Origin of the sequence: Stutzerimonas degradans, assembly GCF_024448505.1 — a bacterium.
Lineage (GTDB): Bacteria > Pseudomonadota > Gammaproteobacteria > Pseudomonadales > Pseudomonadaceae > Stutzerimonas > Stutzerimonas degradans.
Map to the genome: position 1 here is coordinate 223,639 of NZ_JAMOHV010000002.1, position 51,884 is coordinate 275,522.

Consider the following 51,884-nt stretch of genomic DNA (forward strand, 5'->3'; position numbering starts at 1 on the left):
GCGCCGACGATGCCCATGGCTCGGCGATCATGCTGCGCGCGGAGAAGGAGGGCATTACCCCGGAACAGCTGATCGCTAATGTGCAGGCCGAGCACAGCGCCGATTTCGCCGACTTTCTAGTCGATTTCGACAACTTCCACTCGACCCACGCCGAAGAAAACCGCGAGCTGGCCGAGCTGATCTACACCCGCCTGCGCGATGCCGGGCACATCGCCACCCGCTCGGTGACCCAATACTTCGATCCCGAGAAGGGCATGTTCCTCGCCGACCGCTTCATCAAGGGCACCTGCCCCAAGTGCGGCGCCGAAGACCAGTACGGCGACAACTGCGAGAAATGCGGCGCCACCTACGAGCCCACCGAACTGAAGGACCCGCGCTCGGCGATCTCCGGCGCCACCCCGGTGCTCAAGGACTCCAAACACTTCTTCTTCAAGCTGCCGGACTTCGAGGCAATGCTGAAGGAATGGACGCGCAGCGGCACGCTGCAGGAATCGGTGGCCAACAAGATCGCTGAATGGCTGGACGGCGGGCTGCAGGAGTGGGACATCTCCCGCGACGCGCCCTATTTCGGTTTCGAGATCCCCGGCGAGCCGGGCAAGTACTTCTACGTCTGGCTGGACGCGCCGATCGGCTACATGGCGAGCTTCAAGAACCTCTGCAAGCGCCGCCCGGAACTCTCCTTCGATACCTTCTGGAGCAAGGAGTCGAGCGCCGAGCTGTACCACTTCATCGGCAAGGACATCATCAACTTCCACACCCTGTTCTGGCCGGCCATGCTCGAAGGCGCCGGCTACCGCAAGCCGACCGCGGTCAACGTGCACGGCTACCTGACGGTGAACGGGCAGAAGATGTCCAAGTCGCGCGGCACTTTCATCAAGGCACGCACCTATCTCGAACACCTCAACCCGGAATATTTGCGCTACTACTACGCGTCCAAGCTCGGCCGCGGCGTCGACGACCTCGACCTGAACCTTGAGGACTTCGTGCAGAAGGTCAACTCGGACCTGGTCGGCAAAGTGGTCAACATCGCCAGCCGCTGCGCCGGCTTCATCCACAAGGGCAACGACGGCGTGATGGTCGACGCCAACCCCGAGCCGGAACTCTGGGCCGCCTTCCAGGCCGCCGCGCCGAGCATCGCCGAGGCCTACGAGGCGCGTGACTTCGCCCGCGCCATGCGCGAGATCATGCACCTGGCCGACCGCGCCAACGCCTGGATCGCTGACAAGGCCCCGTGGGCGCTGAACAAGGTCGAGGGCAAGCAGGCCGAGGTGCAGGAAATCTGCGCATTGGGCGTCAACCTGTTCCGCCAGCTGGTGATCTTCCTCAAGCCCGTGCTGCCGAACCTGGCTGCCGCCGCCGAACAGTTCCTCAACGTAGCGCCGCTGAACTGGAACGACCACGCAACGCTTCTGGCCAACCACAAGCTCAACGCCTTCACTCCGCTGATGACCCGCATCGAGCCAGCGAAGATCGAGGCCATGATCGAAGCCTCCAAGGAAGACCTCGCCGCGAGCGAGCCCGCCGCTCCCGCAGGCAACGGCGAATTGGTCAAGGAGCCGCTGGCGCCGGAAATCAACTTCGATGCCTTCGCCGCGGTCGACCTGCGTATCGCGCTGATCGAGAAGGCCGAGTTCGTCGAGGGTGCCGACAAGCTGCTGCGCCTGACGCTGGATATCGGCGACACCAAGCGCAACGTCTTTTCCGGCATCAAGAGCGCCTACCCGGACCCCAGCAAGCTCGAAGGCCGCCTGACCCTGTACGTCGCTAATCTGGCGCCGCGCAAGATGAAGTTCGGCATGTCCGAGGGCATGGTGCTGGCCGCCGGCCCCGGCGGCAGCGAAATCTACCTGCTCAGCCCGGATAACGGCGCCAAGCCGGGTCAGCGCGTCATGTAACCCGGCGTCGCGTGCCGGCGCCAACCACCGGCACACGACGCCCGACTTCAACGGAAACGCCATGAGCGAGCCTGTCGAACCTTCCCGCTGCCCGCTCTGCGGCCAGCCCAACCAGTGCGCCGATTGCGATCCCGACGCGCAACAGCCGTGCTGGTGCATGTCGGCCACCATCGCCCAGGACGCCCTCGAACGCGTCCCCGCGGCACTCAGGAACCGAGCCTGCCTCTGCCCGCGCTGCGCCCGCGGCGAAGCCCCAGTCAACACCTGATGCGCCTGGACCGCTACCTCGCCGGACGCGCGCAACTCAGCCGCCAGGACGTCCGCCGCGTGCTCGTCGAAGGTCGCGCCCGGGTGAATGGCGAGGTGATCCGAACGCCGGACCGGGAGGTGCGTCTGTTCGACCGCATCGAACTCGACGACGCACTGCTGCAGCCCGGCAAGGCCGCCCGCTACCTGATGCTGCACAAGCCAAGCGGCTGCGTCAGCGCCACCTGCGACCCGACGCACCGTACCGTGCTCGACCTGATCGAGGAGCCGGACAAGGCCGACCTGCACATCGCCGGCCGCCTGGACTTCAACACCACCGGACTGATGCTGCTGACCAACGACGGCCAGTGGTCGCGCCGCCTGACCCAACCGAGCAGCCTGCAGGGCAAGGTCTACCTGGTCGACACCGAGGACGAAATCGACTCCTGCTGCATCGAGGCCTTCGCCAGGGGCCTGTACTTCCGCTTCGAGAACCTCACCACCCAGCCGGCCCAGCTGGAACTGCTCGGCCCACGCCGCGCCCGTTTGACCCTGCACGAAGGCCGCTACCATCAGGTCAAGCGCATGTTCGGCCACTTCCGCAACCGGGTCACCGCTCTGCACCGCGAACGCATGGGCCTCGTGCAGCTGGACCCAACCCTCGCGCCCGGACGCTATCGCCCGCTGACCACCGAGGAAATAGCCCAGATCTAGCCCGGCACCGTCCGCTCACCAGAAAAAACCACCAACGCCCTTCATTTCACCCAGAGCTTCTGGTAAAAAGGCACCCCTCAGCGGGCGTCGTATAATGGCATTACCTGAGCTTCCCAAGCTCATGACGAGGGTTCGATTCCCTTCGCCCGCTCCAGATTCTACGGGGCCTCTACGGAGGCCCCTTTTTATTTGGTGACAGTTATGGCGACAGTTACCGGCTTTCCGAGACGCCAGAAACTGTCACGAACTGCCCGCTCCCCAGCCATTTCAGGCGTCTAAGGTCTATGCAAATCATGCAGCATGAGGCGTAGACCAACCATGTGCGGCCGCATAACTCAGTACCGCTACCCCATCGAGTACACCGAGCCACTCGGGCTGACAGTGATCAGCGGATTGGATCCAGCACCGATCGGGCGGTACAACGTGCCTCCGCAGTCGAAGGTTCAGCTACTGCATCAGGATGAGGATGGTTTGCGCATGGAGGGTGTGCGCTGGGGATACGCCCCATTCTGGGCGCAAGGGAAAAGGCCGCCGGCGATCAACGCCAGGGTAGAGACTGCCGCGACGAGCAAGTTCTTTCGCGACATCTGGAGAACCGGCCGCGCCATCGTGCCGGCGGACGGCTGGTATGAATGGAAGAAGGACGTGGCCGACCCGAAGGTCAAGCAGCCTTACTACATCACGCTGCGCACGGGCGAGCCGATGTATCTAGCAGCGCTCGGCCAGTTCCCGCGTGGCGGCCAGGTCGAGCCCCGCGAAGGCGACGGCTTCGTGATCATCACCGCATCAAGCGGAGCGGGCATGCTGGACATTCATGACCGCCGCCCGCTGGTGCTCTCGCCCGAGTGCGCTGCCCATTGGCTGGACCCGGACCTTTCGCCAAACGAGGCCGAGGACCTAGCGACTGAGCATGGCCTCTGCATCGAGGAGTTCGACTGGCACCCCGTCAGCCGGGCCGTTGGCAACGTAAGGAATGACGGGCCGCAACTGATCGAGCGCATCAGCGATCCAGCCATCTAACCCCTGGTCCTCCCCAATCTACGCGTTCGCTTAAACGCCCCTTATACTGTATATAGATACAGCAAAGAGGCGCAGCCATGTACTTCAAGATCCTCCCCCTTCGCGATCATGGGAAGCCGAGAGACAAGCAGCAGTTGAAGAGCATATCGCCGGCGCAGGGAGACCTTCGCATCGAGCATCAGCCGTGCAACGAACTTGGCAGGCCGGCGCGGGTTGCCTTCCTGTGTTGCCCCCAGCCGAACGATACCCCACTGGGGAAACTGCTCGACGTCGAGCTTCACAGCATGGCGCCAAACGGATTCATCGTGACAGGCGTAGAGCTGATTGATGGAGTGGCATACGGCCAATCCTGGCTTTGTCGAGAAAGCTAGTGCCTGGCTCAGTGACCAGGAAGAGGTACCCAGGCGCCACGCTGCCTTCGTAACTCGACCAAAGCGTCATAGCGCGGTACAACATGCGTCAGACCAGACAGAGCGCACTATTTGCTAAGGGGCGACCGGTGAAAGCGATGAACCAACCCACCGCCTTTCTGTTCCTACAAGATTATTTCAGCCCCTTGGTATTTCAGGCGTCGATGGATTCTCCATCTACCATCGCAGTAACCCTCATCGATCCGACGTCTGGCGATAAAATCGCTCTGCCGGGTATCTCATGCACTACCTCGCTCACCTACGAAGGCATTTTTGTCTTGATTCAAACTATCGAATCTAGGCTGGCCAAATCGATGCCGGGCTTTCTCGCCAGGCTGAATTTAGCTCGACGCCAGAGATAATCCGTTCAGGCCACCGCGTATGCCCTTTCATTCTGCGGCTGCCGCTCTCACTCCGTCATAAACCCGCTCACAGGTGAGCCCGGCACCTCGGGAACGGTCAGCCTGTTCTGCCATTGCGCGGCCTGCTGACTCCATTTCGACAAGCACGTCGGCGAACACTGCGGCGGCGTTTGCCCTTGCCTGGCGCTCGCCGGCAGTTCCGGCATTGCAGGTAGCGAGTTGAGTGGCAAGTCGGCCAGCCTCCCGGCGCAGCCCTGCAGCAACAACACCAGCATCAGCGGCAGCGCGCCGCAGGTTTTCCAGTTCTTCATGGCCCTTCTGCCCCTCGGTATCGGCTACTGCCTGTTGTTGACGCTCCACGACACGCACAACTTGCACCGCCTGGTACTGGTCCTGCGCGATGCCCTCTCCCAGCCGCCAGCCGTTCACCTTCCAGCCCGCCACGAAGCACAGCGCAGCCAGCAAGCCGTAAACGGTTGAGCGCTCAACCCATGCGCCGATCATGCGAACACCTCCTGTCCCGCTCGCCACAGCGCAAGGCGCTGTGGTTGGCCGTGCGTGCCGCCGTTGATGCGGCGGGTGATTGCCTCGAACCGGCCGGCGTCGGCGAGTTCGTTGAGGCCGTTGCTGGCCCAGTACCACGCGGCGGACAACGCGGCCCATTCGGGCTGCTCGAGCAGCTCGGGTTTCGTCAGCAGATCCACGCCGATCGCATCGCCGCAGGCGCGGTAGTTGTCGCGGCCGGTGAGCTGGATCAGCCCGCGCCCGCGATACCGCCAGCCGTCACCACTCACTGTCGGCCCGTTGCCCAGCCGATCGGCATAGACGTGGTTGGCGATGGCCTCGGGCCGACGCGCCAGCCGCTGCGCCAGTGCGTTCGGCTGACCATCGGCATCGCGGAACCGCGCAGGCCAGGTCGCGGCGAGCCCGACGGCGCTGTAGTTGAGGCTTTCCACCAGCCGACGCAGCTGGCCTGACTCATGCCCGGCCTGAGCGAGAAACGCAGCACGCCGTACCGGGCTGTCGATGCGGTAACGGCTCATGGCCCGGTTGAGCGCGGAAACAAAAACGCCCGCGACAGGGCGGGCGTTGGGGAGGATGCGCAGCAGCTGCTGCTCAGTCAGTGATCGCATGTTTTCTCCAGGCAAAAAAAAGCCCGCTCAAAGCGGGCCTAAAAATGGCTTTGTTCGTAGTGCTGACTTACATCCGACTCAATACTCCTGTGCGATCGTTAAGCATAAATGCCGTGCCAGCCGCATCGCGCAATATGATCTCGTTGCCCGCACGCCCATCCATATCCGTGACCGAGTCAATGGAATAGTTTCCGCCCGCTATCGGGTAGTCGCGCGAATATCCTTGGGCGTGGGAGATGATGCGAATAAGCCCCTGCATCACCAGGATAATCTCATCCCCCGCTTTACCATCGGTATCAGCGGTGCGGCCGTAAATTGCCCACGATGAACTCGTGGTAGCTGGATACTCTTTAAGCCGCGGCGACTTAACCCCACCGCTGATTACATAGACTGTACCGGCCGTGCGGCCTACTACCTCAAGGCCCGCTTTAGAATCGAGTTGGGAGGTGCTAAAGATCGCGCTATAGCCTTGGAAATTGAAATCCCTCATCTGATAGGTACGAGGGTCCATCAATTTCACTCCACCCCCCATATTGATAACGAGGTCAGGCCCAGCACCACCTAGGTTAGCTATACCGAAAAGCGCCCATGTCCCGGTATGATTGAAATCTATATCTCTGTAGTTTTGGGTCGCATCATGGATAAACTTAATGCCGCGATAGGTATTTATTACAACCTCTTCACCGGCCTTATTATTTAGCTCAAGAATCCCCACGATAGACCAAGATATGTTTCCGACAGCATAGGTCCGAAGGGTTTGGGTGGAATGCGAAATCACCGCCAGATCATTACCGGCACGAACCACCAGTTCGAGCCCCGGCTTTCCATCGGTATCCCTTGCATCTACAAAAGACCAAGCCAAGTTTCCAATTTGGTAATTTCTCTGATCCCCGCCAGCTTCTACAACCCGGATAGATGCACCCTCTTGATATACCGTCTGCTTCTTCCCGGTTCCTTTAAGATCCCAAGAGCCCAGATACGTTGCGGCCGAACATACCTGCGAGGCGAACAGGGGAATGCATGCAAGCATGATTAAATTCCATTTCTTCATTACCGACTCCTTTTTTAAATGAGCAAAAATCTTAATCCGCACAACCACTGAAAAATATGATGGGCGTCAGATTTATAACCAGCAACTTTTAATCACCGACGAACGGCGGATTAATCCCAGGTAAGAGTTCGGGGGCTAACCAGTTGCTATTTCGCGAACAAAAACCGCACGAGACTGACTTTGATTGTTCACGAGCATGCACATTCCTTGAGCGCAGTCATGGAGCGACCGGCAAGTCATGGCACTATGCCACCCCTCTCGGAAACAAGCGCGAGCTGGGTGCTGGGTAAAAAAAAGCCCGCACTTGGCGGGCCTCGGGAAAACCACGGCTACACACGAGAGGGCGTGCAGGTAGTGGCGATATGATGCCACCATTTGTGAAATGTGTCACACTTTAGACCATTGCCGACAGGGAGTCAGGATGCGCTACCAGGGAACCGACCGCCGCCAGTGCACCGCGCTGCGCAATCACATCGACGCACTCCTGGCTGACGGCGCTTCGCTGATCGGTCGAGATCCCGTCAGGCTCGTCTACAAAAAACAGACGCTGACCGTTCAGCACGGCATGCTGCTCAGCGAACCGACACCGTCCGAACTTATCGATGCGCTCAACCTGTTGACCGAAGGCGAGGACAGCGCGCGCGCGGCGGCCATTGAAACCTGCCTGCGCTACCTCGACAGCGCGCTAGCTCCCTACCCGCCGTTTCGCTACCGGACCCACGAGCTGAACGAAAATGCTGCCGTTTCTGGTTCGATTTTTTTGGATCGCGAATGGCAGTGATGCTGCTCTCCATCGCTGGCATCAGCCAATCGGGAGACGGAACGGCGCAGGCGGTTGAACGCGGTACGCACACGGAGATCAGGAGTTCACGTTAATCACATGAGCTCCAACAGGGAACGGGTTCGCCGATCTGTTCCAGCGGATCGTGTACCCAACGTACTGAACGCCGATATCCGTTGCCGTCGATTTGGTGAACGTCACACCGTTGACCGTGATCGACGTAAACGGCAGCTGGTCGCGGTTTGAATAGCTTCCGCGAACCGTCAGGTAGACGAACTGGTTCTGGCCGTGCCAGTACAGGTCGAGGATTTCGCCAGTGGCCCCAGGCGTAGCAGCGGCACCTGGGACGATATTGAAACTGGCCGGATCAAGCCCGCCAATGTTCGACGCACCTCCCGCACCTGTAGAAGCGAAGCCGTAGTTGTTTTCAGCTGTGGCGGATACCAGCTTACCTTGCGCCGCTCGCGGAAACCCCGCCACAACACCGGGCATCATGCTGCCACCGTTTGGCCGATCACGTCCCATACGTCCGTGGCGACCTTCTTGAGCGTCACGGTCATGCGGGCGGTCATGCTGAGCGTCCCGCCCGATGGGGCGTTGAGGGTGACGCCGCTGGCTGCGGCCAGCGTGACGTTGCCGAGTGCGCGGATGGTGATTTCTGTCCCGATCTCGAATGCGACAGAAGCGTTGGACGGAACGGTTAGGGTGATGGCGCTCGTCGTACCGGGGCGCACGTAGTTCCAGGCGTCGGTCAGGGTCAGCGTGCGGCTGGTGGCCGTGGTGATGAGGGAAGACTTGTCCTGCTTGGTAGCTGGGTTGAAGTTGCCGGTGTGCCAGATTTCTTGCCAAGGGGTCCACGCAGCCCCATTCTTCCAGCGGGTGAAAGTTGCCACGCTGGACCCGCTCGGTTTACTAGCCCGCTGCCAAACATAACTATCAGAGTAGCTGACAACCTCCAGCATATAGCCAGCGCCGCCTGTTTCTGGCCGGTTCAGGGCGGTACCTAAAAGTCGATAGAAGCCTGTCGTCAACGCGGTGTCTGCGTCTGAGACATCTACGCCAGAAGTTGTTCCCACCCCAAACAACGCCATCGCCGCCCTCACGAACGCCGTGGTCGCAATCGATGTGTCGGTGTCGGTCGCGGCGGGTGTCGGCGCCGTCGGGTTGCCGGTAAACGCCGGGCTGTTAAGGTCGGCTTTCAGCCCCAACTGCGCCTGAATCTTCCCCAACGCCGACAACACGCTATCCGCCGCCGTCACTGCCGTGGACACGGCGAGGCTCAGCCCGGTCAGCACCGTGTTGCGCACGCGGTGTTCGCTGAAATACAGGTTCGTCGAACCCTCTGCCAGGGCGTCAGTAGTGCCGGGCGATGGGTTGATCTCAGCGTAGACGGAGCCGGTCCAGCGGTACTGGCGCGTCGGGTTCGCGGCCGTACCCTGGTTGATGGCGATGTAGATTTTCCCGCCCTCGCCCGTGGTTGGGAACTCTGCGGTCGTTAAGAAGTCCAGCACCTCATCGACGTAGCTAGGCAGCTGGCTGGCCGGGATACGGGCGAACTGGTCCAGAGTGGCCACGCCGCCAGACACGCCGCGCTCGGTCGTGCCGATCTTCCCGTCGAGAGCCGTTTGCAGGCCGGTGACGGTGCTGATTGCCTGCGTGCCGGTATGGGTGGAACGGTCGCGCAGCTGGGCATCCGTGGCATTCGCCGTTGCACCGGCAGCGATACCGTCCAACTTGGTCTTCATCGCACTGGCCGACCACCAGGCAGCGACGGCCTGGAACACACGCTGCGCGGTCCATGCGCGACGAGTCGTTGCGGTGCCCTGCTCTGCCTCTGCCTGGGTGACGGTCGTCGCCGTCCACTCGCGAGCGTCGGTGAGCCGCGGGTCGGTGTCATGCACGACGCCGGCCAGCGTGTCGCCAGTCGGCAGCTGTTTGCGTTGCCCGTTTACGAGCACGAGAGGTCGGCGGGCTGTCATCAGAGGGTTACCGGGTCGCTGTCATCGGTGACCAGCTCGGTGGCGGACTTCGCCGTGCCGACGTACTGGCTGATCTTGTTGGCATTGAGGGCGTCGGTTTCATCGAGCGGGGTGGCGGTTACGCCGCCGGCCGTGTCGAGGTAGTAGCGCGCGCCTGGGGTGAGGCCGGTCAGGGCGGAGTTGACGCCATCCATCGGGTAGACGGTCGCGGTCGCCGCGCTGGCGAACGCCTCGGTCACGAAGCCGTCGGCGCGCCGGCCGTTGCTGTTGTCGGCCAAGCGCACGGAGAAGGTGCCGGCGTTGTCGTGGAAGTTGACGAACTTGCCAGCGCCGATCGCCTCGGAAGCGACTGCGGACACGGTGTCGGCACCGATACCCAGCGGCATCAGCGACTGGTCGAGTTTGCCGTCCGGGCCGGTGGCGACGATTTTGCCGGCGTCGGCCACGCCTGCCGAGGCGACCAGCCCCTCGACGAGTTTGCGGGCGCCATTGAGCAGCGTCATGTAGCGAGAGGCCATGTTCAGTTCTCCAGATCGATGGGGTCTTGCAGGTTGAGGGTTATGCGGGTGGCGGAAGTGGCGGCGCCGAGCAGCACGCAGTAGCCATCTGCGGGTGCCGTTTGGGTAAGGCTGCCGTTGGCGCCGAGGTAGATGCGCCCCGGCTGCCAGCTCCAGCTGTTGTCATCCAGCACGCCGGAGCGCTGCACGTTGACGGGGCCGCCAGCCGGCGCGGCGGTGAGCGAGAGGCCTAGCAGCAGATCGATGTGGGCGGCGTCGCGGTAGTCGAGCGCACGGACAAGGCCGTCCAGCTCGTACACCGCACGCAGCGCGCTGAGGGTTTCGCCGGCAATGCGTTGCAGGGCGCTGCCACCGGTTGGTCCGGGTGGGCCGGGCGGCCCTTGCTCGCCGACCGTGACGACGCTCGTATCTTCATCCGGCTCCAGCGCCACGGCGTACTCGACGCCGGCCTCGATGACCAGCACCTCCGGGTCGCCGCAGATTGCTACGGTGCTCATACGGTCACCTCGCGGCTGACGGTGACGGCCCCCTGCAGGTAGCGCTGAACGGTGCCGTCCGGGAATTGCACCTCGAGGTCATACACGCCATCGGTCCATGTCAGCGCGGCGGTTTGCGCGGCGCTGAGGGTGCGGGTGATCGTGCCCAGGCCGGTGATGGCGAGCGCGCCGTTCTCGGTGGTCAGCTCCAGCAGCACGGCGCCGCCGAGTTGGGCGCGGATCTGCATGCGTGCAGTGGCGCCGGTGAGGTCCACGGGAGGCTTGTAGATCAGCTGCCCGCCGCTGGGCGAGAGGCAGAAGGCGGACAGTGCGTTGATTTCCAGCGTGGCGGCATCCACGACCGTGACGCGGTGCGGTGACTCACGGGTCGAGCGATTAACACCCTGCATGCCGTTGACGCCCTCCACCCAAGCCAGCCAGCTGCCCGGCAAGCCGTGATCGACGGTGAGCCGAAGGGGTGACCCGCTGATGCCAGTGATCGGACGGTATTCGTAGCGCGGCTGCATCAGCCGCAGGGTGTCGCGCAGGGTCGAGCCCTGAACGATGTGCAGATCAATGATGGCGGGGCGCATGGCTACACCTCCTCTAGCCAGATGCCGTAGGTCTGGCCGGCCACCATTGATGAGAGGCCTTCGACCGTGACAATGGTGTAGCTCGATGCGATCAGATCGAGAGCAATCCAGTCCATCCCGGCAGGCATGAGGCCGTCTATGCGAATACGCACAGTCGCGCTGATCTGTGCATCGATCTGGAAGGTAATCGTGGTATTGGTGGCGCCCTGCTCCGTCGTCAGCATGAGGATTCCTCGATCCACGCCGCCGAGAGAGATGGTCGCGGGAGTCAGTGCCCCGTAGGCCCCGTCTTGGAATCCGGCGCCAGCCCCGCTCGCCGCAGCTGTCAATTGATATGGCGCCACGCCAGATCCCTCCAGAGCCTCCACGCGCGCGAACAGATCAGCCAAAAGGCCAGCCGTGACTGCGCAGTAGATGACGCTGTCAGTCGGCCAGTCCTGATCGGTCGTGCCTTCCAGCCCGCGGGCCAGCGTTGCGGTACCGCCTGCTACCGTCGCGCCAACGATCTCCCAGCGGGTCGGCGTGAACTTCGAGTCGGCCAGCGTTAGTCGGAAGTCGCCGTCTGGCAGATTCAGCGCGAGCGATGTTGCGCCAGACGCCAGCGTTACCGACTGGCTCCAGTTGTTGATGAATTGCATGGGTGTTCCTCAGACGTAGCAGACGGGTACCGTGTCGCGCGCAAATGCTCCTGTGACCGGGCAAAGGCTCGCGTAGGCAAGGCGGTCGTAGGTGCCGGGGTCGCCGGATTTATCGATCTGGAGCGGCGGAACTGTGATCGCTCCTGACGGGCCGGCGATCGGTGTCGCGTAGTGGAAGCTGGAAGCACCGTCGTCGACTTGCCCCGGCCGGAACCAGCTCACCGATCCGTATAGCTGCGCGCTGTAGCGGTACGGGCAAGGCTGCAAGTAACGCCAGGGTACGCCAGGCTCTGACCACCATTGCTGAAGTCTTCGGCCTACGCGCGGCGCAACCTCACTGTAGAAGCCGTAGGTGTAAAGGCCACCCATGAAAACCGTTTCCGGCGTGCCGCTGGATGATGTTGCGAACGAGGCGCCTGGCGTGCACGTAATCTGCACCGAGTAATCGCGAGTGGCTGTTGCGTCGACGTAGATCAGTGTCTCGGATGATGTCTCGGTGATTTGCAACTGGTCGCTGGCGAGCACTGCGCCGCCGAGGCGGTAGGTCATGCTGAGCGTGCTTGTCCAGGACTGCTCCAGTTCAAAGGTGCCGTTGAACTGCTGGCCTTCTGGAATTGAAGTAGGCCCGGTATAGATCAGTGGCACGGACGACCAGGTGGTTATGGCGCGGTGCTCTAGGGTCAACTCCTGAACGGCCCCGGCCGCGCTGTAAAGCATGCCGACCACCCACCCAGAGAATCCGCTTTCCTCGCCTGACGTGACTACGTTGTGTGTCGCCAGAGTCGCCGCGATATCGCCGCCAGGTACCTGCGACACGGTGTGCGATCCGTCTGGCTCGCGATTTAGGTAGTAGTTGTCCACGGAAAGAGTCGTCGGCTGATCAACGTACGTGCCAAGCGTTTGCGTTCTGGTTTTGCGCACCACAACCGACGGGATGCAGCTGGAACCCGCCCCGCTCAGCGTGATCTCCACCCAGCCAACGGGGCGCCAGCGCCAGAACAGCTCGAACGGCTGCGAGTACTCGACGGACACCTCGAACATGGCGCCATTGCCTGTGGGGCTGGTGTGGTAACGGCGCAGGCGGGTGCCGGTGGTACCGGTTAGCTGCGGCGTCGACTGCCCCATGTTCGGTACGGTCACGTTGTAGGTGTACGCCTCCGGCTCGCCACCCAGCACACCAAAGCGCGCGAGGGTGACAGTGCAGACTCCGCCGCTGACATGTGCAGATGACAGGTCCGTCGTGACCAGCCAGCGCGCACCGGCTGGGTCGATGTATATCCACCCTGGCAACTCTGCGCCGTAAAGCTGGTTGCCGGACAAGATGGCCTGCGTCCACCATTCCAGCCCTGCGGCGGCGTCGTCAGCGGCCTGCTCCGGCGTGCGAGTGATGCCGGGCGCGTTCGGGTGGGCAATAAGCGCAGTGCTTCCGCGCTGCCAATGCTCTCCGCTCGGCTGCGGATAGGGCATGGTCGCTGCGTTCGGCAGGGTCAACAGACCTTCCCTGACAAGTCCGTGGTACGGGTTCCCCCGCAACGCTGTCGGCCTGCCAAGGTTCAGCGATAGCGAATCCGTCATGGCTGGGCAAACTCCATCACTACCGGTTCACCATTGGCATCGTGCATGGTGATTTTTTTCAACGGCTCAACATCCAGGCTGATCAGGCCGTCGCTACTGGTAAGGGTGATTCCCGCGTGATACTCGCGTGCCAGGGTTGCGCCAGCGCCTGAAGCGCCCTCGATCAACGGGCTGGCAATGCCGGCCGTAGTTGCCGCGCGCGGCTTGTAGGGCGCGCTGCTGCGCTGCGCCGGAATCGAGCCGACCGGGTCAAGGCGTTTCAGTGGGCGCGACTGGCGCGGCGGGCGCACGAGGCTGTTGATGTCCTCGACAACCGCCTCACCGCGCCGCTCTGCCTCGATCTGCCGACCGATGGCGCGGCGCTCTGCCTCAATCTGACTGCCGATGTTGCGACGGGACTGCTCGTTGGCGCGGCCAATGGCTCGGCGCTCATCTCCTAAGGCCATGTCTTACATCTCCAGCAGGTCATTCGGGACGCCGACGCGAAACAGCGTGGCAGCGGTCAGCGGCAGCTCATCCCGCACGGTGTCGGGAATCTCCGGCGCTTCCAGATCGAACCGCCGCGGGTACTGTTCACCCAGACCGCCGCCCGACCAGTTGCCGGAGAAACCCAGTTTCGTCTCGTCGTATGGCGGGTCTTCCAGCCGTCCGCCGATCTGGGTCGGCAATGCAATGCTTGCGCCCTCGCCCGGGTCTATCGGGGTAGCGCCGAGCCGCGCCGGCATGATCAGCGGGTCGCTCGTGCCGCCGCCGCGCATGATCGCGATGCTGATCGCAGTCATGGCCGAGCCTGACGCCAGATCGAACGTATCGACCACCCGCCGGCACTTGCCCCTGGCGCGAACGCCGGAGCAGTCCAGTTCGAGGGTGTGGATCAGGTCGATACCCAGCGCCATGCTGGCTGGCACCTGCCAGCTGAGTACGGTTTCACGGCTGGCGGCGAGCAGTTCCGTCACGCCCTGGTTGGCGACCACATCGAATACTGCGGCGCGGCGCGCCTCGTCGAACTCGTCCTGATAGGCAGTTGCAACGCCGGCCATATCGCCATCAGTCCACTCCACCGCCGCCGTGCTTTCAATCTGCAGTGTGGCGCCCTGACGCTGTACGACCTGCGTCGCCGCAACCTCGCCGGCTGGCAATGCGAGCGTCAGCGTGTAGGTCTCGGTGACCGTCTGCACCCAGCGCCGGCCACCGGTGATGCCGGTACCGATGACCAGATCGTCGAAGTTGTTGATCCACGGCGAGCCGGTGCCGCAGGGATCTGGCGCACTCAGCGGCGCGGTGACGTAGCTCTCGCTGACGATTGCGAACCCGGCGCCCGTGACTGCGCTTTGCACCATGTCGATGGTGGGCAGATCGTGCGCATCCAGACGCCAATCGCAGAACGAACCGGCCGGCACGAGCCAGGTGTAGTGCTGGTTGCGCTGCCATAGGCGGTCATAGCGGTAGCTGAGTTCGATCTCGATGCGATTGGTGGTGCTGGACAGATCAGACTGCTGCAGCTGCAAGGTCTGATAGGCCACGGTGCCCTCGCCGAATACGAAATGCGGAGCGCCGGCGTACCAGCTGGTGACGCGCAGCTCGCCGGTTGGCGCGCAGTCCAGACTGACCGGCCGGGTGCTCAGGCGTTCAAGCGCATAGTCCCAGTGGCTGCGCCCCTCAATCGGCTCGAACACGTCCGCTGACCAGTAGCCGCCGACCAACGCATCGATGGCCGCAACGGTCATGCCCTCGACGCGCTGCTGCAGCTGGTCTGAGCATTCACAGCTCAGCAGGCGGGTGACCGGGTTCCAGTCGGCGCGGCTGACCTGGCCGGTGAAGCGCCGCGCTTCGGTCGTGTTGCCCGCGCTCGTGGTGATGTAGTCGATGGTGACGCTGCGGCCCTTCCAGTCCGGTGGCACAACGGGCGCGCCCGGCGCGACGAACAGGTCGAAGCCGGCAATGCCCGCGGCGGCCTCCTCCCGGTCGATCGTTACTGCGCCGGTGAGCTGGGCCGTGAGGTTCTCGCCGCCCACCAGCACCCGCAGCGCCCAGACGAACGATTGGCCACGCACCACATATACCGGCTCAGCCGCACCGCCCGGCAGGCTATTGAGCGGCCCGGAGTTGAGGGGCGATCCGTTGAGCATCAGGTTTCTTCCCAGGTGATGGACCAGCTGTGGCTGGCGGTGCCTGAATCCTGCGTTTCGGATGGGCGGCGCGCCTTGACGCTGTAGACCGGCATCCAGCAGACCCGGTAAAGCGTCGCTCCGGCCACGGCCGCGAGGGTCGCAACGCCGTCGAGCAAATTGCAGGCGGTGTTGACCCAGGCGCCGCCGACCAGCGCTTGCCCCCACGGCGCAACATCCGGCCGGGGCGTGCCACGCACGGTATGCACGAGGCCGGCTCCGGCGATGCTTTGCACTTTCGTTGATCTGAGTTCCAGCGGCTGGCTGTAGTCCAGCCCGTGAAGCCCTGGCGGCATCCAGCCGGCTCCACTGATGGAGCCAGACATGCGCTCCCAATGAGTCATGGACACCAGCGCGCCGTCACTCATGCGCAGGGAGGTTTCGCCGCCGATGGGCTCCTCGCTCAAAACCGGGGCGCCAGAATGCAGCTCGAGCGGAATGCCTCCGAGCATGATCGGGGTTGTCATGGGTTAACTCCGGGCATCAAAAAGCCCGCGCGTGGCGGGCTATGCAGGCTTTGAAAGCGAGGCTCGGCTTACGGCTTTGGATCAGTCGAAGGGCCAGCCAGTATTTTATCGAGGGCCTCCCTTATGTCGTGAGGGAGTGCGTAGTGATCATCGTCGTACGCTATCGAATCATCACGCTCCACTATTCGCCGCAACAGTTCAGTCGGCACCAACTTGTAGTCTGTAGGGTTTCCCATATTTGCTCCGTCATCTGTGAGTCCGGCCGAGCTTCCTGGCTGCCATTCGCAACTGATCAAGCTGGCCGGCATCAGTGAACACCTGGAACGTGTCGCCGCCAAGATTGAAGTCGACCGAACCGAGGTTGCGCGGTGCAGTGTCCAGGCTGGCTACCGTTCCGACAAAGCCGCCATCGGCGAAACGCGGGATCGGAATGCCGCGGTTGAGCATGTCGAGCGCATGCTTGCCCAGCTTGCGAACCGCAGCAGCCCGGATGACATACTCGCCATTGGAGAGCAGCGCCGGGATGCTGTCGCTGGTTCCGGTACCGGGGCCGCGGATCAGGCCGCCAGTGGCAAAGCCGGACGGTTCAGGACCTGGGTCTTGCAGGGTGTAGGGCTGCGTAAAGTCGTTGGCAGCCACTCTGACAGGGATGACCAGTTGCTGCCCTAGCTGCTCCGCAAGCTGCTGAATCTGGCTCTTCACGCCGTTGAGGCTTTCCTCATCCATCTTGAAACTGATCGGCGCATCCTTGAGCTTGTCGGCTTGCTTCTTCAGAGCGTCCATCTCGTCGCGAATGGACTTGATCTTCGCCTCCGCGTTGCTCTGCTCGATGTCGTTGGCGGCCAGTTCGATATCCTGCAGCTCTCCGATGAAGCCGGCAAAGCCGTAGGTGTTCTCGCCGGCCGCGGCCAGATCCTGCAGCATCTTGAGCGCTGCCTGCGCCTGCGCCTTGGCGCCCTCCACATCACCGGCCTGTAGAGCCTGTCGAGCGCCTACCTTCAGGGACTGCGCAGCACCGTAAGACGCATCACCTTGCCCGTTCAGGCCGGACAGCGCCTCGCGGTAGCGCGCCTCAATCTTCAGGCGTTCATCGCGTACTTTCTTGAGCTCGGAAAGCGCCGTCTTTTCAGCAGAAACCAGGCGCTTTGCACCATCCTCAGCTTGTTTGACCAGTTCGTCGCGCGTGGCCTTGAGCGCGGTGACGTACTCGCGCTGACTTGCGATTTCCCCCTGGCGGGTCGCCTCGGCGGCTGACGCCGCCAAGTCTGCCGCCACCTGAAGCTCAGCATTCATGCCGGCTTGCTCGGCGACGATAGCGGTACGCAGCGCAACCAGCGCATCCTTCTTGGCCTGCAGCTCCTCTGGTGAGAACAGCAGCCCGTCGATTGTGGTGCTCAGGCCAGTACCCTGAAGGCTGCGGTCGAGATCGGCGATCTGTTGGTCTATCTGATCCAGTTCAGTGACCATTCCCGCCGAATTCGCAGCAACAAAGGCAATGCGCTTGCCGAGGCCAACGAATTCGGATGCGCCCTCAACTGCCGTTCCGGCCAGCTTCGCAAGCGCAGAGGCCAACGCTACCAGGTTGTCGACTACCACCGGGTCGCTCAGGGTATCAGCGAGGGACTTGATAGCGTCCACCAGCGGCTGCGTGTCAGCCTGACCGATCGCCCTGTTCCAGCTATCGGTCAGTTCCGTCATGGCGCCGCCAACGGTTTGCGGCAGCGACTCGGCCTCCCGACGTAGCGTGTCCAGCTGGCCGACCAACGCATCGGTCACGACATCAGCGGTCAGCTCGCCCTGCGCGGCCATCTCCTTCAGCGCGCCAATCGGCACACCGAGCGAGTCGGCCAGCGCTTGCATCAGGCGCGGCGCTTGTTCGGCCACGCTGTTGAACTCGTCGCCACGCAGCGCACCAGAGCCCAGCGCCTGAGCGAACTGGATGACTCCGTTCTCCGCTTCCTGAGCCGAAGCACCGGACACGCGGAACGAGGTGGCAACCGCTTCGGTTACTTGCAGGATTTCTTCCTGACTGCGCCCCGCTTCTTTCAGCGGGCGACTGACGCGGCCATACAGGGTCGCGAGCGACTCCAGCGGCGTCTGCGTAGCCTGTGCAATACGGCGAAGCTCGGTCTGCGCCGTGTTGAACTCTTCCTGCGACTCGGTTGCCAGGCGCAGGCGTGCATTCATCAGGCTGTATCCATCCGCCGCATTGGCGATGCCGCGAATCGCGCCAGCCAGCGCCGAGACGGAGAACACGCCAACCAGAGCCTTGCCTGCGGCGGCCAGCTTGCTGTTCATGGTTTCGATCTGGCCGTTGACCTCATCGAATGCACGCTTGGTGTTGTTCTTGCCATCGATGACCAGCTGAGTCTTTACGGTAGCCATCAGGCGAAGTCCTTGAGTAAGCGTTTGAAGTCTTCAGGCTTGGCGTTAGCCGCCCGCGCGGCGATGAGCGCGACCCGGTTCGCAGCGCGGTCCTCTTTGTCGATAGCCGCGAGGAATACTTCGATCTGCTGCAGGTTGTAGTCCTGCACGGCAGCTAGATCATGGCCGGCGCCAATCAGTCGCTGGACGACGGAGCCCCACTCAGCGCCCTTACCATTGCCGGCAGGGCTTCGCCGAAAAAACTGGAATTGACCCGCACTACCTCGACGAGCAGTTGCACGCAAACGGTCGCTGGGAGAAACCACAACTGCCAGCGCTTGAGGCTGGTGGTCACCAGCAGAACCTTGCGCAACTCGCGGCTGTGCGTGGCGGCATAGCGATTGATCTGCTGCACGCTGGCCTGACTGAACAGCTCGACCAGGGCGCCGGCCGACTTGCCGTAGCGCTCGAAGTGGCGCAGCTTCACCGGCAGGATCTGCACGTCACGCCCCATCACCTCGACGGTGACCGGCTCTGGAAACAGGATTTTCAGGTCGCTCATGCCAAACTCCGGGCAATAAAAAACCCGCCGTGGCGGGTTGTAATGAAACGCCTGCCGCTCAATGCATGAGCAACGGGATCAGGCCTAGGATCGATACCGCGCCCCAGATGATAATGGCCACGATGATGGCCGCCGGGATCGCTGCGAATGCGAGTTTGACTAGCAGCGTCACCAGCGAGCCAAATTGAATCTGCACATCGGTCACCACGACAGGTGCCGCCGTCGATACGTTGCGCGCTCGGATGCGGTTGCGCTCATCCTCTGCGCGACGCTCGCGCCCCTCCTCAACCGAGAGCATCGCGCCGCGCCAAGCGCCCGCCAGTTTGCTTGAGGGCTTCTCTTCGGCGGCATCAACAGTCAAATGGCTCACCTTGGCGTAATAGACGCCGCAGCTCGGGCATTGATCTGGGCTTGATTGAATCTCTGACATCGTTGGCTCGTAGCCACACTTTGGACACTGCATTGGGTTCCCTCCCGGATCAGTTTTTATAGCCGGACTGGTAGGTCGACCGGACGCATCCACCAGCATCGTAATTGACGCTTGTCACATCGACGTATTTGTCGTTCCAGTAGGTGGTGGTTCCTGCGCCGCGGGCGCTGCCGTCGCGATTGGCAGGGCCGTACATGCCCTCGACGTCCTTGCGTGACATGCCCGGCACGACTTCGCCACGGACCTTCGCGGTGCGTAGGTCGCGTTCAGACAGGCCGGTATCGCAGCCACGCTGCGGTGCGCTGCCACCGACAACCACTGGCCCCTTGCTCGGCGCCTGCTCGGGGGGTTGCGCGGTATGGGCCGGCGCGGGCGGGGTCGCCATCTGCACCGGTGCGCTCGAACCACTCGGTGCGGCGTTATGGGCGCGGACGACATCTTCAAGGCCGCTGTTGCGCGGGCAATTGGCGTTCTTCGTAAACGTGACCTTCCCGGCCTCGTCGACGCATTTGAAAATGGTGGCGGCGCCGGCCTGCGAGGAAAGCAAAAGCGCCGCCAAGATGAAGCCGAAATTTCGCATCAGGTTCCCTCCTTTTCGGACATGAGAACCATATCACGCAGCCAGCACCCAAGCCCACCACGCGGCTGGGCTTGGGCCTTGGCGCTTAATCCACGTCCTTGATGACCATGTACTGGCTGATGCCGGTGCCGATCTTGGTCGGGTCCTTCTCGACCTTAGCGGTGAATTCCATGCCCTGGAACTCGTCGCCGATGAAACTCAGCGTGGCCGGCGAGTGGTTGACGCGGAACACCTCGATCACCACAGGCTTGCCAGAGCGAGCTTCGTTGAGGCCAACGAACACCTGACGAAAGCGTTTGCCGGATTTGACCAGCGCCTGGATGGTGGCGTGCTTGGCGTAGCTGTAGTTGACCTTGATCGGCGTGGCGACGGAAATCGCACCGGTTTCGGTAATGATGGGGAACCCGGCAGGGTCCAGGGTGTAGTCGGTATCCAGAACGTATGTGGTCAGGCCATCGGAGCTGGTTACCTCTACGTTCGTGGCGCCCGGGTTGGCGAGCAGGATCAGCGCGCCGGGGTGCGCAGTATGCGGTTCACCCGTCACGGTGCCGGCCGCCACGTCAGTGGCGTTGCCGTAGAGGGCGCGCGCCATGTTGGCCGTTTTGAAGTGGCGGGCGTTGTAGGTGACGTTGAGCGCACTGATGCGCTGTACCGACGCATCGAGGCCGCCGCCGGGTGTGGTGTAGTCCTGTTCCTCGATTTCCTGCGGGGTGGCCTCGTAGCTGAGGGAGTTGCAGTTGCCGACGAAAATCAGCCCCTGAGGGTCGTCCAGATCCTCGAGGTACTGTTTGCCTACCCCGAGAAACGCACCGCGCAAATCAGCCATGACTCACCTCCTCATGAATACCGCCGACGAGGCCGCGCTTTTCGAGCCAGGCCTTCTCATTGGCAGTGACGTTGATCGTTGCGCCGGCCTTGTGCTGCTCGCCGCGGTGGGTGTGCGCTTTGTTCAGGACGACCTGAACCTCGGCAGCCTGCGGGGCAGGCACCGGTGGTTTGCTGCTCATGGAGTCAGTCTCCGTTGATGATGGTATGCAGGTGGACCGGGATCAGGACGGACGCGACCTGGGTGCCGTTGCCCGGCGGGAATTCCTCGGGGGGGCCAAGCTCGGTGCTGACCACGCCTGGAGGCGCCCAGCGCAGGAACTGGCCGTGCTCAGGGAGTAGGCATTGCAGCAGATCGAGCTGGAGGTCCTCGATGGCGCTGTCGTAGTCGTCGAGGCCGGCATCGACCGCGCCCACCACGCTGAAGCCGGGTGCTGCCCGAATGGCGCCAGGCCCGGCGACAGGCTGTAAGCCCGCCGCTTTTTGCACGCAGATCAGCGGAAACCCGACGCCTGCGGCCTCGAGCACCTCACTGAACCAGCCGGTGCGGACGTTGGTGCCTGCGTTGGTCCGGTAGCCATTGGCGACCGTGATCGTTTGCAGGCGCGCTACGAGGGCGAGGCGAGCTTGGGTGAGGATGTTCATCGGGACTCCATGCAGGCTGCGGTTATCCAGTGGCCGTCATCCGAGACGATTTCCTCGACGACGTAACGGCAGCGCTGGAACGTGAACACGCCGCCGCGCGCGCCGCAATCCAGCGCGGACTTACGCCAGGTGACGGCCAGCGGGATGGCGATGAACATGCCATCGGCGCCGACACGCTCCAGGTTGCGTTCGATGATCACCGTGATGCCGGCCGCCACGGGGATGCCCGTGGCGTCGGCGTAGTCGGCGGTGCCGTCATTGAGGCTGGCGATGATGGCGGCGTCCATGTCATCGACGAGGGCGCCAAACATGATTAGGCGCCCTCGCCGTCAGCTTCCTGCGGCTTACCGCCGCCGCGGGCCTCGACCAGCTTGCCCTTGGCGAGCAGCCGCGCGGCCAGTTCAGGGGTGGCCGGGCTAAAGGGCTCACCCTGCAGAATCAAGCGGCTGCCCTCCTGCAGGCAACCGTTGGCAACGATGTATTCAGGTTTCTTGGCCATGACGTTACACCACGTCTGCAAAGATGAAGGCATCGGGTTCCAGTAGGCCTGCCAGCGGGGCGCTTTGCAGCTTCAGCCAGCGAGCCGAGGGCTCCTGAGTGACCCAGGATTTCGGGAAGCGAGCGGCCTCGACCATGCCACTCTCGATCGCTTCCAAGTCCTGGATGGCGCCGTAGAGCATGGCGTTGCGGGTGTTGGACGCGCCGAGGATGAGGCCGCCAGCTGCGATCATCGGCTGCTCGTCGCCGGCGTCATCCAGGTACCACTCATCGTAGGCATAGAGGTCGATGCCCGGGTCGTTGAGGTAACCGAGGTAGGTGACGCCGTCCGGCAGTTCCTGCGGGACGATCAGGCCCAGGTCGACGCGGCGGGTGTTGAGTTGCTTCATCACCATGTCGTTGCTCTGGAAGGCGTCGGTGGCCTCGCCGCTGAGTACGGCGACGTTGGCGGTGCGGCCGCTGTCCTTGGCGATTTTGCGTTTCCAGGCGCGCAGGTTGGCGAGCGGGTCGGAGGCGGCGGCGGTCCAGACGTCGGTGGTGAGGGTGATCTTGTGGTCGGCAGCCATCAGGAAATCGATGGTGTCGTCCACGCCCTCGCCCAGAACGCGGATTTGCCCGGTGCTCAGGGCCTGAGCGCACATCCATTCCTCGCGGCGGGCGATCTGGTCGTCGAGGTCGGCCAGGTCCTTACCGAGCTGGCGGCCGGCGCGCTCGAGCGGGGTGGTGGTGGCGTAGGGGTTGTCACCGGCCGCGCGCTTAAGGATCAGCTCAGCGGTGGTTTCGAGCTTCGGCTGGATGTACGGCGGCGCGTAGGTGTTGCTGGCGTAGCCGTCGCGCAGGACGGTGCTGCCGGGCAGGCGCGGGTGCACGAACGGCGCCATTTTGCGCTGGCCTTTGATGATGTCGATGTCGACGTTTTTGGTGGCGAAGGTGCGCGGCACGCCGGCGTTGAAGAAGGTCTGCTGCAGGAAGCGGCGGGCCGGCTTCATCTGCTCGACCGCTTCGAGCATGGTGCGAGTGTCGAAAATATCCATCAGGGTCAGCTCCTATCAGCGGACGAACAGGGAAAGGGGGCGCAGCGCGGCTTTCACGCTGGCGAGGGTGTGGCCGGTGCCGAGGGTCAGCTGACTGCCGAGCACTTCGCCGGTCAGGCGGACGATGCCGGGAGCGGCGCCAGCGGTGGTGTCGATGTCGGCATCGAGGATGGCGGCCGGGGTCTGGGAGCCGTCGGTGGCGGCCGACAGGGACAGGATGTATTCACCGCTGGCGGTGACCTGGCCGAGCACGGCGCCGGCGCTCAGCACTTGGGTGGCGCCGATGGTTACGCCATCCAGCACGATGGGGAAATCGCCCGCGCTGAGGCTGTCGGGGGTGTAGGTGGAAACGGTGGGGTTAGGCATGGTGGGCTCCTATCAGCGGCGGGTGGCGCCAGCGACGATGGCGCTGACGGCGGTTTTGCGTTCGACGGTGGCCTGATCGCTGCCGGGCGGCGTGGCGGTAGTCGTGCCGGCGGCGTCGGCCTTGATGCCGGCGAGGTTGATGCCGCGATCAGTGGCGGCTTTGAACAGGGTCAGGGCGGCGGCCTCGACGCTGCTGCCGTTTTCGATGGCGGTAGTGATTTCCTGCTCGAACCCCTTGGCGGCCAGGGCGTTGATGCCATTGATGCGCGCGCGCTCAGCCTGGGTCGCGGTAGCGCTGGCTTCGGCCTTGATGGCTTCGACGTCGACCTGTTCGGCGGCGGCGATCTGGAGGGTTTGCGGGTCGGTGCCGGCGGCGATGGCTGCCTGCAGCTCGGCCGTGGTGCGGACGATGGTCATGCTGGGTTTCCTCTGGTTGGCGGCCGGGCTGGCCAGTTCGGTAATCAGTGATTCGAGGGAGCCGAGGCGATGGGCTAGGCCGGACTCGACGGCGGCGGCGCCGACCTTGAGGCCGCCGTGGTCGCCCATGCCTGGCACGTCGGCGACATTGACGCCGAGGTTGCGCGCGACCTTGGCGACGAACACGTCGGAGAGTGCGTCGATGGTTTTGGCGATCTCGGCGCGGCCGGCGTCGGTGCCGATATCAGGCCGCTTGTTGGGGGCGTTGCTGCTGGTGATGGTGTAGCGCTTCTCGCCGGCAGCAGCCTCACGGGTGACGACCTCGACCACCACGCCGATGCTGCCGACCAATGCGGTGTCGTCGATGACCACTTCGTCAGCGGCGCTGGCGAGCCAGTAGGCGCCGCTGGCCATGCTGCCGCCGCCGTAGGCCTTGATCGGCTTTTTGCTGCGGGCGGCGTAGATCATCTCCGACAGTTCGTTGATGCCGTTGGCCTCACCGCCTGGGCTGTCGATGTTGAGGACGATGCCGCGCACCTTGGGGTCGTCGAGCGCGGACTGAAGGTCAGTGGCCAGCTCCTGGGTGCTGGTCGCCCCGCTGATGCGGGTGAACAGGTTGGCGTAACGCATGATCGGCCCGGTGATGGGGATAACCGCCACGCCATCACGCAAGGTGACGGTGCGGGTGTTGTCCAGCGGTTTGCCGAGGCGCGCCTCCAGCGCTTCGGGGTCGCCCTGGCGATCAGCGATGGCCATCAGGTTGTCGAGGGCGTCGGGCAGCATCAGCCAGGGCCGCGATGCGGCCAGCTCGAAGGCGCGGTGCATATGCAATCCTCCGAGGTCAGACGCCTGCCGGCTGAGCCACAGCGCGTACAAGCGCCATGATTCCAGTCTGGATATCGGTTTTGCCGATAGCGGCCCAGCGCAGCGGCTCAGCAGCCTGGAACCGACGAAACTCGTGACACTCATCAGATGCCCCGGTGTGTTCGGTGTACGGCGCGCCGAGGTACTCGCGGCCCTCCATCGAACGGCGAGCGGCCAGTTGTTTGGTTTCCAAGTCAGTACCCAGGCGGCCAGCTAGTTCGGCCTGCAACTGCAGCAGTTCCGCACCTTTGGCCTTGATCCTGTTCATCAGATCAACCTCTTCCTGGCGCAGATCGCGGTAGCCGCTGATCTTGCGGTGTTGGTTTTCCATGCTGTTATTCCTCGTCGGGTTGCTGCGGCGCCGCTGCGGGCTCCGGGGTGGCGCCCTTGGGTGGGCTGTAGAGGCCTGCGGCGCGGCGCTGATCGACCTCGCGCAGACGCTGGCGATAGACCTGCTGCCAGGGCTCGCCAGTCATGGCGGCGGTCTCCAGGGTTTCGTTGCTGACGCCGATTTCGATGCGTTTGCCGGCAGCGTTGGCCTCTTTCAGTTCGTCGATGGCGCCTCGCGCCGGACCGATCCAGATTGCCTGGCAGTAGGCTTTTCGGCGGGCCGGGTCGGCGTAGCCGGGCAAGTTGATCAGGCCGCGGGCTACGGCTTCGTCGATGATCAGTTCGCGGCTGGGCTGGCAGAAGTCGCAGGCGAGCCACCAGCGGCGCAGGCTGTAGAAGCGCCAGGCTTGCAGCATGGCAGCGCGAGCGGCGCTGTAGCTGCTGTTGTAGTGCAGCAGCAGTTCGTCTGCGGGCAGCTCCAGGGCGGCGCCGATTTCCTTGACCACGGCCATGAAGAACGGATCGAACTGAGCGTTGGGCCGCGCCGGGTTGGCGATCACCGGTTCCTCGCCGCGCCCCAAGTCGACCACGGCGCCCTCTCCCAGCTGCAGGTCGCCAGGCTCGGAGGCTACGTCGGTGTATTCATCGCCCAGTGCGGACAACGGAAGGTTTCCGGCGTCGAACTCGCTGTTCTTCTTGATGAATACGGTGAACATGGCGGAGATGACGGCGGCCATCAGTTCGGCGCTGCTGTAGCGCTCCAGCTTCTGCAGCGGCTCGAGGACCGGCGACAGGTAGGGCGCGCCGCGTTTCTGCCCGGGGCGTTCCTTGTCTGCCATGACGTGCAGCACGCGGCGGCGGCCAGTGGTTGCGCCGAATACGGGCAGGCGCTGCCAGCTGAGCGGTGTGCGGCGATTGAGTTCGTTGGCGTAGCCGGTGCAGACGTGGTACGCGACAGGCGCGCCGAGGGTGTCAAACTCGACGCCATCGACCAGCCATTCGCTGTCCAGCATGCTGCCGGGGTTGCTGACGCGGTCGGTTTCAATCAGTTGCAGGCGGGTGCTGTAGAGGCACCCTTCCCGCTCGGCGTCCGGGGTGGCGATGAACACGTCGCCACCCACCATAGCCGAGACAAGCACCAGCGCCTGGAGCTGGTAGTGGTTGAGACTGGCCTCTGCGTCACACTCGCGCGGGTCGTCGGCGTACAGCGACCAGAGGCGGTCGAGCTGGGCATTTAGGCGCTCGGCAGCTTTTTCGTCGATACCTAGCGCTTCGTGGTCGACCTGGGCGCGGCAGACGAGCCCGGTACCGACCACGTTGGTGCGCAGGCGCATGATGGCGGCGCGCGCTACCAGGTGGTTGCGCATGGCATCCCGCGAGCGAGCGACCAGCATGCTGCGTTCGCCGCTGTTGAGGTCGCGGCGCGGGCTGCCCAGGCCGGGTACCCAGCTGGCCATGCTCCGTAGTACGCGAGAGGCGCCTCGCCAGCGGGTTTCCGCGCCTCCGCCTCCGCCTTGCGCTGTTGGGCGCGGTGTTTCGGCGGTGGCTCTGGCCAGGCGGAGGGCCTCACGCATGAGCAGCTCTTCGGGTGATTTGCGGAACAGGCCCATGATCAAATCTTCAGGTAGCTGATGCGGTTGCGGGCGCCGTATTTGGCGGCGGTTGTTTCGGCGGCGGCGGCCTTGGCGTATTGCGTTTCGAGCATGCGCAGGCTGGCCAGATCGGCCCGGCGCAGCTCGCGGCCGTCCTTGCGGATGCTTTGGCCCTTTTCGAGGATGTCCTTGATCGCCGCCCTGACGTCGGCCAGGCGCTGTTGTGCTTCGGTCATGGGGTGCCTCAGTAGGTGGCGCGGCTGCGGGTGCCGCGGCTACGCGTGGCGCGCTTGGGTAGCGGGGCGACGGGTTGTTCTGCCGGGGCGAATAGGGTTGGCTGCAGGAGCTGCTGCTCGAGCTGGTCCCATTCACTGTCCTTGAGCAGGTGCGTTTTCAGGCTGCGGGCGGCATGGAGGGCGTACACCTCGCAGTCGAGGGCCTCGTTGCGGCGGCCTGCCTTTTTCTGCCAAACCATCTTGCTGGGGTTGCGCGGGTGCGGTGCCAGCACTTCGTTGGTCACCTGTTCGTAGTAGTCGGCGCGAATCTCCTGATACCAATGCATGCGGCCAGGGCCTCGGCCCCGGAGGCGCAGACGCTGGTCAATCAGGTTCTTAGCTTTGTGGGTGCCGACTATGTGGACGCGTAGGCCGTACTTGGCAGCCTTGGTGTTGTCCTGGCTGGTGTCGGCGGACTGCGCTGGTTTGGTGAAAATCTCGCGGTCGCGGTTGTCGATAGACGCACCCTTGATGGCCATGACGCTGAAGCGCTGGCGGTTGCGCACGTAGGTGTAGACGGCGTGGTTGGTGTTGCCGTCAGAGCTATCGATGCTCGCCGCGCTGATGGCCAGCAGGTTGCCGCTGGTTGTCGGGATCGGCCGGGAGAGCAGTTTGTCCAGCTCAGTCCAGACCGGATCGTTGACGTCGACTGGGTTGCCGTCCAGTTCGCCCCAGTACAACCGCCAGGATTCCTCGCCGCGGCCCCAGCCGGTGATGACGACAGCTAGGCGGTTACCTTGCACGTCGATGCCGGCGGTAATCAGCAGTACACCCTGCGGGGAGGTCAGCTCGGGGTAGTCCTCGGCGCGTTCGGCCAGCTCTGCGGTTTTCGGCGCATCACTCTTGTATTCGTATGACTCGCCAACCGAGCTGTTGACGAAGGCGATCATGGGGCCAATGTTTCCCAGGCTGGCAGCATGCTCGGCCTGCAGTTTCTTCTCCATCAGCACCTGGAAGCGCGAGCCCCAGAAGGTGGCGTACAGCTCGTTGAGCTGATAGCCGGCGATGCCTCGGAACTCGGCGGTGGCCTGCCAGCGGCCGCGCTTGAGGTTGAGGTTCTTCTGGTTGTCGTTCCAGATCGATGCGCAGTGCGGGCAGACGTAGTAGCTCGTCTCCGGCCGGCGGGTGCCGTAGACCGGGTGGCTGTACGTTGCGTCCTCATCACAGTGCAGGTTGTCGAACGACAGCGCGTGTTCCTGGCCACACTGATGGCACGGCACGAGGCCGATGCGCTTGTCGGAGATCTCCATCTCCGCATCGATGGCGGACAGCCCTTTGATGGTCGGCGTGCCGCCGATGATGATTTTCGGGCGGCGGAATGTTTTCAGACGCTCCTTTGCCAGCTTGATGCTGTCACCCTGGCCGCGCAGGTTGAGGTTGCAGTCGTCAGGCTCCTCCACAGCAACCCGTGGGACGGGGGTGGACTTCACGCTGGCCGGACTGTTGGAACCGACCATCTTGAGAAAGCCGCCGGGAAATTTCTTGAAGTCCTGCCGCTGCTGCAGCTTGCGGCTGCGCAGGTCTACCTTCTTAGCCAGCCGTGGCGTGGCTTCGATCATCGGTTCGAGCTTTTCCGCTACGTATTGCTTGACCGCCTCGGCCTTGGGGAACAGGACCAGGATCGGCGACGGGTCAATGTCGATCCATTTGCCTAGGGCATTGCCGAGCACGCCGGAGGTCCAGGCCACCTGGGCGGATTTGCGGCAGACGATCTCGGTGACGGCGGGGTCGTCGAGCGCTTCCAGCGGACCACCCGGCCAGGTCAGGTGCGGGGTGACGGCGAAGCTGTACTTGCCTGGACGCGCCGCTTCCACTGGCGACAGCCAGCGGTATTTGTCGGCCCATTCGATAATGGTCAGGCGAGGCGGCGGCGCCCAGCGGCGCGCGATCTGCTGAAGCGCTTTAGTCGCAGTCTTCCTCAGCTGCCAGCGAATCGCCGGGTTGGTCATGATCCCCGTCAGACGGGGCATCGTCGTCAGGGTCATAGTCGGCCATCTTCCGGAGGATCGCCTCGATCGGTTCGCGGATCAGCTGGTCGTCGACCTCCACGCCGTACCGTGCGGATAGTTCGCTGGCCAGGTTGTCCGGCAGCGTGTTGAGCAGCTCGACCTTGGCGGCAGTGATCATTGCCTCGAAGCGGTCGATCAGGTCGGCGGCGACCACCACTTCTTCCAGGTCCTTGGCTAGGGCCAGTTCTTCTCGGTCACCCTTGATGCGGTCCAGGCGGTCGCGAACGCTCTCCTTCTCGCCGCGCTGCTGGGCTATCTGGACCAGCCACTCGATAACGGCCTGGGTGTCGTACTCGTTTTCATTGCCGCGGCCGAGCCCAACCTCGAGGACCGGCATGCCGCTGTTCTGCCAACGGCTGATGGTGCGTTCGTCGCGACCGACGATCTCGCACAGCTGGCCCTTGGTGACTCTCATGGTCAACCCCTTGGAAAGACGGACACCCCTGGGCAAATCCCAGCTAGAAAGAAAACGCGGCGCGAATTACCCGTGTAGGGCCGGGCCGTCAGGAAGGACCCGTTCAATCACTTCGCCGTCGCCACCGCCTGCTCGAACGCCTTGGCGAACTCCTCATCGAAGCGCGCCTTCACGATGTTGTCGGCGATCTTGAAGAACGGCACGCGAACCCTGTAGCGCGGCGCCGCATCAGTGAAGATGAAGACGGGGCGAACACCAATCTCCCGTCCGATCTTCCTGCGTTCCCACACGCCCGCCTCGCCATCGACCTCACCGACGAAGTAGCGCCAGGCGTTGCCCTTCTTGCGGCTGCGCTTACTGTTGGCGGCGTTATGTTGTGAGCCGGAGGTGGACTCCGCCGCGCCCAAGCCGGACAGAATCTTCATAGCCAGCTGGCCTTTGATGTTCCCGTGCTGATCGAGGAAAGCCTTGTTAGGCATCGCGTACTGATCGGGGCGCATCAGCCCTCTGCGGATCAGCGCCTTCTCGAAGCGTTTGCGCGCACGGGTGCCGCCGTATACCTGCGCCTGCAGGTACTTGTCAGCCGGGATACTGGCGCCGAACGCATCCTTCAGCCACACCTTGGCTTGAAGACGCGTCTTCGTCGCAGGCTTGATGAACACACTGTTGAGCGTGGTTCTGGTCGGACGATCGAAGCGCTTCTCCATAACGGAGACCTCGCCCTTCTGCACACGCTTGGCCAGATTGGTCAGCGTCAACGCAGTGGCGAACGGCACCTGCTTGGCGAACTTATCGAGCTGGTCCTGGGCGACCCGCAGGTCTGGCGCCTTGATCGTTATCATCCGTCACCGCCTCACCACCCGCCGCTCCCGGAACACCGGGCCATGCCGACGCTCGGCCCCATCCCATCGCGGCGACTCAGACTTCAGCACCGCCGCCAGGTTGCCGCGTGACCGCCAGATCGCGCACGCGAACACCGCCAGCAGCACCACCAGCGGCCAGCTCTGCGGCTGCATGTGCAACGAGCCCTGCAGGATGCTGATCATCGTCTGCCCGGCGCAGCCCATCACCAGCACCGCCACCAGCGAGACGCCACGCCGGAAGCGCGCGCCGCTGCGGCGATACGTGAACAGCCGCAGGAAGATCACCAGGCACAACCAGAACGTCACCTGCGTCAGCACCAGACTATCCATCGGCTTGCCCTCGCTGAGCCGGCAGCGCGCCGCGCTTGATTGCATTGAGCGACAGCGTCACCACCAGCACCGAACAGATAAACGCAGCCGGCCCAGGGAACGCGAACGGATGGACGCCGAACACCTCAAGATCGCCAACGGCCGGCGACAGCAGATAGCCCATCACGAACGAAGTCAGGAAGAACAACCCGCGCTGCCACAATGGCAACTCGCGCGTAGTCGTGAAGTACAGCAGCGCGCCGAACAGCGCCCCCACTGCCGCCTCCGTGTTCACGCCGGCCAGCAGCCCGGCCACGCCAACGCCGACCGCGCCGGCAACCACCACGCCGCTCGGCTCGCTCATCACAACCTCCCACCGGCCAGCGGCCAAAAGAAAAAGGCCCACCGTTACGGGTGAGCCTTGGAATGGATGCCCCCTCTCGGGGGCTGGCCTGCCGGGGAACAGACCGCGACACAGCACGTCGCCTGGTGGGTATCGCTGCGGGCGCAGCTCTACAACCATGCGCACTTTCTACAGCCGACATGCAAAGGCGTAAACCCTTGAATTAAGCCCCTCTCGAATCCTCCGCGAATGCTCCCTCAATCCTCCGCCAATCCTCGAAACACACCAGACGAACGGTAATCACGCAGCCCCCTTCGCCGCCGCCTTCACCGCCCGCGCAGCCGCCTTGCGCTCACCCTCGCGGCGCCGCTCAGCCGCCCGCGCCGCCCGTGCGGCATCACGCGCCACCCGCGCCCGCTTCACCGCCGCCGCGTGTGCATCCGTGCCTCGCTCTGCCGCCTGCAACCGCGCCAGCGCCACCGGCCACTCCGCCATCAGCTCCGCGTGCAGCTCATCCACCTGCGTCCGATACGTCCGCATCGAGATACCCAGGCGCGCGCACTGCGCCGCGACCGCAACCGCCTGCGGCCCCTGGCAGTAGCGCACGTGCGCCAACCGCTGCAGCACCCGCCCACGTGAGCCAAGCCCCAGCGGTGCATCCTTCGCCAGCCCGTCCAGCGCCATCGTCACCGCCTGGCTCGCCCGGCTGATCGCCACCGCGCACTCCACCAGCGACAGGCAACGATGCCCGCCCACGCCGCCCGGCGCATCGTCACCCAGCCGGCCCAGCGGCGAGGCAATGGCCACATCCAGAGCAGGGTCCACAACCTCACGGCCCCACGCCTGCAACAGCACCTCCATCGCCTCGATCATGCCCCACCCCCGACCCGACACAAAAACACCGAACCCAACACAAACCCGACACACTTAAAACCCTTACAAATCAACACCTTCAAAGCATCTGTGTTGAGTGTGTTGGGTTTGTTGGGTTTTTCAGTCCTCGCGTAGAAAAAAAACGAACCGCCGCCGTTACCGCCAACCAATCCCGAACGTGACGCACGCATGCGCGCACGCGCGTAAAACCCGACACACCCGACACACACCGCCACAAGCCCCGCCGTTACTGGCCTGCCGCTGTGTTGGGTTGCAAAACCAAACCCGACACAACGCAACACACCCGACACACAATCGCGCCCAGTCATGCCGCCACCTCCTTCACGTGCTCCCAGCCATCCACGCCCCAGCCCGCCAACCGCGCCTTATCGCGCCACGCCCTCACCTGCTGGCCAAGCGCAGCGGCTTTCAGAGATAGGGGCGGGAAAGAGTCCTCCTCCTCGCCTTGCTCCATATCGGGAAGGAAGAACGCACCGAAGCGTCGATTGTTGCCGTCCGTCCACGGGATAGGCCGCGGCGTCTTGCCCACCTCCGAACTGATGAACAAGCTGAACTTCGTCTGGCTCATCGCGTGCTCGCGGTTGCGCTGGCACCACTCCAGAAACAGCGCGTAGAGGTCCGTCGACAGGCACGCCCCCCAAAGGCCGCGCCCCAACTCGCCCACGCGCCACTGATGCAGAAACGTCTGCCACCCCGCACGGGACAGCGCCACCAGCCGCTGCCGCGCATCCGTCTTCGGCGGCCGCGTGCGCTCATTGAAGTCGCCCAGGTCCACATCCAGCAGCCAGCCATACAGCGCCGCCACCCCACCGTTCGCCAGCTCCGCGCCGATCGCCCGCTGCCGTTCCTCCGGCAACGTCTCCAACGGCCACATCACCAGAAACCGGCGGTCCGACTCACTGATCGGCCACGGCATGATCTCGTTCGAGAGGAACACCGCATTCATGTGGTTCGCCTCCTCCCAACCGTTGATGAACTTCGACTCCATCCGCACCGTCTTGCCGGTGATCAGATGCTTGATCTTGCCCACCTGGTTGTAACGCTGGTCCCGGCTCACCACCTCCTCGAACACCGCCCACAGCTTCCGGCTCTGCCACGCATTGAAGTTGCTCTCCAGCTGCGTCTGCCCCACCGTCGCCGCATACGGCCCATACAGCGCACCCAGCGTATCGGCGAACAGCAAGCTCTTGCCCGAGCCCTCCATCACCGAATGCATCAGCACCGCCGTATCCAGCTTCGCGCCCGGATGCTGCAGCGGAAAGGCCAGCCACTTCACCAGCCAATCCAGCGGCGCCTGCTCGTGGTTGCACAGAAAAGAGATCAGCCACCGCAGGTTCTCGCACGCCGCGTCGTTGCGCACCGGCTCCAGCGGCAGCCCCTCGAACGTGTTGATGTACACCGCCGGGTCCTTCGTCATCGTCGGGTCGAACACGATGTGATCGACGTCCACCGTCCGGCGCTCCGCGCTGTTCAACCACAACGCATACGCATCGCCCAGCGCCATCTTCACCGCGCCCTCGGGGATTCGCCGCTTCTTCTCGCGGTCCCACACATCCTTCGTCCCATCGATGTACACATACCGCTGGATAGGCGTCATCCCCAGCGCACCGGCTTTCTTGCCAGCCATCCGCCGCGCCTGCTCGATCTCGCGCACCTCATCCGCGCCGATCAGCTTCTTGCCCGCATCCTCCGCCCAGCCCTTCGCCAGCGGCTTCGTCACCAGCGCCTCGAACGCGGTCTTCTTCATCACCGCTTTCTTATCCTGGTCCCAGACGTGCGTCGTGCCTTCCACCAGCGCAAACCGCCGCAACACCTGCGCCGCCGTAAACCCCGCCCCCGCCCCCCCGTTGTCGGAGGAGCCGGCCGGCGCAGCGGCTTCGTCTGCGGATGGGGTCGGGGAAGGCTTCCCAGCAGCAACAGCAGCAGCCAACTGCTCCGCCACCGCCTCCAGCCCCCACGCCACATGCACATCGTTCCAGTCCTGCCCCGCATCGGCCTCGGCCGGCAGCGCAGGGAATGCCGCGATGCCGCCAACCTCCCCGGCCGCCGCTTCCGCCTTCTTGCGACCCGGGTTGCCCGGCTTCGTCGGGTCGTCATCACCGGCCAGCACCACAAGCGCATCCGGGCATTGCGCCGCCAGGTCACGCGCGACCGCCGGCATGTTGCCGGCGTCCAGCGCCATCGCCACCGGCCAGCCCATCGCCATGTGCACGCTCGCCGCCGTCGCATAGCCCTCGGCCTCGCCGATCACCGCCGCGCCATCCAGCTCGCCCAGCACATGCCGGCAACCCGCCTTGCGCCCGTACTTCGGGAACAGCTTCGTGCCCTGCTCGTTGATCGCCTGCAGGCTCCACAGCTTGCCCGCCGCATCGCGCAGCGGCACCGCCACGGTGCCCGCCTTGAACATCAGGAACGACAGCGAATCCGGCCGGGGCTTGGGCATCGCCGCGAAGAATGCACGCGCCTCGCTCCCCACCCACACATCGCAACGCTGGCGTTCGTCATCGATCGCCAGCACAACCGTGTAATGGAAGAAGCCCAAACCAAAAGCCCCCACCTGCTTGCGATCCAGGTAGGGGCTTTCGCCTTGCGGCTTGCAATGCTTCGTCCAGATCAGCTCGCAGGCAGCAGCCACCGCCTCGCGCATCACCTGCGCCCGCGCCTCGTCCGCCTCGATCTCTGCCTGCCGCGCCGCGCGCCGGGCTTCGGCCTCCGCATTCAGCCGGCGCTTCTCCTCGGCAGTCATCGGCTCGCGCCGCGGGCGCCAACCGTTGTCCTTCGCCAGCTTGATCACCGTGCCCATGCCCGTGCCCGCCTTGCGGAACGAACGCCACACCGTCTTCGCATCCGCCGTGCTGTAACTGTCAGCACCGGCGCTCCAGGTATCCCAAGCATCGAAACCGTTGCTGCCGAACTCCGCCTTGATGCCCATACCCACCTGCAACCAGGTATCACGGTCATCAGCGGGGATGAACTGCAGCAGCTCGGGCAGATCGGCGAGGGTCAGGGGTACGCGCTCAACCACGCCGCACCCCCGCATTCCGCTTGTCCTCGAACGCCTGGCACTCAGTGCACAGCCGGCAACCCTTCACCGCGTCGCGCCGTTCCTGCGGAATCTCCACCCCGCACTCCTCGCACTCGCTCAGGCTCACGCCCTCATAACGCACGCGGGCGGCAATCGCCGCCTCCCGTTCGTCCAGCTCGCGCTGTTGCGCCATCTCGAATGCACGCTCATCCATGACAGCTCTCCTCCATCGCCTGCTCGGCGCCGGCGACGATCCCGAGAATCTCGCTGATCATCCGGTTCGCGTGGTAGCGCAGCGTCTCCACCTCATGCGGCTCCCAGCGGTTATCCGCTGCGCCGTCATGCAGGCTGCCGACAAACTCTCCCTCGGCCTGCAACAGCGCGCCCAGCGCCTTCAGCGCATCGCGCGTCGCTGGTACCGGCTGCGGCACGAAAGCCACCGCCCCGGCCGGGCGCACCAATGCCGCCAGCAGGCGCGGATCGCGCGTCGTTGCGACGATCTCCTCAATGAACTCAGGGTGAATCGGGCGATGGCCCTCAGGGTTGACGCGCTTGCTCAGCTCGTCCGGGTCCATGCCGATGGTCAGCGCCACCGCATTCTGGCCCCCTGTTGCGTCGCGCGTGGCGCGGTACAGCGCCTGGCGGGTATTAAGCACCGGGCCTTTGCCCGGTAGTAGATCTCTGCGGCTCATGGCTTTAATGCCCCGGTAACGCTGTAGCCAGCCGCAGGGCGGTTGCCCTACAGTTGGCTCACAGCTCGCGACCTTCCCGATACGTGCTGTGTCCTCGGGTCGCGGGTTGAGGGAGTCAGGGGTGGTACCCGTCTCCCGGACCGCTGGGTCAAGGCTCTTACTTTGGTGAGTGGGCGCCTTGATTCCAGCCTCTACATCCACCTGCCGCCGCAGCGTCAGGTTTATTGCTCTTGGCCCTTGGCCCTATGCCGGCTCCGGTCTGCTGGTGAGGCTCCCGGAGCCGGCCCCCGCCGCCTGAATCCTTGTGCTGTGTCCCGGCGGGGTGTGCCTTGGTGAGTGGTCAGGCCGCTGATTTGCGAGGGGCTGCGGAATTGCGCAGATAAGCCCAATCGATATCGGGGCGGGTTTCTTCGCACGGCACCGCACCATCGGTTTCACGGTCGAGCGCGATGGCTAACGCCGCATTGGCTCGGCGATTGCCGTAAGCCACCTGTTTCAGCTGCCCCGGCGTCGTATCGCACCGGGTGGCGAATGCCAGCAGCGCGTTCTTGTTCAGCGGCTTAATGAATTCGAGAAGATTCATGCGTTCCTCCATTGCAGGACACATTAGCAATCGCTAATGAACTCTGCAATAGCAAACCGTAATTTACAGTTTGCTAACGCAAGATGAACATAAGGAGATGGATATCTATCAGTCCCGCATAGCCACGCTCCGCGCCCTTATCGGCGATTCATCGCTGAAGGACTTTTCGGATCGCCACGATCTCGACGCCTCCTACCTGTCGCAGATCCTCAACGGCCACCGGAATATGGGAGAGCGCGCCGCCGCCAATCTCGAAAAGAAACTGGCCTTGCTCCCCGGCACCCTGACCTCGCCCGGCTCAGGCGATACGCCCGACGCCGCAAGCGCCGTGTTCTCGACAACAGCTCAGCTAGAAATGGCGACCAGCACGGCTGTTGCCGATGCGCTGGGCAGGTACAACCAGCAAAGGATGCTGCCGGTGATTGGAGAAGTTCAGGCGGGCGAGTTCTGCGAGGCAGTCGATAACTTTCCTCCAGGCCACGCTGACGAATGGGTAGAAGCCGGCGGACCGGCTGGGCCGCGGGCCTTCGTTCTAGTCGTCAGTGGCTTCAGCATGTACCCCTTGCTGGCTCCCGGCGAGAAGGTAGTCTTCGACCCGGACATGCAATGGTCACCAGGGAACATCGTGCTGGCTAAGCGGCTCAGCGACCAGTCCGTGACCATCAAGAGGTTGTGCCGGGACGGCAACGAGTACCTCCTGCACGCCACCAACCCCGACTGGCCCGATAAGTACATCAAGCTCAACGAAGAGTGGATGGTCTGCGCGCGGGCGAGGCGTAAGATCGTTGAGCTCTGACCACCAGCGAGGGACCGCATGCGAATCTACCGCGACACCGATCAGCCGGACCGTAGCGGCCTGACCTGGCACCAGACCTGGCAAGCCGAGGACCGTGGCCTCATTCGGTCATGGGAAATTGGTCGCCGCGACGCCTTACGCGATCCAGAGCTTGCCGCCCGCTGCAAAGCAGGCGAACTACCGCCCCTCGGCTGGAAAGGCGGGGGCCTGAAGACGCTCAAGAAACTCACCCGATGGGGCTCGCTTCACTATCTTGCTGAATGGCAGGCGCTACGCGGCGAACCGCTAAGCATCGACCTTGCCGAAGAGCCCACGATCATATGCAGCCGCACGGGCATGATCGTCACCTTCACAGGTGACACGGACAAGCTCGCCGGCGCTGGAACTGACCATGACGACGAAGGAGCAACAGATGGATCTGCACCAGGAATTTCAGAACAGTCGCTTTTTCCATCAGGCTCGAATTGATCGGCGCTCCGCCGACGAGCTTGTTGGAATGGCTGCCGGCCTGATTGCCGATGGCACCGTCAACCAGCAGGAAGCCGAGTTTCTAAAGGGCTGGATCGAGAGCAACTTCATTCACTTCGATGACCCTGTCGTCAACATCATCTACCGGCGCCTCGCCAATATGCTTAGCGACGGCATCCTCCAGCCCGAGGAAAGTATCGAACTGGTAGAAATGCTGCACAAGTTCACCGGCCCTACCCTCGCGACCGACAAGCCTTTTACAGCCCCAAGCACTCTCCCCTTTTGCGATCCAGCGCCAGCGCTGGTCATCCCTGATCGCTGTTACCTCTTCACCGGCACGATGGCGTACGGCCCACGCAAATCTTGCGAGGCTGCCGTGACCGACCGAGGCGGCATCACAAGTGGCACTGTCACCAACAGGGTGCACTACGTTGTCGTCGGCAGCATCGGCAACAATCAGTGGCTCCACAGCTCTTACGGAACGAAGATCATGAAGGCTGTGGAAATGCGCGATGCTGGCATACCAATATCGATCATCAGTGAAAACCACTGGCAGGAAAGCCTGTTCGGATAGCAAATTTAGCATTCGCTATTGCGGATTAAATTAGCAGGCGCTAATGTTGTCGTGTACCCACTCACCACGGGATCGCGACAATGGACACAGCACAGCACAGCAGCACCCGCTGCCCGGTCTTTCTGCACCCGGCAGCGGCATCTAACCCCTTCACCGTGCGCCGCATCGAACGTGAAACCGGCCTGACCGCTCACGTCACCCTGCGCACGGCTCAACTCAAGCGCCACATCCGCCCCACCTTCGAGAGCTTCGGCCCGTTCGGAGGCGACTGCGCATGAGCACCTTCACCCTCACCAGAGGCAGCGAAGCCGCCCTTGGAATGCTCGCCAGCCAGGCAGGCACCGAAACCCTGCTGCTGACCCAGCCGGCCCGCGAGCTGCGCGCAGAGCTGAGCATCGAGTCATTCACCAGCGCCACCGGCGATCAGCTGCTGGCCGTGCTGTTCATGCGCGAGCAGCGCCACAGCATGACCCTCCAGCGCAACGACGGCGCGAACGTCCAGCACCTGGCCGACTGGGTCGAGGCCGTCGCCAACGGCACGCTGGATACTGCGCAGGCGATTCCCCAGCGCCAACCCGTGCTGCTGCCCTGCTGCCGGTGCGAAGGCGCGGCAATCGCTTATAGCTACCTGGCCCCGGCGCCGGCCCAGCATGACCTTCACGGCGTGAAATGCCGCCACCGGGACTGCCAATCGCTGGAAAGGGCTGCCACCGCGGCAGCAGCCGCCGACGCCTGGAACGCCATTCAACGCGAAGAACTGGCCGAGGCAGCAGAGCCAGCCCCAGCGCAGGATGAACTGATGCCAGACGAAGTTCACCAGATGGCGTTTGAAGAAGGTCAACCGGCAGAGAATGGCGATGGGTACTGCTTCACGGCAGAGGAATTTGACCTGTTCGTCGAGCGTCGTTTGAGTCGTGCTACACGCCCCGCGCGGACCGGGCAGCAGCCGGTGGCGTGGGGTGCATTCCACTTCGGAGGAAGCCGAAGTGGAAAGCTCTATTCGCACTGCGAGACTGAGCAGCAGATCGACAGCTACATAGCTGACGTACATCGCAGTAATGATTCGATCACGCTGCGCAAGGCGCCGCTCTACGACGCCCCCATCGCGCAGACCGCCCCAGATGGATGGCAATTGGTGCCGATGGAGCCGACGCAGGCCATGCGCGAAGCGTTCCACGCGGCGACCGAGCGCTACGAAGACGGCTATGGCGAGAGCCCGGATAGCCAGTGGCACGCCATGCTCCGCGCCGCCCGGGCCACCAGCCCCACCGCCTGAGGCCCGCCACCATGAACCGCACTCTCGACCAAGCCGCCGCCGTGCTCGGCATCGGTCCGCGCAAGCTGCGCACCCGCATGCGCGAGCTGGGCCTGCTCAACCACGCCGGCGAGCTGATCAGCAGCGAGCGCGGCCAGGGTCGGCTGTTCGTCGATACCCGCAGCCGCTGGAACCCGGCCATCAACAGCTACACCCACTACGGCGTCGTCATGGCTACCGAAGCGGGCGTGGCGTGGCTGGCCGGGCAGCTCGGCATCACCATCACCAGGAAGGACGCCGCATGAGCACCTCCGCGACTCAACACGCGATCGGCGCCCTCAAGCTCGCCGGCCTGCATCTGGATCACCCCAGCGTGATCCCAGGCCGCGTGCTGCGCGCCGCCTGCACCGAGGCTATCGACCGCCTGCAGCTCAACCAGCCCCACGCGCACGACCTCGGCCGGCTGTACTGCAGCCTGTTCGACGCCCTGCCGCGCGGTTACCTGCCGCACGTCACCCTCACCACCGACCCTGCCGCGCCGTTCGCCTGCGTCATCACCAACGCCACTGGCGATCTGGTCGACCGGCAGGCCGGCAAGACCATAGCGGGCATCACCGAAATCATCCGCCTGCGCCACGGCGCACCCAGCGCGTCACGCGCCGTCGAGGGGCGCGGGGACCACGGAGGGGCCAGCGAGTGACCAGTACCTATCAGCAATTGCTGCGTCGCTACGACCGGCCCTGCCTGCCGCTGGACGAGGTGCGCGCCGAGTACCTGCCGCACATCAACAGCATGGAGTACCTGCTGGACGAGATCCGCACCGGCGCGATCAAGCTGCGCTACACGCGCCTGCACGGCACCCGCAAGGCGCCGCCCGTGGTGTACCTGCAGGACCTCGCCAACTGGCTCGATGCGCAAAACCCCACCCATTCCGCCGCCTCAACCAAGGCGGCATAACCCGCCCACCACGGGCAACCAAAGAGGCACAGCACGCCATGAAACCCACCGATACCAGCGAATTCATCAACTCCCTCAACGCCGGCGTATTCGCCCAGCAAGTGGGGCGCGCCCTGTCCGACGTCGCCGCCGGCGTGGTCGAGCACAGCAAGCTGGGGCAGGTCACGCTCACGTTCAAGCTCAAGCAGATCGGCCAGAGCAATCAGGTCGCCGTCTCGCACACGCTGGACTACGTGCAGCCCACCAAGCGCGGCAAGAAGCGCGAGGACACCACCCTCGACACGCCGCTCTACGTCACCGCCAACGGGCTGGAGCTGTTCCAGACCAACCCCACCGACCAGCTTTTCAAGCCCGAGCAGGCGCCTGTAGTCGCCCGCGAAGTCTGAGCCGTTTCACCAAGCCCACTCACCAAAAGGAAGACACAGCATGTCGCTGAGCAAAGAAGCCATCCAACACATCGAGTCCCAGGCCGTGATCGCCGCAGCCAAGCCGATCACCATCGAGGACGGCGCCACCGTGACGGTACTGCCAGAGGGCATTCGCCTGCAGTCGCTGGAATCATTCCAGCCGATGCGCGACCGCTTCCGCGGCACTATGGCTACCCACTCCCTGCAGGACTTCATCAAGTACACCGAAAGCCATGACGTGGTGGATGACAACGCACCGGTCAAGGCGCTCGGCTTCATCGACCAGGACGCCATGCGCGCCACCGTCATCTTCAACCTGGGCGAACCCGGCGCTGCGGGCCACGGGGATGACGCGGCCGTGCTCACCCTGAAGCCCACCGCTGCCTATTCCGCTCTGCTCGGGGTGCTCGGCAAGCCGCTCAGCCAGAAGGACCTCGCCGAATGGCTGGAGGACTGGCTACCCAACCTGCAGGCGCAGGACGGCGAGACGGCTCTGCAGATGATCCAGGCCATCAACGCAGTGCGCCGCATGACCATCAAAGCCACCAGCCAACGCGACAGCAGCGTCGGCGACTTCTCCTCCAGCCGTTCGGCAATGGACGAGATCGAGGCCAAGAGCCAGGACACCCTGCCCTCCGCCTTCATCTTCACCACCGTGCCGTTCGAAGGGCTGGACGTGGCAGACATCAAGCTGCGCCTGTCCGTAATCACCGGCCGCGACGAACCGCAACTCAAGCTCCGGTGGGTCGGGGAGGAAGCCCAGCGCGAAGCCTTTGCCCGGGAATTCAAGGACGTGCTCGAACAGGAAGTTGGCGGCCTGGTTCCGCTCACCATCGGCACCTTCACCCTCGGCAAGTAACCACCACCACCGCCGGCCTCACCACCCGGCGGTCACCACGGGGACACAGCACATGAACATCACCACCATGCAGATACTTGCCCTGCTCGGCTGCATCGCCGGCGCGGCACTCGTGTTCGGCATCGGCTTCTATGAAGGGCTGCGCGCCGGCAAGCGCGAAGCGTTCGATACCGGCTACCAACGCGGCCTGCAGGCGCACCGCCACGAGCTGCACCGCCTGCACGAGCAGCGCGACAAGGCCCAGCACGAGCACACCATCACCCGCCTCGACGCCGCCCAGGCAATCGAACAGCTGACCTCAGAGCTGGACACCTGCAAGGCCAAGATCACCACGCTGCAGAACCGCGCCTTGACCGAGGCAGACGCCGACCACCTGATCGCGATGGCCGACAAGCTCAGCCTGGCGGCCAACACCTTCGCCGGACTGCGCTCGAACGACCAGGCAGAAACCTGCCGCCGCCTCTCCAACACCGCCCGCGCGATGTTCGACCGCTACTGGCAAACCCTGCCGGTGCTGGAAGTGGAGGTGATGGAATGAGCTGGATTCTCACCCGCACTGGCCAACGCTTCGACCTGCTCGCGCCCAGGGCTAGCCAGATCAGCACCCTCGACATCGCCCACGCGCTCTCGCAGTTGTGCCGCTTCAACGGCCACACCAGCCGGCATTACTCGGTCGCGCAGCACAGCCTGCTGGTGGCCAGCATCGTGCCGGCCGAGCACCAGCTCGCCGCCCTGCTGCATGACGCCACCGAGGCGTACGTCGGCGACATGACCCGCCCGCTCAAGGCACTGCTACCGGACTTCAGCAGCATCGAGCACGGCATCTGGCTCGCCATCTGCGAGCGCTTCCAACTCGACCCAGAGCTACCCGCATGCATCCACGAGGCGGACATGGTCGCCCTGGCGACCGAACGCCGCGACCTCATGCCCGAGCACGGTGAGAACTGGCCGTGCCTGACCGGCGTGACGCCGGCACCCTGGCTGCTGCCCGAATGGACCAGTACCCATGCCTGCGTCCAGTACCACAGCAAGCTGCTCGAACTGCTGTCCACCACCCACCGCGCCCGCGCTCGTTCCACTTGGGAACGCGTCGACGCCGAACACACCGGCGCCGCCGCGCCGCAGTGTCTGTGAGGGGATGGCCATGCAAACATCCAACCCCCTGCGCCGCCCGTTCACCCGCAGCAAGGTGCCCGGCATCCTGGTCATGCGCGCCATGAACGGCGTATGCGACATCTGCCGCCGCCACCGTTCTCAGGGCGACCACACCGCCTGCTCTCGCGCGCGCCAGGCCCGCTACCGGCATCTGTGGGAGGCGCAGGCATGAACAACCTCTATCGCCTTCACCCTCAGGCCGGCATGAACTTCGACGGTCTGGTCATCGACAACTTCGCCGGCGGCGGCGGCGCCTCCACCGGTATCGAACTCGGCCTCGGCCGGCCGGTGGATATCGCCGTCAACCACGACCCCGAAGCCGTGGCCATGCACGACATCAACCATCCACACACCCGCCACTTCTGCGAATCGGTGTGGGAGGTCGACCCGCGTGTGATCGTAGACGGTCGCCCCGTCGACCTCTGCTGGTTCAGCCCGGACTGCAAGCACTTCAGCAAGGCCAAGGGCGGCGCGCCAGTGAAGAAGGAGATTCGCGGCCTCGCCTGGGTCGCCATCCGCTACGCCGCCACGGTCAAGCCGAAGGTCATCATGCTGGAGAACGTCGAGGAGTTCGTCACCTGGGGACCGATTACCAGCGACGGACGCCCCTGCCCGAAGAATAAGGGCCGCACCTTCGCCAGCTTCACCAACGCCCTGCGTCGGCTCGGTTACGCCGTGGATTGGCGCGAGCTGCGTGCCTGCGACTACGGCGCCCCCACCATCCGCAAGCGCTTGTTCCTCATCGCCCGGCGCGATGGCCTGCCCATCGCCTGGCCAGAGCCAACCCACGGCGACCCAGCGAGCGAAGCTGTCAAGGCCAAGCGCTTGAAGCCCTGGCGCACCGCCGCGGAGATCATCGACTGGTCACTGCCGTGCCCTTCGATCTTCACCCGCAAGAAGCCACTCGCCGAGGCGACCATGCGGCGCATCGCGCGGGGCATTCAGCGTTATGTGCTGGACGCAGCCAACCCGTTTCTGGTGAAGGTCAACCACGGGTACGACTATTTCAGAGGCCAGCCGTTGGACGAGCCCCTGCAGACCATCACCAGCAAACTCGGTACCGGGCTAGTCACACCCACGCTCGCACCGTTTATCACGGAGCACGCCAACGGTAGCAGCCAGCGCAACATGCCAGCCGACGCGCCGCTGCGTACCATCTGCGCGCAGGTAAAGGGCGGGCATTTCGCTCTGGTGGCGCCGACGCTCGTGCAGGTCGGCTACGGCGAGCGCAAGGGCCAGGCACCTCGCGGGCCGGGCCTGGACAAGCCGCTAGGCACCTGCGTCGCCGGCGGGAACAAACACGCCCTGGTCGCCGCCTTCCTCGCCAAACACTACGGCGGCAACTACACCGGCCCGGGCAGCAGCCTGGAAAGCCCCTTGCCCACCGCGACGACCGTTGACCACAACGCGCTGGTGACCAGCCACCTGGTGAAACTGCGCAACAACTGCATCGGCCAGGACACGCGCGAGCCGGTCCACACGCTCACCACCGGCGGGCACATGGGCGAAGTACGGGCGTTCCTGCTCAAGTACTACGGCACCGGCGACGGCCAGCCCCTGCAGGACCCGCTGCACACCGTCACCACCAAAGACCGGCACGCCCTCGTGATGATCAAGGGCGAGCCCTACCAGATCGTCGACATCGGCATGCGCATGCTCGAACCGCACGAGCTGTTCGCCGCCCAAGGCTTCCCCGCCGACTACATCCACGACCGCACCGCCGGCGGCAAGAAGCTCAGCAAAGCCGCCCAGGTCCGCATGTGCGGCAACAGCGTCTGCCCACCGGTAGCCGCCGCGCTCGTCCGCGCCAACCTCAGCGCGCAGCAGCTCGGGGAGGAGGCGGCATGAGCCAGCTTGATCTATTTGCACCGGCGCTCGGAATTGCTACGCCCAATCGAGCGCCTTATCAGTCATTCGATGCCAGGCGGGCGCGCAACATCATCCTCGATCAGCTGCGGCGCGCCGGTGGCGGGTGGGTGCGCCGCATGGCACTGAGGCGCGCAACCGGCATGCGGCCGAGCGAGGTGGGCGGCGTACTGAATGAGCTGGCACGCACTGGCCAGATTGAATTCACGGAGTCGATGGACATCATTCACCCCTTGCACGGCTTCATGGGGCACACGCGCGGCTACCGCATGCTGATGGAGGTCGCAGCATGACCTACTCCATCTTCTTCAGCACCGAAATGCCCAACGACACCGCCCAGGTCAGCGGCCGTCTGCCGCGTAAGCCGCAGCGCTGGACGATTGAGTGGCTGGTAAAGACGCCGGACGGCAAAACCCACGTCGACAACTCGCGCACCATCCAGCGCGCGACCTATGCCGAAGTGAACGCGATCATGGGCGCCATCATCGACGACATCAAAGCGGAGATCGGCGAGCTCGCCACGTTCATCAGCTACCGCCTGACCTGCCACGGCGGCACCAAGAAGCATCGCAAGGGAGGGAAGCGCCGTGGTCGCGCTTGAAGGTTTCCTGCGCGAGGAGCAGGTATTGGAGGTCACAACCCTGTCCCACGCCACGCTCTGGCGCGAGATCAAGGCCGGCCGCTTCCCGAAACAGGTCCGGCTTTCGCCGGGCCGCGTAGGCTGGCGCGCATCAGACCTGCGCCTTTGGCTGGAGGATCCTGAGGCCTGGCGACCCACTCCCCCCAATGGCATCGCCGCGTGAACTCCATAAACGAGATAGACATAGTCGGAACTGATGGATAGCGTTATGCCATTCCATCCGGGAATGGGTACCTATGAACGCAATAAGCGCATCTCTCAATCAAGCAAAACGAGAACTTATTACGGCGCAAAGAGCCATCGAAAGAATGCGGGAGGCGGCGTCAATCGAGGATCTTGAAGACGATTGGAGAGTCTATCTTGCCGCGATTGAGAAGTGCTGGATCAAGGTGGAACGTGCGTGTCAGCACGCGCGCTCAAGCTTTCAGCCATGGCAGGGCAAGTACGCGAACGAACGAAAGAAGAATGCCCTTCTAAGATACCTAAAACACGCCCGTAATTCCGATCAGCACTCAATTCAGGAGTGCTTGGGCAAAAAAGAAGCATCGTCGAGCATGTACGTAGAGGGCGGACCAGGTGTCACTTACATCGAGCATCTTGAAATAAGGGGCGGCCAGCTGGTTGAGTACCGCGGAAACAAGCCGCTGATAATTGAAAATCTTCCTAACCGGGTAGAGCTACTGCCAGTTAAGGACAGTAACAAATGGTACAACCCTCCGAAGGAGTTCAACGACATAAAGCTGCTTTGGCCATCACCGCTGGACGTTGCAGTGCTAGGCCTCGAGTTCTATGAAAATTTCGTGCATGCCGCGGAGGAGAAATTCTTTCCGGCGGGCAAGCATTAGGCTTTAACACCCGCCTCCTCTACAAGCCAGGTAGCCCACTCCTCGAGGCCCTGGCTTTTTTCTTTCAGGTAGTCGTAGCGGTCGTAGTGCTTCGATGAAACATCGCTGAACGCATGCCCTTGGATGCGATCGCGCAGTTCCTTGCTGATCCCCGCCACACCCATCAGCGTTTTGCAGGTGCGCCGCAGGTCGCGCAATGTGAACGGCGTCTTGAACGTATCCGGATGCCGCCCGCAGAGCTTCGTCACCGCCCGCGACACGGACTGGACGTTGATCGAATTGTTCTTGTACCGGCCCATGAACGGAAATGCCTCATCGCCGGAGATCGGTTTCAGCCGCTCCAGGCATGCGCGGCTCAGGTCGTTGTACGGCACCACGTGAATCTCCCGCTCGCCTTCTACGCCCTTCTTGCTGCGGATCATGTAGTAGTCGGCGCGGTACATCGTGCGATCAGACGCCACCACCTGCTCCGGCCGCTGCCCACCGCTGGCGATCAGGAACTTGATCAGCTCCGCCGTGACCAAGCTCAGCTCCTCCGGCAGCAGGTTCCACAGCGCGGCCAGCTCTTCCTTGCTCAACACCCGCTGCCCTGGGCGCTCCCAATCGCCCTGCACGGGGATGCTCGCCACCGGGTTGTAGGTCAGCCCGAAGCGCACCTTCGACTTGAGGTAGTCCCGTGGGTTGTATTCCTGATTGAGCCCGTGCTGGAACGCAGCGTGCAGCTGCGAGCGCACACGGTTGCAGTAGGTGGTCACCTTCGCCTTGATCATCGCGGAGATAATGTCGCGGATATCCCCCGGCTCAATGGAGCTGGCCAGCTTCTTCACCAGGTGCGGGAACGGATCGGAGACGTAGTGCTTGAGCGACCATTCCACATTGCCGGCCGAGGCGGCGCCTTCGGCTTTCAGCTTGGCCACATACGAATCGAGCAGGTTCTGCAGCGTGCCTTCCGCTTCACTCTGAGGCGACGCCCCCTTGCACTTGTCCCGCGCCACAGTGAGTGACATTGCCGGCCACACGCCGAGCTTGCGCTGCTTCTTCTTGCCTGCCACGTGCCACTGGTAATAGAACTCCTTCGTGCCGTTGGCGCGCACCTTCAGCAGCAGCACACCTTCCCCGCGCGCACCGCGCCCGTCCGACATCACATAGTCGCGACCTTCTGGCTTGAGCGAACGGATCTGCTTTTCGGTTAGCATGCGTGACAGTTTCCGGTGACAGTTGTCCCGAACTAACACGAAATTCGGCGGGACAAAATGAGACTGAGCCGGAAGCCCCAGCCCATACAGGACGGGGATTGTAGCGCCTTTACGATACCTCGCGTTATACCCTGATATTTGGCCCGTTATAGATTCCCAAGCTCATGACGAGGGTTCGATTCCCTTCGCCCGCTCCACTGCATCATTCTGCGGACTTCCGCAGAAGTCCAAGAGAGTCTGCAAGTCGTTGCCGCACAAGGACTTTTCCTCTCTTTGACGTTCTGCCGTGGTCCACTGCGATCCGCCTACAGCCGGGACTTTTAAGTCCACAAACAAGTCCATTTTTGCGGGCACAGCTGATTCCGGATTGTTGATGGAGGGGCGAGGTCGACGTGACCAGCATCTGGTTCCTGACTCATGTTCAGGAGCAAGAGCATGGCACTCTCAGACCTGGCCGTTCGACAGGCCAAGGCAACAGGCAAGGCATACACCCTCCCTGACTTGGATGGCCTCTCCCTGGCCGTCACGGCTGCAGGGGGCAGGACTTGGCACTTCCGCTACTACTGGGCGGGCAAGCAGAAGCGGATGTCGCTCGGCACCTACCCGGAGGTGACGCTTCGCGAGGCCCGCAGCCTGCGCGACGAAGCGCGCGCCCTGCTGGCCAAAGGCACCAATCCTCGCGTTCACCGCAAGCAGAAGCGCACCGCTGTCCGGCTCGCCGACGAAAACACCTTCGAGGCGGTGTATCGCAAGTGGCTCAAGCATCGCGGGCTCAGCCTCAAGGAAGGCCGGCAGACGACCCTCTCGATACTTCCGCGCATCTTCGACAAGGATGTGCTGCCCGCCTTGGGCAAGCGGTCGGTCTATGAGATCAAGCGTCCCGACCTCTTGGAGGTGATCGCCAAGATCGAGAAGCGCAAGGCGCTCTCCGTCGCCGAGAAAGTCAGGACGTGGTTCAACCAACTGTTCCGCTACGCGCTGGTGATCGTGCCGGGCCTGGAACAGAACCCCGCCTCCGATCTCGATGTGGTGGCGCTGCCACTGCCACCCGTCAATCACAACCCGTTCCTGCGCATGGCCGAGCTGCCGAAGCTGTTGCAGCGGCTACGCAGCTATCGCGGCAGGCGGCAGACCCAGCTCGGGCTGCGGCTATTGCTGCTGACCGGCGTGCGAACCGGAGAGCTGCGACAGGCGACGCCGGATCAATTCGATCTGGACCGTGGGCTGTGGATCATCCCGCCCGACGTCGTGAAGCAACTCCAGTTGGATATGCGCAAGAAGCGGCAGCAGGCGAAGGACATCCCGCCCTACATCGTGCCGCTGTCGCTTCAGGCCATGGAGATCGTCCGGCACCTGCTGGATGAGTTCAAGCCGGCCCAGCGCCACCTGTTCCGGCACGACAGCGACTTGAAGAAGCGCATCAGCGAGAACACCCTCAATGGTGCCCTCAAGCGCATGGGCTATCAGGAACGCCTGACTGGGCACGGCATCCGCGGCACGATGTCCACTGCGCTCAACGAGATCGGCTACCCGAAGGTCTGGGTGGATGCACAGCTCTCGCATGTCGATCCCAACAAGGTCAGCGCGACCTACAACCATGCCGAGTACGTGGAGCAGCGTCGCCGCATGATGCAGGACTGGGCCGATCGGCTCGACCTCTTCGAGCAGAACCAGGTCGAGGCGGCCAGCATGCCACTCACCGTGCATCTGGAAGGCGTGCCCGCATTCCCGAGTGAGCAAACCGCAAATGCACCCTCCACGCCGGTTAGCGCTTCGCCAATCCTGCTGGTGACGAAGCCGGGTGACGCCATGCCGTTGGTTTCTGCCGCCGCACATCGGCTGCCGGCGGTTCCGCCCCCTCGATCAGCCGCGCCGCTGGTGCCTTCGGACATTCAGCGCGAGAGGATGGAACTGTTCGATGTCTTCGAAGCGCCGCACAACCTTCCCGTCGCGGCGTTTGCCAAGATGGCGGGCAAGTCCCGCAGGTGGATCAGCTACGAGATCAAGGCGGGCAACTTGCTGGCGTTGAACGTAGGCAACCGCGGCCAGCGCGTGCCGGACTGGCACCTCGACCCACTCAAGCACGAGCTGATCCAGTCCGTCCTGAAGCTGACCAGGGGTGCGGACCCCTGGCAGATCTACCATGCACTGCTGCAACCGCGCTCGATGCTGCGGGGGCGTTCGGCACTGGAGGGCGTGACGGCCGGCAATCTCGACAAGCTCGTCATGGCAGTGAGCACAGCCGTGAAGGAGAGCGAATGGACCCCGCCGCGAGTCGGGGTCGCCTAGCAGCAGGAATGCGGGATCGTGGCGAAACCGCGATCCCCGCGCGCCCGTCAGGACACCAAGCGCGCGCGGCGGGCGAATCTTGCCTGGGTGTCCGACAAGGAAGCCTCGCGACGGAGCAGGTAAGCCATCACGATCGTTGGTGCGCCGGCCAGCGGCCGCATGGCGATGCCTCGGCGTAGGTAGCTCGCCAGTCTCGCGGCGGGCGCAATGGTGATCCCGTACCCGGCGGCAACCAGCGTCATCACCACATCGAATGTCTCCACCGTTTGCTCCCGCTCCTGCAGCGCGTTCTCGAACACGCGCTGCACGGTCATGCGCCATGGTTCATCGGCCGTGGACTGCGAGCAGATCAACGGCTGCTTGAGCACTTCCTGGCACGGCACTTCACGGTAGGCCAGCAGGTGGGAGCGCTTGGCCACGGCGACCGCCAGCGTGTCATGCCACAGCGGCTCGCATACCCAGCCAGGCCACTGCCGGGCAACCGCAGACAAGGCGAAGTCGAAGCCGTCGCCCGGCAGCTCCGCGCCTCGACCGGGATCTGTCCAGCCGGCCAGGACGGCATGAGTCTCCGGCTCTTCGGCACGCTGCAGGGCGAGCACGTCGGCGAGCTGGGGAGGCACCCATTCGCCGAGGACGGCCATGCGAATTTCGGCGGTGATGTCACTCGATTCCACGTCCAGCTCCCCCCAGGCGGTGAACTCGTGGCAACTGATCTCGAATCCGTTGAATGAGTTAAGTTTAACGTGGTTTAAATCGTGACCGTGTTCGACGCTCTTGGCAATGCCAAAGCGTTCGATCCAAAGGGGCCGCCCCACCGGCACCACTACCTACGAAGCGGAACCAGCCATCGCGTTTGGGGCTGCCGTGCGGGAAGAAAGAACCAACCAGGGTATCGCTCAGGAAACGCTGGCCCACATGGCCGGCATCGAACGGTCGCACATGGGCAAGATCGAGCGCGGCGAGCATGTCCCCACGCTCCCGCTCATCCTCAAGATCGCCCGTGCGCTGAAATGCAGTTCCGCCCACTTGATGGCTCTGACCGAAGCCAAGCTGGCAGAGTCGGCCCCATCCGCGGATTGAAGCCGGCCCGCACAGCGGTCGCATGCCTACGCCTGATCGTCGTCCTTGCCCCCAAGGGCTGAATCATCGCGCTTTGCGGCCTCGTTGAGGAGCCGCAGGTATGGGTTGTCTGGCGGCGTCTCCTGGAACAGCGCATCCGGGCTGACGAGCAGGTAGCCGTGCAGCCGGCGCGACTTGCGCGGCCCCGTGACTTCGCAGGTCCAGATGTTCAGCCCGCTCGGCTGCTTGCGGTGCTGTCCCAGCTTCTCGAAGCGCTTCTGTACCCACTGCCACCCCTCCAGCTTCTCCTGCTTGGCCAGCGCGGCGACTTGAAGGTACTCCTGCGCGTAGCGCTGGAACACGCCGGGGCTGACGAGGTAGGTCGTACCGGCGACGGTATGCACCAGGGCCTTGGCGTCGTTGATGATGAGCTTGCGCGTCTGGATGCTCTGGCGCAGCCAGGCCATGAAGTGCGCCCCGGAGGGCTCCGCGCGATCCTGGGAAGGCGCGAGGCTCATTCCTGGCGTGGGCACGGTCGAAGGGGCCGGCTCGGCCTCGGCAACAGGGCAAGTCGGGGTCTCCGATGCTGTGGGTGGAGCGGTGTCGCCCAGCAGATCGAGCAGCGCGGCCACGCCGGTGTCTGTGGCTATGGATGCGATCGGCGTCGTGCTCGCGGGTGCAGCTTCGGTGCCTTCCACGCGCGGCCCATCGGCCACCGCCGGCGCTAGCGGCGGCGGCTCCGCCTGTTCCTCTTCGACCTGCACACGGCCTGCGAACGGCGCCAGCCGGTCGGCGGCATCCCAGATCATGGCCGGCGAGAGTTTCAGGAAGGTGAAGGCGTGCGACCAGCCGGCGTCGCTGGTGACGGTAGCCTTCCAGATCGCCTTGCCACCCGGCGTCGGTTGCACGATGCCGTGATCCTGCAGCACGTTGAACACCGCCGTATTGCTCGCCGGAATGCCGTCGATGCCTTGCGATAGCAGATGTGCGCGCAGCTTGTCGGAGACGGTCTTGCTCACCAGCCACAAGGCGTCCTGGGTCAGCCAACCGTCCGCCGGGCCGGCCTGGTTCAGCTTGAACGCTTCCTTGAGCAGGTAGCGCAAGCCGTCGAGCAATTTGCGTTGCAGAGCATGCTTGGGCGCCACCAGCGCCTTGCTGGGATCGCCGCCGAGTTCCTGGGCGACCGATGCCTGGTCGGCCTGCACGACCAGCTCGCCGAGCGTGCCGGCGTGCTCGTACTGGCCGGCCAGCACGTACAGCAGCGCGGCCCAGAGGTCGGGATAGCCGCTGAGCCAGTCGAAGATGTCCCGATCGAGAAGGCGCGCGTAGAGCAGCCCGGTGGCGGCGCTGTGCAGGCGGTACTCGCGCTCCTTTCGGTAACGGAAGCGGTAGGGCTTTCGCAGCGGGCCGTGCCAGGGATGCCAGACGCTGCCGTCGGCATGCTCGACGTGCAGATCGACCGCAATCTTGCCGATGTCGTGCAGCAGGGCCGCGTAGGCCGTGCCTGCAGTCCAGGCTTCGGCCTGGGCCGCCTGTGCCTCCGGCGTGACGCCCGCAGGCAGCAGGTATGACTGCCG

Annotated in this window: 69 protein-coding genes and 1 tRNA gene (2 of these 70 only partly in view); 28 read left to right on the plus strand and 42 right to left on the minus strand. The window is 63.9% G+C overall.

Annotated features, from left to right (window positions below):
• The 7 genes from metG to NAV27_RS03860 all read left to right on the plus strand — a co-directional run.
• On the plus strand, positions 1-1,895 hold the 3' portion of the coding sequence (metG, locus tag NAV27_RS03830) for a methionine--tRNA ligase (RefSeq protein WP_102827391.1). Its footprint begins 145 nt before the window's first position; 1,895 of the gene's 2,040 nt are visible here — the last part of the coding sequence; its start codon lies beyond the left edge, outside the window; it ends in the stop codon at positions 1,893-1,895.
• Between the two features lie 61 nt (positions 1,896-1,956).
• Positions 1,957-2,163 (plus strand): cysteine-rich CWC family protein, encoded by a 207-nt coding sequence (locus tag NAV27_RS03835; RefSeq protein WP_102827392.1) that lies wholly within the window; start codon positions 1,957-1,959, stop codon positions 2,161-2,163.
• Complete coding sequence (locus tag NAV27_RS03840) at positions 2,163-2,855, plus strand: pseudouridine synthase (protein WP_102827393.1); 693 nt, start codon at positions 2,163-2,165, stop codon at positions 2,853-2,855. Before NAV27_RS03835 ends, NAV27_RS03840 begins: the two co-directional genes overlap by 1 nt.
• An 80-nt stretch (positions 2,856-2,935) precedes the next feature.
• Positions 2,936-3,009: transfer RNA gene (locus NAV27_RS03845), tRNA-Gly, on the plus strand.
• Positions 3,010-3,173: 164 nt separating this feature from the next.
• Positions 3,174-3,875 carry an SOS response-associated peptidase family protein gene (locus NAV27_RS03850; RefSeq protein WP_102827394.1) on the plus strand — a complete coding sequence of 234 codons (702 nt, stop codon included), beginning with the start codon at positions 3,174-3,176 and terminating at the stop codon, positions 3,873-3,875.
• 77 nt (positions 3,876-3,952) lie between these two features.
• Positions 3,953-4,246, plus strand: a complete 294-nt coding sequence (locus NAV27_RS03855; protein ID WP_102827395.1) for a hypothetical protein — start codon at positions 3,953-3,955, stop codon at positions 4,244-4,246.
• Positions 4,247-4,383: 137 nt separating this feature from the next.
• Positions 4,384-4,647, plus strand: coding sequence for a DUF1652 domain-containing protein (locus NAV27_RS03860; protein WP_180981381.1), 264 nt, complete (start codon positions 4,384-4,386; stop codon positions 4,645-4,647).
• A 27-nt stretch (positions 4,648-4,674) separates the two neighbouring features.
• Here NAV27_RS03860 and NAV27_RS03865 read toward each other — a convergent pair whose 3' ends face one another.
• From NAV27_RS03865 to NAV27_RS03875, 3 genes are all read right to left on the minus strand, one after another.
• Complete coding sequence (locus NAV27_RS03865; RefSeq protein WP_102827397.1) at positions 4,675-5,151, minus strand: DUF2514 family protein; 477 nt, start codon at positions 5,149-5,151, stop codon at positions 4,675-4,677.
• Complete coding sequence (locus tag NAV27_RS03870) at positions 5,148-5,780, minus strand: glycoside hydrolase family 19 protein (protein ID WP_102827398.1); 633 nt, start codon at positions 5,778-5,780, stop codon at positions 5,148-5,150. The genes NAV27_RS03865 and NAV27_RS03870 overlap by 4 nt, the downstream gene beginning before the upstream one ends.
• Before the next feature lie 67 nt (positions 5,781-5,847).
• Complete coding sequence (locus NAV27_RS03875) at positions 5,848-6,831, minus strand: PA5033 family protein (RefSeq protein ID WP_102827399.1); 984 nt, start codon at positions 6,829-6,831, stop codon at positions 5,848-5,850.
• Between the two features lie 421 nt (positions 6,832-7,252).
• On the opposite strand from NAV27_RS03875, the gene NAV27_RS03880 reads away from it, so the two are divergent.
• Complete coding sequence (locus tag NAV27_RS03880; protein WP_102827400.1) at positions 7,253-7,612, plus strand: hypothetical protein; 360 nt, start codon at positions 7,253-7,255, stop codon at positions 7,610-7,612.
• A gap of 78 nt (positions 7,613-7,690) precedes the next feature.
• On the opposite strand, the gene NAV27_RS03885 is transcribed toward NAV27_RS03880, so the two are convergent.
• From NAV27_RS03885 to NAV27_RS04060, 36 genes are all read right to left on the minus strand, one after another.
• Positions 7,691-8,107, minus strand: a complete 417-nt coding sequence (locus NAV27_RS03885; protein ID WP_102827401.1) for a hypothetical protein — start codon at positions 8,105-8,107, stop codon at positions 7,691-7,693.
• The gene (locus tag NAV27_RS03890) at positions 8,104-9,591 is read right to left on the minus strand and encodes a pyocin knob domain-containing protein (RefSeq protein ID WP_102827402.1); all 1,488 of its coding nucleotides are present in this window, start codon (positions 9,589-9,591) and stop codon (positions 8,104-8,106) included. Before NAV27_RS03890 ends, NAV27_RS03885 begins: the two co-directional genes overlap by 4 nt.
• Positions 9,591-10,109, minus strand: coding sequence for a hypothetical protein (locus NAV27_RS03895; RefSeq protein ID WP_102827403.1), 519 nt, complete (start codon positions 10,107-10,109; stop codon positions 9,591-9,593). The genes NAV27_RS03890 and NAV27_RS03895 overlap by 1 nt, the downstream gene beginning before the upstream one ends.
• Before the next feature lie 2 nt (positions 10,110-10,111).
• Positions 10,112-10,606 carry a hypothetical protein gene (locus NAV27_RS03900; protein WP_102827404.1) on the minus strand — a complete coding sequence of 165 codons (495 nt, stop codon included), beginning with the start codon at positions 10,604-10,606 and terminating at the stop codon, positions 10,112-10,114.
• Positions 10,603-11,178, minus strand: a complete 576-nt coding sequence (locus NAV27_RS03905; RefSeq protein WP_102827405.1) for a hypothetical protein — start codon at positions 11,176-11,178, stop codon at positions 10,603-10,605. Before NAV27_RS03905 ends, NAV27_RS03900 begins: the two co-directional genes overlap by 4 nt.
• Before the next feature lie 2 nt (positions 11,179-11,180).
• Positions 11,181-11,816, minus strand: coding sequence for a hypothetical protein (locus NAV27_RS03910; protein WP_102827406.1), 636 nt, complete (start codon positions 11,814-11,816; stop codon positions 11,181-11,183).
• A 9-nt stretch (positions 11,817-11,825) separates the two neighbouring features.
• Complete coding sequence (locus NAV27_RS03915) at positions 11,826-13,307, minus strand: hypothetical protein (RefSeq protein WP_146029385.1); 1,482 nt, start codon at positions 13,305-13,307, stop codon at positions 11,826-11,828.
• Between the two features lie 80 nt (positions 13,308-13,387).
• Complete coding sequence (locus NAV27_RS03920) at positions 13,388-13,837, minus strand: hypothetical protein (RefSeq protein ID WP_102827408.1); 450 nt, start codon at positions 13,835-13,837, stop codon at positions 13,388-13,390.
• 3 nt (positions 13,838-13,840) lie between these two features.
• Positions 13,841-15,520: a hypothetical protein gene (locus NAV27_RS03925; RefSeq protein ID WP_102827409.1), complete on the minus strand. Its 1,680-nt coding sequence runs from the start codon at positions 15,518-15,520 to the stop codon at positions 13,841-13,843.
• On the minus strand, positions 15,520-16,026 hold the full coding sequence (locus NAV27_RS03930; RefSeq protein ID WP_102827410.1) for a hypothetical protein: 507 nt from the start codon (positions 16,024-16,026) through the stop codon (positions 15,520-15,522). Before NAV27_RS03930 ends, NAV27_RS03925 begins: the two co-directional genes overlap by 1 nt.
• 246 nt (positions 16,027-16,272) lie before the next feature.
• Positions 16,273-18,411: a tape measure protein gene (locus NAV27_RS03935; protein WP_102827411.1), complete on the minus strand. Its 2,139-nt coding sequence runs from the start codon at positions 18,409-18,411 to the stop codon at positions 16,273-16,275.
• On the minus strand, positions 18,411-18,560 hold the full coding sequence (locus tag NAV27_RS03940; RefSeq protein ID WP_180981382.1) for a hypothetical protein: 150 nt from the start codon (positions 18,558-18,560) through the stop codon (positions 18,411-18,413). Before NAV27_RS03940 ends, NAV27_RS03935 begins: the two co-directional genes overlap by 1 nt.
• Before the next feature lie 26 nt (positions 18,561-18,586).
• Positions 18,587-18,952, minus strand: coding sequence for a hypothetical protein (locus NAV27_RS03945; RefSeq protein WP_102827412.1), 366 nt, complete (start codon positions 18,950-18,952; stop codon positions 18,587-18,589).
• A 58-nt stretch (positions 18,953-19,010) separates the two neighbouring features.
• Positions 19,011-19,382: a hypothetical protein gene (locus NAV27_RS03950; protein WP_197931612.1), complete on the minus strand. Its 372-nt coding sequence runs from the start codon at positions 19,380-19,382 to the stop codon at positions 19,011-19,013.
• A 49-nt stretch (positions 19,383-19,431) separates the two neighbouring features.
• Positions 19,432-19,962: a DUF4124 domain-containing protein gene (locus tag NAV27_RS03955; protein ID WP_102827413.1), complete on the minus strand. Its 531-nt coding sequence runs from the start codon at positions 19,960-19,962 to the stop codon at positions 19,432-19,434.
• An 85-nt stretch (positions 19,963-20,047) separates the two neighbouring features.
• Positions 20,048-20,788, minus strand: coding sequence for a phage tail tube protein (locus NAV27_RS03960; protein WP_102827414.1), 741 nt, complete (start codon positions 20,786-20,788; stop codon positions 20,048-20,050).
• Positions 20,781-20,969, minus strand: coding sequence for a DUF7210 family protein (locus tag NAV27_RS03965; RefSeq protein ID WP_102827415.1), 189 nt, complete (start codon positions 20,967-20,969; stop codon positions 20,781-20,783). Before NAV27_RS03965 ends, NAV27_RS03960 begins: the two co-directional genes overlap by 8 nt.
• A 4-nt stretch (positions 20,970-20,973) precedes the next feature.
• A complete protein-coding gene (locus NAV27_RS03970) occupies positions 20,974-21,432 on the minus strand; it encodes a hypothetical protein (protein WP_102827416.1) in 459 nt (152 codons plus the stop codon).
• Positions 21,429-21,743 carry a hypothetical protein gene (locus NAV27_RS03975; protein WP_102827417.1) on the minus strand — a complete coding sequence of 105 codons (315 nt, stop codon included), beginning with the start codon at positions 21,741-21,743 and terminating at the stop codon, positions 21,429-21,431. Before NAV27_RS03975 ends, NAV27_RS03970 begins: the two co-directional genes overlap by 4 nt.
• Before the next feature lie 2 nt (positions 21,744-21,745).
• Complete coding sequence (locus tag NAV27_RS03980; RefSeq protein ID WP_102827418.1) at positions 21,746-21,931, minus strand: hypothetical protein; 186 nt, start codon at positions 21,929-21,931, stop codon at positions 21,746-21,748.
• Positions 21,932-21,935: 4 nt separating this feature from the next.
• The gene (locus tag NAV27_RS03985; protein WP_102827419.1) at positions 21,936-22,964 is read right to left on the minus strand and encodes a major capsid protein; all 1,029 of its coding nucleotides are present in this window, start codon (positions 22,962-22,964) and stop codon (positions 21,936-21,938) included.
• Positions 22,965-22,979: 15 nt separating this feature from the next.
• Complete coding sequence (locus tag NAV27_RS03990; RefSeq protein ID WP_102827420.1) at positions 22,980-23,330, minus strand: head decoration protein; 351 nt, start codon at positions 23,328-23,330, stop codon at positions 22,980-22,982.
• 12 nt (positions 23,331-23,342) lie between these two features.
• Positions 23,343-24,572 carry a S49 family peptidase gene (locus tag NAV27_RS03995; protein ID WP_102827421.1) on the minus strand — a complete coding sequence of 410 codons (1,230 nt, stop codon included), beginning with the start codon at positions 24,570-24,572 and terminating at the stop codon, positions 23,343-23,345.
• 16 nt (positions 24,573-24,588) lie between these two features.
• The gene (locus tag NAV27_RS04000; RefSeq protein ID WP_102827422.1) at positions 24,589-24,942 is read right to left on the minus strand and encodes an Acb2/Tad1 domain-containing protein; all 354 of its coding nucleotides are present in this window, start codon (positions 24,940-24,942) and stop codon (positions 24,589-24,591) included.
• Positions 24,943-24,946: 4 nt separating this feature from the next.
• The gene (locus tag NAV27_RS04005) at positions 24,947-26,551 is read right to left on the minus strand and encodes a phage portal protein (RefSeq protein WP_102827423.1); all 1,605 of its coding nucleotides are present in this window, start codon (positions 26,549-26,551) and stop codon (positions 24,947-24,949) included.
• A gap of 2 nt (positions 26,552-26,553) precedes the next feature.
• Positions 26,554-26,769 carry a hypothetical protein gene (locus tag NAV27_RS04010; protein ID WP_102827424.1) on the minus strand — a complete coding sequence of 72 codons (216 nt, stop codon included), beginning with the start codon at positions 26,767-26,769 and terminating at the stop codon, positions 26,554-26,556.
• Between the two features lie 8 nt (positions 26,770-26,777).
• Positions 26,778-28,793: a phage terminase large subunit family protein gene (locus tag NAV27_RS04015; protein ID WP_369522488.1), complete on the minus strand. Its 2,016-nt coding sequence runs from the start codon at positions 28,791-28,793 to the stop codon at positions 26,778-26,780.
• The gene (locus tag NAV27_RS04020) at positions 28,711-29,238 is read right to left on the minus strand and encodes a terminase small subunit (RefSeq protein WP_102827426.1); all 528 of its coding nucleotides are present in this window, start codon (positions 29,236-29,238) and stop codon (positions 28,711-28,713) included. The genes NAV27_RS04015 and NAV27_RS04020 overlap by 83 nt, the downstream gene beginning before the upstream one ends.
• A 101-nt stretch (positions 29,239-29,339) precedes the next feature.
• Complete coding sequence (locus NAV27_RS04025; RefSeq protein WP_102827427.1) at positions 29,340-30,074, minus strand: hypothetical protein; 735 nt, start codon at positions 30,072-30,074, stop codon at positions 29,340-29,342.
• Between the two features lie 3 nt (positions 30,075-30,077).
• On the minus strand, positions 30,078-30,425 hold the full coding sequence (locus NAV27_RS04030) for a phage holin family protein (RefSeq protein WP_102827428.1): 348 nt from the start codon (positions 30,423-30,425) through the stop codon (positions 30,078-30,080).
• Complete coding sequence (locus tag NAV27_RS04035) at positions 30,418-30,768, minus strand: putative holin (protein WP_102827429.1); 351 nt, start codon at positions 30,766-30,768, stop codon at positions 30,418-30,420. Before NAV27_RS04035 ends, NAV27_RS04030 begins: the two co-directional genes overlap by 8 nt.
• 279 nt (positions 30,769-31,047) lie before the next feature.
• Positions 31,048-31,641 carry a hypothetical protein gene (locus NAV27_RS04040; protein ID WP_146029386.1) on the minus strand — a complete coding sequence of 198 codons (594 nt, stop codon included), beginning with the start codon at positions 31,639-31,641 and terminating at the stop codon, positions 31,048-31,050.
• Positions 31,642-31,945: 304 nt separating this feature from the next.
• Positions 31,946-34,666, minus strand: coding sequence for a DUF5906 domain-containing protein (locus NAV27_RS04045; protein WP_180981383.1), 2,721 nt, complete (start codon positions 34,664-34,666; stop codon positions 31,946-31,948).
• Positions 34,659-34,880, minus strand: coding sequence for a TraR/DksA C4-type zinc finger protein (locus NAV27_RS04050; protein ID WP_102827432.1), 222 nt, complete (start codon positions 34,878-34,880; stop codon positions 34,659-34,661). Before NAV27_RS04050 ends, NAV27_RS04045 begins: the two co-directional genes overlap by 8 nt.
• The gene (locus tag NAV27_RS04055; RefSeq protein ID WP_102827433.1) at positions 34,873-35,358 is read right to left on the minus strand and encodes a phage regulatory CII family protein; all 486 of its coding nucleotides are present in this window, start codon (positions 35,356-35,358) and stop codon (positions 34,873-34,875) included. The genes NAV27_RS04050 and NAV27_RS04055 overlap by 8 nt, the downstream gene beginning before the upstream one ends.
• Positions 35,359-35,698: 340 nt before the next feature.
• Positions 35,699-35,941: a transcriptional regulator gene (locus tag NAV27_RS04060; protein ID WP_102827434.1), complete on the minus strand. Its 243-nt coding sequence runs from the start codon at positions 35,939-35,941 to the stop codon at positions 35,699-35,701.
• Between the two features lie 97 nt (positions 35,942-36,038).
• Between NAV27_RS04060 and NAV27_RS04065 the strand changes: the two genes are divergently transcribed.
• The 18 genes from NAV27_RS04065 (at position 36,039) to NAV27_RS04150 (ending at position 45,763) form a co-directional block, all read left to right on the plus strand.
• On the plus strand, positions 36,039-36,737 hold the full coding sequence (locus NAV27_RS04065; RefSeq protein ID WP_102827435.1) for a S24 family peptidase: 699 nt from the start codon (positions 36,039-36,041) through the stop codon (positions 36,735-36,737).
• Between the two features lie 18 nt (positions 36,738-36,755).
• Positions 36,756-37,205 (plus strand): hypothetical protein, encoded by a 450-nt coding sequence (locus tag NAV27_RS04070; protein WP_102827436.1) that lies wholly within the window; start codon positions 36,756-36,758, stop codon positions 37,203-37,205.
• Entirely contained in the window at positions 37,150-37,779 is a 630-nt protein-coding gene (locus NAV27_RS04075; RefSeq protein ID WP_102827437.1) for a BRCT domain-containing protein, read from the plus strand. Before NAV27_RS04070 ends, NAV27_RS04075 begins: the two co-directional genes overlap by 56 nt.
• Positions 37,780-37,859: 80 nt before the next feature.
• Positions 37,860-38,057, plus strand: a complete 198-nt coding sequence (locus NAV27_RS04080; RefSeq protein WP_102827438.1) for a hypothetical protein — start codon at positions 37,860-37,862, stop codon at positions 38,055-38,057.
• Positions 38,054-39,055, plus strand: coding sequence for a hypothetical protein (locus NAV27_RS04085; protein WP_197931613.1), 1,002 nt, complete (start codon positions 38,054-38,056; stop codon positions 39,053-39,055). The genes NAV27_RS04080 and NAV27_RS04085 overlap by 4 nt, the downstream gene beginning before the upstream one ends.
• A gap of 11 nt (positions 39,056-39,066) precedes the next feature.
• Entirely contained in the window at positions 39,067-39,339 is a 273-nt protein-coding gene (locus NAV27_RS04090; RefSeq protein WP_102827439.1) for a hypothetical protein, read from the plus strand.
• On the plus strand, positions 39,336-39,734 hold the full coding sequence (locus tag NAV27_RS04095) for a hypothetical protein (RefSeq protein ID WP_180981384.1): 399 nt from the start codon (positions 39,336-39,338) through the stop codon (positions 39,732-39,734). Before NAV27_RS04090 ends, NAV27_RS04095 begins: the two co-directional genes overlap by 4 nt.
• On the plus strand, positions 39,731-39,991 hold the full coding sequence (locus NAV27_RS04100; protein ID WP_180981385.1) for a pyocin activator PrtN family protein: 261 nt from the start codon (positions 39,731-39,733) through the stop codon (positions 39,989-39,991). The genes NAV27_RS04095 and NAV27_RS04100 overlap by 4 nt, the downstream gene beginning before the upstream one ends.
• Positions 39,992-40,029: 38 nt before the next feature.
• The gene (locus tag NAV27_RS04105) at positions 40,030-40,377 is read left to right on the plus strand and encodes a YfdP family phage-associated protein (protein ID WP_102827441.1); all 348 of its coding nucleotides are present in this window, start codon (positions 40,030-40,032) and stop codon (positions 40,375-40,377) included.
• Positions 40,378-40,417: 40 nt separating this feature from the next.
• Positions 40,418-41,257 (plus strand): DUF2303 family protein, encoded by an 840-nt coding sequence (locus NAV27_RS04110; RefSeq protein WP_102827442.1) that lies wholly within the window; start codon positions 40,418-40,420, stop codon positions 41,255-41,257.
• Positions 41,258-41,309: 52 nt separating this feature from the next.
• Positions 41,310-41,795 carry a hypothetical protein gene (locus tag NAV27_RS04115; RefSeq protein ID WP_102827443.1) on the plus strand — a complete coding sequence of 162 codons (486 nt, stop codon included), beginning with the start codon at positions 41,310-41,312 and terminating at the stop codon, positions 41,793-41,795.
• Positions 41,792-42,391: a phosphohydrolase gene (locus NAV27_RS04120; RefSeq protein WP_102827444.1), complete on the plus strand. Its 600-nt coding sequence runs from the start codon at positions 41,792-41,794 to the stop codon at positions 42,389-42,391. Before NAV27_RS04115 ends, NAV27_RS04120 begins: the two co-directional genes overlap by 4 nt.
• Positions 42,392-42,401: 10 nt before the next feature.
• Entirely contained in the window at positions 42,402-42,584 is a 183-nt protein-coding gene (locus NAV27_RS04125) for a hypothetical protein (protein ID WP_146029387.1), read from the plus strand.
• Positions 42,581-44,260, plus strand: coding sequence for a DNA cytosine methyltransferase (locus NAV27_RS04130; protein WP_102827446.1), 1,680 nt, complete (start codon positions 42,581-42,583; stop codon positions 44,258-44,260). The genes NAV27_RS04125 and NAV27_RS04130 overlap by 4 nt, the downstream gene beginning before the upstream one ends.
• A complete protein-coding gene (locus NAV27_RS04135) occupies positions 44,257-44,571 on the plus strand; it encodes a hypothetical protein (RefSeq protein WP_102827447.1) in 315 nt (104 codons plus the stop codon). The genes NAV27_RS04130 and NAV27_RS04135 overlap by 4 nt, the downstream gene beginning before the upstream one ends.
• Positions 44,568-44,879 (plus strand): hypothetical protein, encoded by a 312-nt coding sequence (locus NAV27_RS04140; RefSeq protein ID WP_102827448.1) that lies wholly within the window; start codon positions 44,568-44,570, stop codon positions 44,877-44,879. Before NAV27_RS04135 ends, NAV27_RS04140 begins: the two co-directional genes overlap by 4 nt.
• Positions 44,866-45,081 (plus strand): helix-turn-helix transcriptional regulator, encoded by a 216-nt coding sequence (locus NAV27_RS04145; RefSeq protein WP_102827449.1) that lies wholly within the window; start codon positions 44,866-44,868, stop codon positions 45,079-45,081. The genes NAV27_RS04140 and NAV27_RS04145 overlap by 14 nt, the downstream gene beginning before the upstream one ends.
• A gap of 73 nt (positions 45,082-45,154) precedes the next feature.
• Positions 45,155-45,763 carry a hypothetical protein gene (locus tag NAV27_RS04150; RefSeq protein WP_146029388.1) on the plus strand — a complete coding sequence of 203 codons (609 nt, stop codon included), beginning with the start codon at positions 45,155-45,157 and terminating at the stop codon, positions 45,761-45,763.
• Here NAV27_RS04150 and NAV27_RS04155 read toward each other — a convergent pair.
• Positions 45,760-46,959 carry a tyrosine-type recombinase/integrase gene (locus tag NAV27_RS04155; RefSeq protein WP_102827451.1) on the minus strand — a complete coding sequence of 400 codons (1,200 nt, stop codon included), beginning with the start codon at positions 46,957-46,959 and terminating at the stop codon, positions 45,760-45,762. The genes NAV27_RS04150 and NAV27_RS04155 overlap by 4 nt on opposite strands.
• Before the next feature lie 435 nt (positions 46,960-47,394).
• Between NAV27_RS04155 and NAV27_RS04160 the strand changes: the two genes are divergently transcribed.
• Entirely contained in the window at positions 47,395-49,248 is a 1,854-nt protein-coding gene (locus tag NAV27_RS04160; RefSeq protein WP_023125132.1) for a tyrosine-type recombinase/integrase, read from the plus strand.
• A gap of 47 nt (positions 49,249-49,295) precedes the next feature.
• Here the strand turns inward: NAV27_RS04160 and NAV27_RS04165 are convergent, their stop codons facing one another.
• Complete coding sequence (locus NAV27_RS04165; RefSeq protein ID WP_031640195.1) at positions 49,296-49,922, minus strand: LysR substrate-binding domain-containing protein; 627 nt, start codon at positions 49,920-49,922, stop codon at positions 49,296-49,298.
• Between the two features lie 106 nt (positions 49,923-50,028).
• Between NAV27_RS04165 and NAV27_RS04170 the strand changes: the two genes are divergently transcribed.
• Positions 50,029-50,328: a helix-turn-helix domain-containing protein gene (locus tag NAV27_RS04170; RefSeq protein WP_031640196.1), complete on the plus strand. Its 300-nt coding sequence runs from the start codon at positions 50,029-50,031 to the stop codon at positions 50,326-50,328.
• Positions 50,329-50,354: 26 nt separating this feature from the next.
• Here the strand turns inward: NAV27_RS04170 and mobH are convergent, their stop codons facing one another.
• On the minus strand, positions 50,355-51,884 hold the 3' portion of the coding sequence (mobH, locus tag NAV27_RS04175) for a MobH family relaxase (RefSeq protein WP_058147908.1). Its footprint extends 321 nt past the window's final position; the window shows 1,530 of its 1,851 coding nt (coding positions 322-1,851); the start codon falls outside the window, past its right edge; it ends in the stop codon at positions 50,355-50,357.

What these genes read in the sequence shown, in the direction of transcription:
- NAV27_RS03885 (WP_102827401.1), bottom strand. Translation starts at nt 8,107, where the DNA reads ATGATGCCCGGTGTTGTGGCGGGGTTTCCGCGAGCGGCGCAAGGTAAG.
- NAV27_RS03990 (WP_102827420.1), bottom strand. Translation starts at nt 23,330, where the DNA reads ATGCCTAACCCCACCGTTTCCACCTACACCCCCGACAGCCTCAGCGCG.
- NAV27_RS03945 (WP_102827412.1), bottom strand. Translation starts at nt 18,952, where the DNA reads ATGAGCGACCTGAAAATCCTGTTTCCAGAGCCGGTCACCGTCGAGGTG.
- NAV27_RS03955 (WP_102827413.1), bottom strand. Translation starts at nt 19,962, where the DNA reads ATGCGAAATTTCGGCTTCATCTTGGCGGCGCTTTTGCTTTCCTCGCAG.
- NAV27_RS03935 (WP_102827411.1), bottom strand. Translation starts at nt 18,411, where the DNA reads ATGGCTACCGTAAAGACTCAGCTGGTCATCGATGGCAAGAACAACACC.
- NAV27_RS03970 (WP_102827416.1), bottom strand. Translation starts at nt 21,432, where the DNA reads ATGAACATCCTCACCCAAGCTCGCCTCGCCCTCGTAGCGCGCCTGCAA.
- NAV27_RS04015 (WP_369522488.1), bottom strand. Translation starts at nt 28,793, where the DNA reads ATGACCCTGACGACGATGCCCCGTCTGACGGGGATCATGACCAACCCG.
- NAV27_RS03865 (WP_102827397.1), bottom strand. Translation starts at nt 5,151, where the DNA reads ATGATCGGCGCATGGGTTGAGCGCTCAACCGTTTACGGCTTGCTGGCT.
- NAV27_RS04080 (WP_102827438.1), top strand. Translation starts at nt 37,860, where the DNA reads ATGGACACAGCACAGCACAGCAGCACCCGCTGCCCGGTCTTTCTGCAC.
- NAV27_RS03890 (WP_102827402.1), bottom strand. Translation starts at nt 9,591, where the DNA reads ATGACAGCCCGCCGACCTCTCGTGCTCGTAAACGGGCAACGCAAACAG.
- NAV27_RS04115 (WP_102827443.1), top strand. Translation starts at nt 41,310, where the DNA reads ATGAACATCACCACCATGCAGATACTTGCCCTGCTCGGCTGCATCGCC.
- NAV27_RS04025 (WP_102827427.1), bottom strand. Translation starts at nt 30,074, where the DNA reads ATGATAACGATCAAGGCGCCAGACCTGCGGGTCGCCCAGGACCAGCTC.
- NAV27_RS04065 (WP_102827435.1), top strand. Translation starts at nt 36,039, where the DNA reads ATGGATATCTATCAGTCCCGCATAGCCACGCTCCGCGCCCTTATCGGC.
- NAV27_RS04150 (WP_146029388.1), top strand. Translation starts at nt 45,155, where the DNA reads ATGAACGCAATAAGCGCATCTCTCAATCAAGCAAAACGAGAACTTATT.
- NAV27_RS03875 (WP_102827399.1), bottom strand. Translation starts at nt 6,831, where the DNA reads ATGAAGAAATGGAATTTAATCATGCTTGCATGCATTCCCCTGTTCGCC.
- NAV27_RS03920 (WP_102827408.1), bottom strand. Translation starts at nt 13,837, where the DNA reads ATGGCCTTAGGAGATGAGCGCCGAGCCATTGGCCGCGCCAACGAGCAG.
- NAV27_RS03835 (WP_102827392.1), top strand. Translation starts at nt 1,957, where the DNA reads ATGAGCGAGCCTGTCGAACCTTCCCGCTGCCCGCTCTGCGGCCAGCCC.
- NAV27_RS03855 (WP_102827395.1), top strand. Translation starts at nt 3,953, where the DNA reads ATGTACTTCAAGATCCTCCCCCTTCGCGATCATGGGAAGCCGAGAGAC.
- NAV27_RS03960 (WP_102827414.1), bottom strand. Translation starts at nt 20,788, where the DNA reads ATGGCTGATTTGCGCGGTGCGTTTCTCGGGGTAGGCAAACAGTACCTC.
- NAV27_RS04055 (WP_102827433.1), bottom strand. Translation starts at nt 35,358, where the DNA reads ATGAGCCGCAGAGATCTACTACCGGGCAAAGGCCCGGTGCTTAATACC.
- NAV27_RS03925 (WP_102827409.1), bottom strand. Translation starts at nt 15,520, where the DNA reads ATGCTCAACGGATCGCCCCTCAACTCCGGGCCGCTCAATAGCCTGCCG.
- NAV27_RS04050 (WP_102827432.1), bottom strand. Translation starts at nt 34,880, where the DNA reads ATGGATGAGCGTGCATTCGAGATGGCGCAACAGCGCGAGCTGGACGAA.
- NAV27_RS04125 (WP_146029387.1), top strand. Translation starts at nt 42,402, where the DNA reads ATGCAAACATCCAACCCCCTGCGCCGCCCGTTCACCCGCAGCAAGGTG.
- NAV27_RS03965 (WP_102827415.1), bottom strand. Translation starts at nt 20,969, where the DNA reads ATGAGCAGCAAACCACCGGTGCCTGCCCCGCAGGCTGCCGAGGTTCAG.
- NAV27_RS03995 (WP_102827421.1), bottom strand. Translation starts at nt 24,572, where the DNA reads ATGCACCGCGCCTTCGAGCTGGCCGCATCGCGGCCCTGGCTGATGCTG.
- NAV27_RS03870 (WP_102827398.1), bottom strand. Translation starts at nt 5,780, where the DNA reads ATGCGATCACTGACTGAGCAGCAGCTGCTGCGCATCCTCCCCAACGCC.
- NAV27_RS04135 (WP_102827447.1), top strand. Translation starts at nt 44,257, where the DNA reads ATGAGCCAGCTTGATCTATTTGCACCGGCGCTCGGAATTGCTACGCCC.
- NAV27_RS04075 (WP_102827437.1), top strand. Translation starts at nt 37,150, where the DNA reads ATGGATCTGCACCAGGAATTTCAGAACAGTCGCTTTTTCCATCAGGCT.
- NAV27_RS04120 (WP_102827444.1), top strand. Translation starts at nt 41,792, where the DNA reads ATGAGCTGGATTCTCACCCGCACTGGCCAACGCTTCGACCTGCTCGCG.
- NAV27_RS04090 (WP_102827439.1), top strand. Translation starts at nt 39,067, where the DNA reads ATGAACCGCACTCTCGACCAAGCCGCCGCCGTGCTCGGCATCGGTCCG.
- NAV27_RS03930 (WP_102827410.1), bottom strand. Translation starts at nt 16,026, where the DNA reads ATGACAACCCCGATCATGCTCGGAGGCATTCCGCTCGAGCTGCATTCT.
- NAV27_RS03985 (WP_102827419.1), bottom strand. Translation starts at nt 22,964, where the DNA reads ATGGATATTTTCGACACTCGCACCATGCTCGAAGCGGTCGAGCAGATG.
- NAV27_RS03910 (WP_102827406.1), bottom strand. Translation starts at nt 11,816, where the DNA reads ATGCAATTCATCAACAACTGGAGCCAGTCGGTAACGCTGGCGTCTGGC.
- NAV27_RS04105 (WP_102827441.1), top strand. Translation starts at nt 40,030, where the DNA reads ATGAAACCCACCGATACCAGCGAATTCATCAACTCCCTCAACGCCGGC.
- NAV27_RS04030 (WP_102827428.1), bottom strand. Translation starts at nt 30,425, where the DNA reads ATGGATAGTCTGGTGCTGACGCAGGTGACGTTCTGGTTGTGCCTGGTG.
- NAV27_RS04095 (WP_180981384.1), top strand. Translation starts at nt 39,336, where the DNA reads ATGAGCACCTCCGCGACTCAACACGCGATCGGCGCCCTCAAGCTCGCC.
- NAV27_RS04130 (WP_102827446.1), top strand. Translation starts at nt 42,581, where the DNA reads ATGAACAACCTCTATCGCCTTCACCCTCAGGCCGGCATGAACTTCGAC.
- NAV27_RS04085 (WP_197931613.1), top strand. Translation starts at nt 38,054, where the DNA reads ATGAGCACCTTCACCCTCACCAGAGGCAGCGAAGCCGCCCTTGGAATG.
- NAV27_RS04060 (WP_102827434.1), bottom strand. Translation starts at nt 35,941, where the DNA reads ATGAATCTTCTCGAATTCATTAAGCCGCTGAACAAGAACGCGCTGCTG.
- NAV27_RS03975 (WP_102827417.1), bottom strand. Translation starts at nt 21,743, where the DNA reads ATGTTTGGCGCCCTCGTCGATGACATGGACGCCGCCATCATCGCCAGC.
- NAV27_RS04155 (WP_102827451.1), bottom strand. Translation starts at nt 46,959, where the DNA reads ATGCTAACCGAAAAGCAGATCCGTTCGCTCAAGCCAGAAGGTCGCGAC.
- NAV27_RS04110 (WP_102827442.1), top strand. Translation starts at nt 40,418, where the DNA reads ATGTCGCTGAGCAAAGAAGCCATCCAACACATCGAGTCCCAGGCCGTG.
- NAV27_RS04070 (WP_102827436.1), top strand. Translation starts at nt 36,756, where the DNA reads ATGCGAATCTACCGCGACACCGATCAGCCGGACCGTAGCGGCCTGACC.
- NAV27_RS04005 (WP_102827423.1), bottom strand. Translation starts at nt 26,551, where the DNA reads ATGGGCCTGTTCCGCAAATCACCCGAAGAGCTGCTCATGCGTGAGGCC.
- NAV27_RS03850 (WP_102827394.1), top strand. Translation starts at nt 3,174, where the DNA reads ATGTGCGGCCGCATAACTCAGTACCGCTACCCCATCGAGTACACCGAG.
- NAV27_RS04140 (WP_102827448.1), top strand. Translation starts at nt 44,568, where the DNA reads ATGACCTACTCCATCTTCTTCAGCACCGAAATGCCCAACGACACCGCC.
- NAV27_RS03860 (WP_180981381.1), top strand. Translation starts at nt 4,384, where the DNA reads ATGAACCAACCCACCGCCTTTCTGTTCCTACAAGATTATTTCAGCCCC.
- NAV27_RS04170 (WP_031640196.1), top strand. Translation starts at nt 50,029, where the DNA reads ATGCCAAAGCGTTCGATCCAAAGGGGCCGCCCCACCGGCACCACTACC.
- NAV27_RS03840 (WP_102827393.1), top strand. Translation starts at nt 2,163, where the DNA reads ATGCGCCTGGACCGCTACCTCGCCGGACGCGCGCAACTCAGCCGCCAG.
- NAV27_RS03895 (WP_102827403.1), bottom strand. Translation starts at nt 10,109, where the DNA reads ATGGCCTCTCGCTACATGACGCTGCTCAATGGCGCCCGCAAACTCGTC.
- NAV27_RS03900 (WP_102827404.1), bottom strand. Translation starts at nt 10,606, where the DNA reads ATGAGCACCGTAGCAATCTGCGGCGACCCGGAGGTGCTGGTCATCGAG.
- NAV27_RS03880 (WP_102827400.1), top strand. Translation starts at nt 7,253, where the DNA reads ATGCGCTACCAGGGAACCGACCGCCGCCAGTGCACCGCGCTGCGCAAT.
- NAV27_RS03980 (WP_102827418.1), bottom strand. Translation starts at nt 21,931, where the DNA reads ATGGCCAAGAAACCTGAATACATCGTTGCCAACGGTTGCCTGCAGGAG.
- NAV27_RS04160 (WP_023125132.1), top strand. Translation starts at nt 47,395, where the DNA reads ATGGCACTCTCAGACCTGGCCGTTCGACAGGCCAAGGCAACAGGCAAG.
- NAV27_RS04000 (WP_102827422.1), bottom strand. Translation starts at nt 24,942, where the DNA reads ATGGAAAACCAACACCGCAAGATCAGCGGCTACCGCGATCTGCGCCAG.
- NAV27_RS04035 (WP_102827429.1), bottom strand. Translation starts at nt 30,768, where the DNA reads ATGAGCGAGCCGAGCGGCGTGGTGGTTGCCGGCGCGGTCGGCGTTGGC.
- NAV27_RS03950 (WP_197931612.1), bottom strand. Translation starts at nt 19,382, where the DNA reads ATGTCAGAGATTCAATCAAGCCCAGATCAATGCCCGAGCTGCGGCGTC.
- NAV27_RS03905 (WP_102827405.1), bottom strand. Translation starts at nt 11,178, where the DNA reads ATGCGCCCCGCCATCATTGATCTGCACATCGTTCAGGGCTCGACCCTG.
- NAV27_RS04010 (WP_102827424.1), bottom strand. Translation starts at nt 26,769, where the DNA reads ATGACCGAAGCACAACAGCGCCTGGCCGACGTCAGGGCGGCGATCAAG.